This window comes from Campylobacter sp. W0066.2, assembly GCF_024723515.1.
In the GTDB taxonomy this organism is placed as follows: Bacteria; Campylobacterota; Campylobacteria; order Campylobacterales; family Campylobacteraceae; genus Campylobacter_D.
The window spans coordinates 1-57,671 of record NZ_JANQCV010000009.1 but is presented as its reverse complement, the minus strand read 5'-3'; the positions used below and the strand labels follow the sequence as shown (position 1 = coordinate 57,671).

56 protein-coding genes, 1 tRNA gene and 1 pseudogene (1 of these 58 running past the window's edge) are annotated in these 57,671 nt (G+C 29.2%); 25 read left to right on the top strand and 33 right to left on the bottom strand.

The window, feature by feature from the left end:
* The 3 genes in view from CAMP18498_RS05355 to purB are tightly spaced (at most 17 nt apart) and all read right to left on the bottom strand, a layout consistent with a single transcriptional unit that may run on beyond the window.
* On the bottom strand, positions 1–1,012 hold the 5' portion of the coding sequence (locus CAMP18498_RS05355) for an OPT family oligopeptide transporter (protein ID WP_337197905.1). It extends 974 nt beyond the left edge of the window; only the first 1,012 of its 1,986 coding nucleotides appear in the window; it begins with the start codon at positions 1,010–1,012; its stop codon lies off the left edge, out of view.
* A 15-nt stretch (positions 1,013–1,027) separates the two neighbouring features.
* Positions 1,028–3,403, bottom strand: coding sequence for a ribonucleoside-diphosphate reductase subunit alpha (locus CAMP18498_RS05350; RefSeq protein WP_337197904.1), 2,376 nt, complete (start codon positions 3,401–3,403; stop codon positions 1,028–1,030).
* 17 nt (positions 3,404–3,420) lie between these two features.
* Positions 3,421–4,749, bottom strand: a complete 1,329-nt coding sequence (gene purB, locus CAMP18498_RS05345) for an adenylosuccinate lyase (RefSeq protein ID WP_039667804.1) — start codon at positions 4,747–4,749, stop codon at positions 3,421–3,423.
* 78 nt (positions 4,750–4,827) lie between these two features.
* Between purB and CAMP18498_RS05340 the strand changes: the two genes are divergently transcribed.
* The gene (locus tag CAMP18498_RS05340; protein ID WP_337197903.1) at positions 4,828–5,742 is read left to right on the top strand and encodes an RluA family pseudouridine synthase; all 915 of its coding nucleotides are present in this window, start codon (positions 4,828–4,830) and stop codon (positions 5,740–5,742) included.
* On the opposite strand, the gene CAMP18498_RS05335 is transcribed toward CAMP18498_RS05340, so the two are convergent.
* From CAMP18498_RS05335 to CAMP18498_RS05320, 4 genes are read right to left on the bottom strand one after another with little or no spacing between them, the layout of a single operon-like run.
* The gene (locus CAMP18498_RS05335) at positions 5,728–6,747 is read right to left on the bottom strand and encodes a radical SAM protein (protein ID WP_337197902.1); all 1,020 of its coding nucleotides are present in this window, start codon (positions 6,745–6,747) and stop codon (positions 5,728–5,730) included. The genes CAMP18498_RS05340 and CAMP18498_RS05335 overlap by 15 nt on opposite strands.
* A complete protein-coding gene (locus tag CAMP18498_RS05330; RefSeq protein ID WP_337197901.1) occupies positions 6,737–6,847 on the bottom strand; it encodes a hypothetical protein in 111 nt (36 codons plus the stop codon). Before CAMP18498_RS05330 ends, CAMP18498_RS05335 begins: the two co-directional genes overlap by 11 nt.
* Positions 6,844–7,914, bottom strand: a complete 1,071-nt coding sequence (gene rlmN, locus CAMP18498_RS05325) for a 23S rRNA (adenine(2503)-C(2))-methyltransferase RlmN (RefSeq protein WP_337197900.1) — start codon at positions 7,912–7,914, stop codon at positions 6,844–6,846. Before rlmN ends, CAMP18498_RS05330 begins: the two co-directional genes overlap by 4 nt.
* Before the next feature lie 8 nt (positions 7,915–7,922).
* Positions 7,923–8,456: a purine-nucleoside phosphorylase gene (locus CAMP18498_RS05320; RefSeq protein ID WP_337197899.1), complete on the bottom strand. Its 534-nt coding sequence runs from the start codon at positions 8,454–8,456 to the stop codon at positions 7,923–7,925.
* Positions 8,457–8,546: 90 nt separating this feature from the next.
* Here CAMP18498_RS05320 and rsmA point away from each other — a divergent pair, with 90 nt between their 5' ends.
* The 5 genes from rsmA to prfA all read left to right on the top strand — a co-directional run bounded on the left by rsmA (position 8,547) and on the right by prfA (position 13,488).
* Entirely contained in the window at positions 8,547–9,368 is an 822-nt protein-coding gene (gene rsmA, locus CAMP18498_RS05315) for a 16S rRNA (adenine(1518)-N(6)/adenine(1519)-N(6))-dimethyltransferase RsmA (protein WP_337197898.1), read from the top strand.
* Complete coding sequence (locus CAMP18498_RS05310; RefSeq protein WP_337197897.1) at positions 9,334–11,292, top strand: ribonuclease J; 1,959 nt, start codon at positions 9,334–9,336, stop codon at positions 11,290–11,292. The genes rsmA and CAMP18498_RS05310 overlap by 35 nt, the downstream gene beginning before the upstream one ends.
* 9 nt (positions 11,293–11,301) lie before the next feature.
* Entirely contained in the window at positions 11,302–12,063 is a 762-nt protein-coding gene (locus tag CAMP18498_RS05305) for a pseudouridine synthase (protein WP_263737433.1), read from the top strand.
* Positions 12,064–12,152: 89 nt separating this feature from the next.
* Positions 12,153–12,416: a 30S ribosomal protein S20 gene (gene rpsT, locus CAMP18498_RS05300; RefSeq protein WP_337197896.1), complete on the top strand. Its 264-nt coding sequence runs from the start codon at positions 12,153–12,155 to the stop codon at positions 12,414–12,416.
* 4 nt (positions 12,417–12,420) lie between these two features.
* The gene (gene prfA / locus CAMP18498_RS05295; RefSeq protein ID WP_337197895.1) at positions 12,421–13,488 is read left to right on the top strand and encodes a peptide chain release factor 1; all 1,068 of its coding nucleotides are present in this window, start codon (positions 12,421–12,423) and stop codon (positions 13,486–13,488) included.
* Between the two features lie 9 nt (positions 13,489–13,497).
* On the opposite strand, the gene CAMP18498_RS05290 is transcribed toward prfA, so the two are convergent.
* The 3 genes from CAMP18498_RS05290 to CAMP18498_RS05280 all read right to left on the bottom strand — a co-directional run bounded on the left by CAMP18498_RS05290 (position 13,498) and on the right by CAMP18498_RS05280 (position 17,343).
* Positions 13,498–14,076: a lytic transglycosylase domain-containing protein gene (locus CAMP18498_RS05290; protein ID WP_337197894.1), complete on the bottom strand. Its 579-nt coding sequence runs from the start codon at positions 14,074–14,076 to the stop codon at positions 13,498–13,500.
* Positions 14,077–14,144: 68 nt separating this feature from the next.
* Positions 14,145–15,716: a single-stranded-DNA-specific exonuclease RecJ gene (gene recJ, locus CAMP18498_RS05285; RefSeq protein ID WP_337197893.1), complete on the bottom strand. Its 1,572-nt coding sequence runs from the start codon at positions 15,714–15,716 to the stop codon at positions 14,145–14,147.
* Positions 15,706–17,343 carry a CTP synthase gene (locus CAMP18498_RS05280; RefSeq protein WP_337197892.1) on the bottom strand — a complete coding sequence of 546 codons (1,638 nt, stop codon included), beginning with the start codon at positions 17,341–17,343 and terminating at the stop codon, positions 15,706–15,708. Before CAMP18498_RS05280 ends, recJ begins: the two co-directional genes overlap by 11 nt.
* Before the next feature lie 100 nt (positions 17,344–17,443).
* On the opposite strand from CAMP18498_RS05280, the gene thyX reads away from it, so the two are divergent.
* Positions 17,444–18,076 carry an FAD-dependent thymidylate synthase gene (thyX, locus tag CAMP18498_RS05275; protein WP_039617054.1) on the top strand — a complete coding sequence of 211 codons (633 nt, stop codon included), beginning with the start codon at positions 17,444–17,446 and terminating at the stop codon, positions 18,074–18,076.
* A gap of 13 nt (positions 18,077–18,089) precedes the next feature.
* On the opposite strand, the gene CAMP18498_RS05270 is transcribed toward thyX, so the two are convergent.
* The 8 genes and pseudogenes from CAMP18498_RS05270 to dnaA all read right to left on the bottom strand — a co-directional run bounded on the left by CAMP18498_RS05270 (position 18,090) and on the right by dnaA (position 26,220).
* The gene (locus tag CAMP18498_RS05270) at positions 18,090–18,299 is read right to left on the bottom strand and encodes an alkylphosphonate utilization protein (protein WP_337197891.1); all 210 of its coding nucleotides are present in this window, start codon (positions 18,297–18,299) and stop codon (positions 18,090–18,092) included.
* 9 nt (positions 18,300–18,308) lie between these two features.
* On the bottom strand, positions 18,309–18,950 hold the full coding sequence (locus CAMP18498_RS05265; protein WP_337197890.1) for an outer membrane beta-barrel protein: 642 nt from the start codon (positions 18,948–18,950) through the stop codon (positions 18,309–18,311).
* A gap of 52 nt (positions 18,951–19,002) precedes the next feature.
* A complete protein-coding gene (gene queF / locus CAMP18498_RS05260; protein WP_039617048.1) occupies positions 19,003–19,389 on the bottom strand; it encodes a preQ(1) synthase in 387 nt (128 codons plus the stop codon).
* Positions 19,386–20,366 (bottom strand): annotated as a pseudogene (locus tag CAMP18498_RS05255) (HrgA protein). Before CAMP18498_RS05255 ends, queF begins: the two are co-directional and overlap by 4 nt.
* Positions 20,363–21,355, bottom strand: coding sequence for an adenosine deaminase (locus CAMP18498_RS05250; RefSeq protein ID WP_337197889.1), 993 nt, complete (start codon positions 21,353–21,355; stop codon positions 20,363–20,365). The pseudogene CAMP18498_RS05255 and the gene CAMP18498_RS05250 overlap by 4 nt, the downstream one beginning before the upstream one ends.
* Before the next feature lie 8 nt (positions 21,356–21,363).
* The gene (gyrB, locus tag CAMP18498_RS05245) at positions 21,364–23,682 is read right to left on the bottom strand and encodes a DNA topoisomerase (ATP-hydrolyzing) subunit B (protein ID WP_337197888.1); all 2,319 of its coding nucleotides are present in this window, start codon (positions 23,680–23,682) and stop codon (positions 21,364–21,366) included.
* Positions 23,683–23,691: 9 nt separating this feature from the next.
* Positions 23,692–24,759, bottom strand: coding sequence for a DNA polymerase III subunit beta (gene dnaN / locus CAMP18498_RS05240; RefSeq protein ID WP_257904462.1), 1,068 nt, complete (start codon positions 24,757–24,759; stop codon positions 23,692–23,694).
* A gap of 132 nt (positions 24,760–24,891) precedes the next feature.
* The gene (gene dnaA / locus CAMP18498_RS05235; RefSeq protein WP_337197887.1) at positions 24,892–26,220 is read right to left on the bottom strand and encodes a chromosomal replication initiator protein DnaA; all 1,329 of its coding nucleotides are present in this window, start codon (positions 26,218–26,220) and stop codon (positions 24,892–24,894) included.
* 122 nt (positions 26,221–26,342) lie between these two features.
* Between dnaA and ruvC the strand changes: the two genes are divergently transcribed.
* On the top strand, positions 26,343–26,819 hold the full coding sequence (gene ruvC, locus CAMP18498_RS05230; RefSeq protein ID WP_039619511.1) for a crossover junction endodeoxyribonuclease RuvC: 477 nt from the start codon (positions 26,343–26,345) through the stop codon (positions 26,817–26,819).
* A gap of 2 nt (positions 26,820–26,821) precedes the next feature.
* Here ruvC and CAMP18498_RS05225 read toward each other — a convergent pair whose 3' ends face one another.
* Positions 26,822–27,454, bottom strand: a complete 633-nt coding sequence (locus tag CAMP18498_RS05225; protein WP_337197886.1) for a hypothetical protein — start codon at positions 27,452–27,454, stop codon at positions 26,822–26,824.
* 119 nt (positions 27,455–27,573) lie between these two features.
* Here CAMP18498_RS05225 and CAMP18498_RS05220 point away from each other — a divergent pair, with 119 nt between their 5' ends.
* The 3 genes from CAMP18498_RS05220 (at position 27,574) to CAMP18498_RS05210 (ending at position 32,715) form a co-directional block, all read left to right on the top strand.
* Positions 27,574–28,194 (top strand): DUF305 domain-containing protein, encoded by a 621-nt coding sequence (locus CAMP18498_RS05220; protein WP_337197885.1) that lies wholly within the window; start codon positions 27,574–27,576, stop codon positions 28,192–28,194.
* Between the two features lie 919 nt (positions 28,195–29,113).
* Entirely contained in the window at positions 29,114–30,682 is a 1,569-nt protein-coding gene (locus tag CAMP18498_RS05215) for a site-specific DNA-methyltransferase (protein WP_337197884.1), read from the top strand.
* A complete protein-coding gene (locus CAMP18498_RS05210) occupies positions 30,682–32,715 on the top strand; it encodes a DEAD/DEAH box helicase (protein ID WP_337197883.1) in 2,034 nt (677 codons plus the stop codon). The genes CAMP18498_RS05215 and CAMP18498_RS05210 overlap by 1 nt, the downstream gene beginning before the upstream one ends.
* A 73-nt stretch (positions 32,716–32,788) precedes the next feature.
* Here the strand turns inward: CAMP18498_RS05210 and CAMP18498_RS05205 are convergent, their stop codons facing one another.
* Positions 32,789–33,754: a hypothetical protein gene (locus tag CAMP18498_RS05205; RefSeq protein WP_337197882.1), complete on the bottom strand. Its 966-nt coding sequence runs from the start codon at positions 33,752–33,754 to the stop codon at positions 32,789–32,791.
* Positions 33,720–33,950, bottom strand: coding sequence for a helix-turn-helix domain-containing protein (locus CAMP18498_RS05200; protein ID WP_337197881.1), 231 nt, complete (start codon positions 33,948–33,950; stop codon positions 33,720–33,722). Before CAMP18498_RS05200 ends, CAMP18498_RS05205 begins: the two co-directional genes overlap by 35 nt.
* Positions 33,951–34,062: 112 nt before the next feature.
* Between CAMP18498_RS05200 and CAMP18498_RS05195 the strand changes: the two genes are divergently transcribed.
* Positions 34,063–34,722 (top strand): helix-turn-helix domain-containing protein, encoded by a 660-nt coding sequence (locus CAMP18498_RS05195; protein WP_002871903.1) that lies wholly within the window; start codon positions 34,063–34,065, stop codon positions 34,720–34,722.
* Positions 34,723–35,149: 427 nt separating this feature from the next.
* On the opposite strand, the gene CAMP18498_RS05190 is transcribed toward CAMP18498_RS05195, so the two are convergent.
* The 6 genes from CAMP18498_RS05190 to CAMP18498_RS05165 all read right to left on the bottom strand — a co-directional run bounded on the left by CAMP18498_RS05190 (position 35,150) and on the right by CAMP18498_RS05165 (position 38,918).
* Positions 35,150–35,395, bottom strand: a complete 246-nt coding sequence (locus CAMP18498_RS05190) for a hypothetical protein (RefSeq protein ID WP_337197924.1) — start codon at positions 35,393–35,395, stop codon at positions 35,150–35,152.
* 29 nt (positions 35,396–35,424) lie between these two features.
* Entirely contained in the window at positions 35,425–35,547 is a 123-nt protein-coding gene (locus tag CAMP18498_RS05185) for a hypothetical protein (protein WP_337197880.1), read from the bottom strand.
* Between the two features lie 53 nt (positions 35,548–35,600).
* On the bottom strand, positions 35,601–35,942 hold the full coding sequence (locus tag CAMP18498_RS05180) for a phage integrase central domain-containing protein (protein ID WP_442867720.1): 342 nt from the start codon (positions 35,940–35,942) through the stop codon (positions 35,601–35,603).
* Between the two features lie 492 nt (positions 35,943–36,434).
* Positions 36,435–36,510, bottom strand: a tRNA-Val gene (locus CAMP18498_RS05175).
* Positions 36,511–36,555: 45 nt separating this feature from the next.
* On the bottom strand, positions 36,556–37,746 hold the full coding sequence (locus CAMP18498_RS05170) for a replication-associated recombination protein A (RefSeq protein WP_337197878.1): 1,191 nt from the start codon (positions 37,744–37,746) through the stop codon (positions 36,556–36,558).
* Positions 37,743–38,918, bottom strand: a complete 1,176-nt coding sequence (locus CAMP18498_RS05165) for a DUF945 family protein (RefSeq protein WP_337197877.1) — start codon at positions 38,916–38,918, stop codon at positions 37,743–37,745. Before CAMP18498_RS05165 ends, CAMP18498_RS05170 begins: the two co-directional genes overlap by 4 nt.
* A gap of 130 nt (positions 38,919–39,048) precedes the next feature.
* Between CAMP18498_RS05165 and glmM the strand changes: the two genes are divergently transcribed.
* From glmM to hemJ, 3 genes are read left to right on the top strand one after another with little or no spacing between them, the layout of a single operon-like run.
* The gene (gene glmM / locus CAMP18498_RS05160) at positions 39,049–40,386 is read left to right on the top strand and encodes a phosphoglucosamine mutase (protein WP_214116308.1); all 1,338 of its coding nucleotides are present in this window, start codon (positions 39,049–39,051) and stop codon (positions 40,384–40,386) included.
* Positions 40,379–40,834, top strand: a complete 456-nt coding sequence (lspA, locus tag CAMP18498_RS05155) for a signal peptidase II (RefSeq protein ID WP_337197876.1) — start codon at positions 40,379–40,381, stop codon at positions 40,832–40,834. The genes glmM and lspA overlap by 8 nt, the downstream gene beginning before the upstream one ends.
* Positions 40,828–41,277 (top strand): protoporphyrinogen oxidase HemJ, encoded by a 450-nt coding sequence (gene hemJ, locus CAMP18498_RS05150; protein WP_039627278.1) that lies wholly within the window; start codon positions 40,828–40,830, stop codon positions 41,275–41,277. The genes lspA and hemJ overlap by 7 nt, the downstream gene beginning before the upstream one ends.
* 23 nt (positions 41,278–41,300) lie before the next feature.
* Here hemJ and CAMP18498_RS05145 read toward each other — a convergent pair whose 3' ends face one another.
* Positions 41,301–42,638, bottom strand: coding sequence for a coproporphyrinogen III oxidase family protein (locus CAMP18498_RS05145; protein ID WP_337197875.1), 1,338 nt, complete (start codon positions 42,636–42,638; stop codon positions 41,301–41,303).
* Between the two features lie 75 nt (positions 42,639–42,713).
* Between CAMP18498_RS05145 and CAMP18498_RS05140 the strand changes: the two genes are divergently transcribed.
* Positions 42,714–42,905: a mini-MOMP protein gene (locus CAMP18498_RS05140; protein ID WP_039627274.1), complete on the top strand. Its 192-nt coding sequence runs from the start codon at positions 42,714–42,716 to the stop codon at positions 42,903–42,905.
* An 18-nt stretch (positions 42,906–42,923) separates the two neighbouring features.
* Here the strand turns inward: CAMP18498_RS05140 and CAMP18498_RS05135 are convergent, their stop codons facing one another.
* The 5 genes from CAMP18498_RS05135 to ccoG all read right to left on the bottom strand — a co-directional run bounded on the left by CAMP18498_RS05135 (position 42,924) and on the right by ccoG (position 50,662).
* The gene (locus CAMP18498_RS05135; RefSeq protein ID WP_337197874.1) at positions 42,924–44,366 is read right to left on the bottom strand and encodes a TolC family protein; all 1,443 of its coding nucleotides are present in this window, start codon (positions 44,364–44,366) and stop codon (positions 42,924–42,926) included.
* Entirely contained in the window at positions 44,359–47,481 is a 3,123-nt protein-coding gene (locus CAMP18498_RS05130) for an efflux RND transporter permease subunit (RefSeq protein WP_337197873.1), read from the bottom strand. Before CAMP18498_RS05130 ends, CAMP18498_RS05135 begins: the two co-directional genes overlap by 8 nt.
* The gene (locus CAMP18498_RS05125; protein WP_337197872.1) at positions 47,481–48,578 is read right to left on the bottom strand and encodes an efflux RND transporter periplasmic adaptor subunit; all 1,098 of its coding nucleotides are present in this window, start codon (positions 48,576–48,578) and stop codon (positions 47,481–47,483) included. Before CAMP18498_RS05125 ends, CAMP18498_RS05130 begins: the two co-directional genes overlap by 1 nt.
* An 85-nt stretch (positions 48,579–48,663) precedes the next feature.
* On the bottom strand, positions 48,664–49,287 hold the full coding sequence (locus tag CAMP18498_RS05120) for a TetR/AcrR family transcriptional regulator (RefSeq protein WP_337197871.1): 624 nt from the start codon (positions 49,285–49,287) through the stop codon (positions 48,664–48,666).
* 1 nt (position 49,288) lies between these two features.
* On the bottom strand, positions 49,289–50,662 hold the full coding sequence (ccoG, locus tag CAMP18498_RS05115; RefSeq protein ID WP_337197870.1) for a cytochrome c oxidase accessory protein CcoG: 1,374 nt from the start codon (positions 50,660–50,662) through the stop codon (positions 49,289–49,291).
* Positions 50,663–50,846: 184 nt separating this feature from the next.
* Here ccoG and rpsU point away from each other — a divergent pair, with 184 nt between their 5' ends.
* The 9 genes from rpsU to CAMP18498_RS05070 all read left to right on the top strand — a co-directional run.
* A complete protein-coding gene (gene rpsU / locus CAMP18498_RS05110; RefSeq protein ID WP_002780697.1) occupies positions 50,847–51,059 on the top strand; it encodes a 30S ribosomal protein S21 in 213 nt (70 codons plus the stop codon).
* Positions 51,060–51,101: 42 nt separating this feature from the next.
* Positions 51,102–51,707, top strand: a complete 606-nt coding sequence (locus tag CAMP18498_RS05105) for a LysE family transporter (RefSeq protein WP_039629232.1) — start codon at positions 51,102–51,104, stop codon at positions 51,705–51,707.
* A gap of 75 nt (positions 51,708–51,782) precedes the next feature.
* Positions 51,783–52,400 carry a UPF0323 family lipoprotein gene (locus CAMP18498_RS05100; protein WP_337197869.1) on the top strand — a complete coding sequence of 206 codons (618 nt, stop codon included), beginning with the start codon at positions 51,783–51,785 and terminating at the stop codon, positions 52,398–52,400.
* A gap of 9 nt (positions 52,401–52,409) precedes the next feature.
* The gene (locus tag CAMP18498_RS05095) at positions 52,410–53,582 is read left to right on the top strand and encodes a glutathionylspermidine synthase family protein (RefSeq protein WP_337197868.1); all 1,173 of its coding nucleotides are present in this window, start codon (positions 52,410–52,412) and stop codon (positions 53,580–53,582) included.
* Positions 53,582–54,514 (top strand): D-2-hydroxyacid dehydrogenase, encoded by a 933-nt coding sequence (locus CAMP18498_RS05090; RefSeq protein WP_337197867.1) that lies wholly within the window; start codon positions 53,582–53,584, stop codon positions 54,512–54,514. The genes CAMP18498_RS05095 and CAMP18498_RS05090 overlap by 1 nt, the downstream gene beginning before the upstream one ends.
* A complete protein-coding gene (locus tag CAMP18498_RS05085) occupies positions 54,504–54,995 on the top strand; it encodes a YajQ family cyclic di-GMP-binding protein (RefSeq protein WP_337197866.1) in 492 nt (163 codons plus the stop codon). The genes CAMP18498_RS05090 and CAMP18498_RS05085 overlap by 11 nt, the downstream gene beginning before the upstream one ends.
* Entirely contained in the window at positions 54,992–55,471 is a 480-nt protein-coding gene (locus CAMP18498_RS05080) for a hypothetical protein (protein WP_337197865.1), read from the top strand. The genes CAMP18498_RS05085 and CAMP18498_RS05080 overlap by 4 nt, the downstream gene beginning before the upstream one ends.
* A gap of 8 nt (positions 55,472–55,479) precedes the next feature.
* Complete coding sequence (locus CAMP18498_RS05075) at positions 55,480–57,192, top strand: ATP-binding protein (RefSeq protein ID WP_337197864.1); 1,713 nt, start codon at positions 55,480–55,482, stop codon at positions 57,190–57,192.
* Positions 57,193–57,255: 63 nt separating this feature from the next.
* On the top strand, positions 57,256–57,671 hold a 416-nt coding region (locus CAMP18498_RS05070), incomplete at its 3' end, for a PepSY-like domain-containing protein (RefSeq protein WP_337197863.1).

Genomic DNA, 57,671 nt, shown 5'->3' with positions numbered 1-57,671 from the left:
TTGCTAAATTTGAATCAGCTACAAAAGCATAAAATGAAATAAACAAACCTATACACATAAGTACAAATAAACCTAGCATAGCTTTTAAAGACAAATCTGTATCTTTAGGATCTTGTGAGAGGTTTAATGAGGTTTTTTTAAGCATATTTTTCATGCCATCATATACAGGTTTTGCAAGTTCTATTAAAGTCCATAATGCTGCTATAGCAATAGCTCCTGTACCTATTAAACGCACTTTTTGAGCCCAAATTTGATTAGCTATATCAAGCGCACTTAAACTTGTATCAAAACTTTCTTTAGCAGAAAAATACGGCACAAAAACCATCCAAGCAAGCACCATACCCACAAGCAATGCAACACCTCCGGCTATACCTACTAAGTATCCAGCACCCAAAAGTGCCACTGAATAGCCCATAGAAAAGCCAAAAGTCATTTTTTGCCAAATGAATGCAAAACTACTTCCACTTGAAAGTAGCTTAAAACCGCTTGAAAAAAGACTTATAATAGAAGCAAAAGCCACGCCAAGTATGATTTCTTTTAAGCCTACTTTTCCTTTTTTATTGGCTTGATCTTTATTAGCTACTTTTAAAATTTCAGCAGCAGCTCTTCCTTCAGGATAAGCTAATTTACTCTCTACTACCATAGCTCTACGCAAAGGTATAGTAAAAAGCACGCCTAATCCACCTCCACAAAGACAGAGCATAAAAGTAAGCCAAAGTGGAAATTCAAACCAATATCCACACATAAAAAGACCCGGTATAACAAAAATCACAGCCGAAAGCGTACCTGCGGCTGAAACTTGAGTTTGAACCATATTATTTTCTAAAATATTAGAGTCTTTAAAGATTTTTAAAACAGCCATTGCAATCACAACAGCAGGAATAGAAGTAGAAAAAGTAAGACCAACTTTAAGCCCCAAATATACATTTGAGGCGGTAAAAATAATCGTTAAAATACTTCCTAGTATTATACCCCTAAGCGTAAGCTCCGGTAGTGAGTTTTTTGTATGCATTTTGTTTCTCCATTTTTATTGACAACCTTCACATTCTATAGTTCTATCAACTACATCATCATTTACTTTTTGACTATCAGGGCTTTCGCTTCTTAGATAATAAGTTGATTTAACACCTAATTCCCAAGCAAGTTGATAAATTTCATTTAAATATCCACCGCTTGCTTTATCTAAAGAAACAAAGATATTTAATGATTGACCTTGATCAATCCATTTACCACGAATCGCTGCTGCTTTTACTAATATTTTTTGATCAAGCTCATAAGCAGGGGTATAATACTGCCAAGTATTAGCACTTAAATTTGGCACTACAGTTGGTATCATACCACTTAAGTTTTGCTCAAACCATTTTCTTTTATATACAGGCTCAATTGTTTGAGTAGTACCCACTAAAATCGAGATAGAAGAAGTTGGCGCTATGGCCATTAAATAACCATTTCTTATACCATCTCTTTTGAGTTTTTCTCTTAATTTTTCCCAATCACACTCGCTTTGATCAAACAAACCTTCACTTGCGGTAAGTTTTTTAGCATTTTCATTTGCTACATCAATTGGCACTATACCTTTACTCCAGTTTGATCCTTCAAAGTCAGGATAACTTCCTTTTTCTAAAGCTAAATTTGAGCTAGCTAAAATCGCCTCATAACTAATCATTTCCATAATACGATCAATTTTTTCAAAATGCTCATTAGAACCCCAATAAATTTGAGCTTCAGCCACCATTTGCGCTTCACCCATTACACCAAGTCCTATAGCGCGTGATTTTAGATTGGTATTTTTAACCTTTATATGAGGATAAAAATTTAAATCAATCACATTATCAAGCATTCTTATTGCCGTTGGCACTACTCTTTGAATATCTTCTTTGGTGTTAATTTTACTTAAGTTTATACTTGCTAGATTACAAACTGCGGTTTTTCCTTCGTTTTTGTATTTTTCTACTATATAGACTTTTTTACCATTAATACTATCTAAAGTAGAAACTTTCTTAGCAAGCTTTTTATACCCTCCATCTATTGTAAGTTCTTCATCCTCATCTAAATGAAGCTCTGTTTTATCATCAAATACAATTTTGATTTGATAATAATTTGGATCTGTATTTTGAAAAATTTCTGTACATAAATTTGAACTTCTTATAATTCCTGCGTGGGAATTTGGATTTGTTTTATTTGCACTATCTTTAAAACATAAAAATGGCATACCTGTTTCAAAATAAGATAAAAGTATTTTTTTCCAAAGCTCTTTTGCATCTATAATTTCTTTAGCTATGCTTTCATCTTTTTCAAATTCTTCGTATTTTTTCTCAAATTCTTCACCGTATAAATCGCATAAACTTGCTGTATCAGCAGGATCAAAAAGCGTCCATTTGCCATTTGCTCTTACTCTTTTCATGAATAAATCATTAATCCACAAAGCAGGGAAAAGCTCATGTGCTCTTCTTCTTTCTTCACCTGAGTTTTTACGCAAGTCTAAAAAGTCATTAATATCCATATGCCAAGGTTCAATATAAACCGCAATTGCACCTTTTCTAGTACCAAGTTGATCAACAGCAACTGCTATATCATTAGTGATTTTTAAAAATGGTATGATCCCACCTGCTGCATTTTTATGCCCATCTATGCTTCCACCCATAGCGCGCACCTTAGACCAATCCCATCCTATACCACCGCCAAATTTAGATAAAAGCGCCATTTCTTGATAAGAATCAAAAATTCCTTCTATATTATCAGGCGTGCTTCCTATATAACATGAGCTTAATTGGTGTCTTGTAGTTCTTGCATTTGAAAGGGTTGGAGTTGCAAGCATTACTTCAAAAGTTGAGATCAAATCATAAAATTTCTTAGCCCAAGTTTGAGAATCTAGCTCATTTTGTGCTAAAAACATCGCAATAGCCATAAACATTTGCTGTGGTAATTCTATAGGCATACCCTTAGAATCTTTAATCAAATATCTATCATATAAAGTTTTTATACCAAGATAAGTAAATTGCAAATCGCGTTCTGGCTTGATATAAGCATTAAGATCATCTAAATCATATTTTTCTTTTAAGCCGATTAAAATCCTACCTTCTTTTTCACCTTTTTCAAGATATTCTCTTAAATGTTTATATCCATTATAACCACTTACTTTTTTATATAAATCATATAAAAATAATCTTGCAGCAACAAAGGTCCAATTAGGTCTATCAATATCTATTTTATCTACTGCTGTTTTTATAAGAGTTTGTTGGATTTCTTCTGTTGTTATACCATCACGAAATTGAATTTTTGCATCTACTTCAAGCTCACTTTGGCTAACATTTTCTAAATTTGCCACCGCGTCGGTGGTATATTTTTTAATTTTAGAAACATCTAACTCTTCAGTTCTTCCATTTCTTTTTAATACTTTCACTCACAACCCCTAATTTATTATTTAAAAGTTCTTGCAAAAATTTTATCTACATTTTTTGTATAGTAGTTATAATCAAAACAATTTCTAATATCTGCTTCACTTAAAGATTTTTTCAAATCCTCATCAGCTAATAAAGCCAGCAAAAACAAACTCTCGCCTTTTTCATTTAAAGCAGGCTTACCATTTTGCAAATCAGCCCAAACTTTCATAGCATTTCTTTGAACGATTTTATAAGCTTCTTCTCTGCTTATACCTTTAAATGGAAGTTCAAGCAACACTCTTTGAGAGAATACAAGTCCTCCGGTTAAATTTAAATTTTTCATCATATTTTCTGGATACACCAAAAGCTTTTCTATCACACCACATAATCTTGAAAGCATAAAATCAGTCGTGATAAAAGCATCAGGCAATACAAATCTTTCTACGCTAGAATGTGATATATCTCTTTCATGCCACAATGCTACATTTTCCAAAGCAGGCGTCACATAAGCTCTTATCATCCTGCAAAGACCGGTAATATTTTCACTCAAAACAGGATTTCTTTTATGAGGCATAGCTGAGCTTCCTTTTTGTCCTTGAGAAAAATACTCTTCGGCTTCATATACTTCTGTTCTTTGAAAATGGCGGATAGCAACAGCGATTTGCTCACAACTTGAAGCTAAAATAGCTAAAGCTGAGATAACTTGTGCGTAGCGATCTCTTTGTATAACTTGGTTTGAAACTGGTGCTGGCTTAAGATCTAAGTTTTTACAAACTTCTTCTTCAAATTCAAGCGGAGCATGAGCAAAATTTCCCATGGCACCACTGATTTTTCCATAGCTAATCACTTCTTTTGCATGAATGATTAAATCTTTTGCATGTACTAGCGAATCATACCAAATAGCCAAAACCAAACCAAAAGTTATAGGCTCTCCATGAATTCCATGGCTTCTTCCTACCATTAAGGTATTTTTATGCTCATATGCTCTTGTTTTAATCGCTGCTAAAACTTGATCTAAATCTTGCAAGATTAGTTCTAAACTATCTTTAATCTGCAAAGCAACTGCAGTATCAATACAATCTGAACTTGTCATTGCATAATGTACAAAACGACTTTCCTCGCCCAAACTTTCACTTACACTAGTTAAAAAAGCGATAACATCATGTTTGGTAGTTTTTTCTATCTCATCTATTCTTGCTATATCAAATTTTGCATTTTTTATAATTTTTTCACAATCATCGTCTTTAATAAGACCAAGTTTATTCCATGCTTTCACAGCAGCTAATTCCACTTTTAACCATGCGTCATATTTTGCTTGCATGTCCCATTTTTTAGCCATGATTTCTCTACTATATCTTTCAACCATTTTCAAGACCTTTTTTTATATAATTTTTTATGAAAAATAGCTTGAATTTTATTATAAATTACCTAAGAAAGTTATTAAATGGCATATATAAAAAAGAAACTAGCAAATAATGGAAAAAAGGCATTTAGACTGCTTATGGATGAGTTAAAAATTTCTATGCGTGAAGCACAAAAACTCATTGATAAAAAAAGACTATTTTGTAATGGAATTTTAGTAGAAGAAAAAAACAAATTTTTAAATGGTTTAGTAGAATTAATCGTATATGAAAATAACCCCAAAGGATTGGAAATAGTTTATGAAAATGAAGATTTTGCTGTAGTAGAAAAACCAAGCGGGGTGCTAACTCATCCTAATGGACGCAATTGTACTTATAGTCTTTGTGATGAAATTTGGCATTTATGGGGTGAAAAAGCTTGCGTGGCTCATAGACTAGATAAAGAAACAAGCGGACTTTTGCTCATAGCTAAACATAAAAATGCGCAAATTGAGTTAAAAACCATGTTTGAAAAAAGATTAGTGCAAAAAAGCTATCTTGCTCTAGTAAAAGGAAAAACTAAAAAAGAATTTATAGTAGATAAAAGTATGGATTTAGCTAAAGACTATGATGCAGTAAAAACTAGAATGCATATTTGTGAAAATGGTAAAGAAGCTTTAACGCAATTTTATACTTTAGAATATTTTGAAAATTTAGATGCCAGTTTAGTTTTAGCTAAACCTCTAACAGGCAGACAACACCAAATAAGACTACATTTGTTTCATGTGAAACATAAAATTTTAGGTGAACCTTTATATGGTTTAGAAAAAACACAAATAGAGCAAATACTTGATGGAAAAATGAGCGAAATAAAAAGAACTCAAATCACAGGTGCTAAAAGACTGCTTTTACACTCTTTTAGCTTAGAATTTACATATAAAAATCAAAAATTTTTGATACAATCTCAAAAAGATATAAAAGATGAGTTTTTGAAAAAATTTATATTAATCTTTTTCTAATTTTAAAACTTTATCAGTTTGGATTGCAACTGCAATTTGCTTAGCTGGCTTACCATAATCCCTACAATAATCACAAGATTTATAAAAATCTTGAGAATAAAATTCAAAAAATCTTTCTTTAGAATCCTCTAAATTTAAAAAATCGCCATTAAATTCTTCAAGTCCTTTTAAACGTGATAAAGAACTTGATATAGGGCAAACAAAAATAGCTCCTTTAGGTGCTAATTGTTTATTTTCTAAACCCTCAGATGTCATCAAACTTACACATGGCATTTGACAATTACGATAGTTTTTGATTATATCTTCTTTACTTCTACCACGTTTATAAATTTTTTCAGGATCACTCCAAGTAGAATTTTCACCACTAGAGTCCATAGAAAATGGAATTTTATTTTCTTTTAATTTTCTTAAAATGCTTTCTTGCTTTAGTGGAATTTTTAAATTTGGTGACCTTTTGTAATCTGAAATCGTAATTTTTCTAACCTTATTAGATTTTTTTAACTTTTTCATCAATTCATCTTTAAAATCAATAGTTGCATTAGTAACTAAAGAAAAAGTTAGTATTTTCTTTTGAGTATCTAAATAATCAATCAATTGTGGTAAATCTTTAAATAACAAAGGCTCTCCACCTATGATTCTAACCCTTGCGATAGAATCTACCTTAGATAAAAGTAGCTCTAATGATTCTATAATACCCTCTAAAGTACAAGTATATTGATTTGATGGTGAAAAATACTGCATTAAATTGTTACATGATTCACAACGCAAAGTACATCTTGTAGTTAAAACTAATTCTAAATAAGGAATATCCACCTTACCTTCTAAAACTCTCTTTTCAAAGTATTTTTTTAAATAAAATTTTTTCATCAAAGCAGCATAAGGAACTTTAAAAATTCTAGCAATTCCTCTTTTGCCATTTAAATACGAAAAATACCAAGAAATATTTGGTTTTATATATCTATTTTGAAATAATTGGTTTTCTAATAATTGTTTTTTATCTACCATTGTTTTTCCCTTCATTTATTAATACATAAACAATTCCACCAAGTCCTATGATCACTACTATGCTTATAAAAATAAGCTGTGCTATATCTAAAAAAGTCATTGTTTACTCTGCCTTTCTTTAAGCTGTCCGCATGCAGCTGAAATATCAAGTCCTTTACTTTCTCTTATCGTGCAAGTAGCACCTTTGGCACTTAAATAATCTTGAAATTTAACCGCATTTTCAACACTTGGTCTTTTATATAAACTTCCTTCGTGTGGATTAAAAAGTATTAAATTCACTTTAGCTTTTATGCCATTTAAAAGTTTGACTAGTTCTTTTGCATGTTCTATTTTATCATTTATACCATCGATTAAAAGATATTCAAACATCACTCTTTTACGCTGATCTATAGGAAAATTTCTCACCGCTTCCATAATGCTTGCTATATTATAAGCTTTATTAATAGGCATTAATTCACTTCTAAGCTCATCATTTACAGCATGGAGCGAAATAGCCAAAAGCACACCCAAATTCATTTCTCCAAGCTCTTTAATTTGCTTTGCCAAACCACTTGTACTTATAGTTTGTCTTCTAGGGCTTATCGCTAAGGCATCATTATCGGCTAAAATTTTAACTGCCTTAGAAACATTTTTAAGATTATCCAAAGGTTCTCCCATACCCATATAGACTATATTAACCCTTCTTTCATAAGGTATGTTGTTATATTTTTTAATCCATAAAATTTGTCCTACTATTTCTCCTGCAGTCAAATTTCTTTTCAAACCGCCTTTAGCAGTCAGACAAAAACTGCACCCACTTTTGCAACCCACTTGAGAGGAAACACAAATAGTATATCTTGCATGTTTGATGATTTTTCCATTTTCATCTACAAGTTCTTCTTTCATTGGTAGCAAAACAGCTTCGATTTTTTTACCATCTAAAAGTTCAAAAAGATATTTTATACTACCATCTTTGCTTTTTTCATCTTTCACATATTTTAGAGGTGAAAAATGAAAATTTTCTTGCAAGTGTGCTCTAAAGTCTTTTGGCAAAGATGACATTTGTGAAAAATCGTCTGCATATTTTTTATATACCCATTCAAAAATTTGCCTTGCTCTAAATTTTGGCTGGACTAAATTTTCTAATTCTTCTTTAGTAAAATCTAATATATTTTTTAATTCACTCAATTTTTTTCCTATATAAGTTTTTTATCTAACAAAAAATCTTTTAATAATTCTTTTGCCTTTTGATGGTTTTTTAAAAAATCCTCATGTGCAAATTCATTACAAAAATTTGTCGCACATAAATAACAAATTCCTTCTATCCCTTGCATTTTTGCACAAGAAAGCACTGCATATGCTTCCATATTTTCTATATGTACGCCTTTTTTAAAAAATTCTTGGGCGATATTTTCATCTTTACAAATATAATTTGAAGAATTAATCATAGTTTCATGTGAAACATTTAATCTAATCTCATTTGCTATAGGCGTATAAAAACTATCAAATAAATCTGCATATTCTAAATTCGCTGCGTTAGAACTTTCATAAATGTCTAAAATTTTTCCTTCTTGGTAAATTCCACATGTGCCTATAAAAATCACTCTATCTACTTTTGCTTGACTTAAAATTTTACCCAAAGAAAAAGCAGAATTAACCAAACCTATGCCTATACTTTGTGCAAATTTAAAATCCTCATTTCCTCCTGCACATACTATAAGATTTTTCAAAAATTAACCTTTATAAAAAATAATTCAAATTTTATCTAATTAGCGCTTAAAATAATGCTATAATTAATATTTTTTAGATAGAATAAATTTATGATAAAAGCAAAAAAACATTTTGGGCAAAATTTTTTATGTGATAAAAGCGTGGTAGATAAAATCATCCAAGCCATACCCAAAGATACTAAAAATATAGTTGAGATTGGGCCTGGCTTAGGTGATTTAACGCAAGAACTTTTGAAAATCCCACAAGCTCATATTAGAGCTTATGAGATTGATAAAGATTTGATTCCTATTTTAAATAAAAAATTTCAAAATGAGATTGAAGGTGGAAATTTTGAGCTTATCCATCAAAATGCAAGCGATGCTTTTGATCAAGGAAGTTTAAGCGATAAAGAGTACTTTTTGGTAGCAAATTTACCATATTATATTGCTACAAATTTGATTTTAAAAGCCCTAGAAGATCAAAATTGCCTTGGGCTTATAGTAATGGTGCAAAAAGAAGTAGCACAGAAATTTTGTGCAAATGAAAAAGAAAGTAATTTTTCGGCTTTAGGGGTGCTTTGTGCATTGATATGCCAAAGACAAATGCTTTTTGATATACAACCACAAAGTTTTAATCCTCCACCAAAAGTTACTTCAGCTGTAATGAAGTTAATAAAAACCACTCATTATCAGCAAAAATGTGAAAATATAGAAGCTTTTAAAGAATTTCTTAGAGCTTGTTTTCAAAATCCTAGAAAACAACTCTTATCTAATTTTAAAAATAAAAAAGAAAAAATTTTAAAAGCATTTGAAGCACTAGATATCTCTTCTACCTCAAGAGCTCATGAAATTAGCGTTGATTCATACCTTAAAATTTATAACCATTTAAAGGATGACTATGAGCGAAGAAAACAAAACTCAAGAGCAAAATAAAACTAAAAGATTTAATAAATTTAGAAACAAAAGAAAAAAAGATTCACAAAATCAAGAGCAAAATAGTGAAATTAAAAACGAAACAAAAGTAGAAAATACTCAAACTGAAGCTAACGAAGAAAAAAAGAAAAAGAAAAAAAATAGAAATTTACCATCTAAATTAAGTGGCAATGAAGAATGGCAAATAGAACTTGCTAAAAGCATAGAAGCTAATAAAATCATGCACGAGCTAAGACTTCACCCTTTAAAACACAACAACTCAAGCGAACATAAAATTCGTATTACACCTTTGGGTGGGCTTGGGGAAATCGGTGGAAATATCACTGTTTTTGAAACCAACAACGATGCAATTATCGTTGATATAGGTATGAGTTTTCCAGATGGAACCATGCATGGAGTAGATATTATCATACCTGATTTTGACTATGTAAGAAAGATTAAAAATAAAATTCGCGCTATCATCATCACTCATGCTCATGAAGATCATATCGGTGCTGTGCCGTATTTTTTCAAAGAATTCCAATTTCCTATCTACGCAACACCTTTAGCACTAGGTATGATTTCAAATAAATTTGAAGAGCATGGTTTAAAGGCTGAGCGTAAATGGTTTAGACCTATAACAAAAAGACAAATTTATGAAATAGGAGAATTTAATTTAGAATGGATTCACATAACTCACTCTATCATCGATGCTTGTGCTTTAGCCATTAAAACTAAAGCGGGAACCATCATACACACTGGCGATTTTAAAATAGATCAAACACCAATTGATGGCTATCCAACGGATTTAAGTCGTTTAGCTCAATATGGCGAAGAAGGTGTGCTTTGTCTTTTAAGTGATAGTACAAACTCATATAAAGAAGGTTATACAAAAAGTGAAAGCTCCGTAGGACCTACTTTTGATCAAATTTTTGCTAAAACTAAAGGCAGGGTAATCATGAGCACCTTTAGCTCTAATATCCACCGTGTATATCAAGCTATTAGCTATGGTTTAAAATACGGCAGAAAGGTGTGTGTTATAGGGCGCTCTATGGAAAGAAATCTCTATACTACTATGGAACTTGGCTATATCAAACTTGATAGAAAAATTTTCATTGACGCTGATGAAGTAAGCAAATATAAAGATAATGAAGTACTAATTGTCACTACAGGAAGTCAAGGCGAGACTATGAGTGCTTTATATAGAATGGCAACTGATGAGCATAAATTTATCAAAATCAAACCTAGCGATCAAGTTATCATTTCAGCTAAAGCAATACCAGGCAATGAAGCAAATGTTTCTGCTGTGCTTGATTTTCTTTTAAAAGCAGGAGCTAAAGTAGCTTATCAAGAATTTAGCGAAATTCATGTAAGCGGACATGCTAGTATAGAAGAACAAAAACTCATGCTAACTTTAGTAAAACCTAAATTTTTCTTACCAGTACATGGAGAGTATAATCATATCAACAAACACAAAGAAACTGCTCTAAAATGTGGCATACCTGAAAGAAATATCTATTTAATGAGTGATGGAGATCAAGTAGAACTTTGTCAAAAATACATCAAACGCGTAAAAACAGTTAAAACAGGAAAGGTCTTTGTAGATAATCAAATCAACAAACAAATCGCAGATGATGTGGTAATCGATAGACAAAAACTAGCAGATAGCGGTATAGTTGTCATCATCGCCCAGCTTGATAAAGCAAGTAAAACTCTTATTAACAAGCCAAGAGTATTTAGTTATGGCCTAGTAGCTGATAAACAAGATGGAGCATTCTCAAAAGAAATGAGTGATGTTTTAAGTCAATTTTTCCCAAATGTAAAAGATGAAATTTTAGATAATCCAAAAGTTTTAGAAGCTCAAATTAGACAAGTACTAAGAAAGCATATTTTTAGAAAAATCAAAAAATATCCAACCATAGTACCAACTATTTTTGTGATGTAAAGTGAAATTATGAGAATTAATAAATTCATCTCACACAATAGCAAATACTCTCGCCGTGAGGCTGATGAGCTAATCAAACAAGGCTTAGTAAAAATCAATAAAAAAACAGCCTTGCTAAGTGATAGCGTAAATGCTGAAGATAAAGTTTTTATCAATGGTAAAAAACTCCATAAAAAAACACAATTTTCAGTCATCATTTATCACAAACAAAAAGGTGAAATAGTTAGTAAAAAAGATGATAGAGGTAGAAAAACCATCTATCATACTTTACCAAAACAATTTAGCACTTGGCTTAGTGTAGGAAGGCTTGACTTTGCAAGTGAGGGATTGCTTTTACTAACTGATTCACCTGTGATAGCAGATGCGCTTATGCATAGTGATTTAGAAAGAGAATATTACTTAAAAGTAAAAGGTAATATAGATAAAAATGTCATCGAAGCTATGCAAAATGGCTTAGAAATTCAAAATGAAAAAAAAGGGGCTCACGCTAAAACTAAAATAACCTCAATGAGTTTTGCTCCATTTTTAGGCTTTGAAATTTTTGGCTCAAGCGGTGGCTATACGAAGCTAAAAGTAATCATTAATGAAGGTAAAAATAGAGAGTTAAGACGCTTTTTTGGACATTTTGATTTAGAAGTGATGGATCTTAAAAGAGTAGCTTTTGGAGCATTAGATCTTGGTATGTTAAAAGCTGGCAAATATCGTTATTTGGAAAATGGCGAGTATGAAAAACTGCGCGATTTTTTAAAAATAAATGATATTAGGTATTAAAATTAATACTTTAAAAATACTTAAATTAATTAAAATTTAATTTTAATTTTGTATAATTAGCAATTTAATTTATATAAAAAAGGAAAATTATGGCAAACCATAAATCTGCTGAAAAAAGAGCAAGACAAACTATCAAAAGAACTGAAAGAAATAGATTTTATAGAACAAGATTAAAAAATATTACAAAAGCGGTTCGCGAAGCAGCAGCAAATAATGATAAAGAAGCTGCACAAAATGCATTAAAAATAGCTAATAAAAGCATTCACGCTATGGTAAGTCGTGGATTTTTGAAAAAACAAACTGCTTCACGCCGTGTGAGTAGATTAGCATTATTGGTAAATAAATTAGCATAATTTAATGTTAGCTGATAAACTCAAACCTTTTTTAGCGCGCTTTGATGAGTTAAATACTCTTCTTAGCGATGTTAATATCTCTAATGATATTTCTAAAATGACAGCTCTATCTAAAGAGCAAAAAAATTTAGAACCTATAGTAGAAAAAGCAAAAGAATATCTCAAAACCTTAGATGATATAGAAGAAAATAAACTTCTTTTATCTGATCCTGAATTAGGGGAGCTTGCAAAAGAAGAGCTTAAAAATCTCGAAGTTTCAAAGCCACAGCTTGAAGAAGAATTAAAAATTCTTTTATTGCCTAAAGATCCAAACGACGATAAAAATATATTTTTAGAAATTCGTGCAGGCACAGGTGGTGATGAAGCTTCTTTGTTTGTTGGGGACTTAGTAAAAGCTTACATACGCTATGCTGAAAATCGTGATTACAAATACGAAATCGTAAGCTCAAGTGAAGGTAGCGTAGGTGGGTTTAAAGAAATTATCATTCTTATCAAAGGAAATGGAGCTTATTCAAGGCTAAAATACGAAGGTGGCACGCATAGAGTTCAAAGAGTGCCTGAAACAGAATCTCAAGGTAGGGTTCATACTTCAGCTATTACAGTGGCTATTATGCCTGAAGTTGATGATGTTGAAATTCAAATCAATCCAAATGATTTAAAAATCGATGTAATGCGTAGTAGTGGCCATGGTGGACAAAGCGTAAATACCACAGATAGTGCTGTAAGAATCACTCATATTCCAACAGGTATAGTTGTAGTAAATCAAGATGGTAAAAGCCAACATAAAAACAAAGAAAGCGCCATGAAAGTCTTAAAAGCAAGACTTTTTGAAATGCAAGAACAAGAACGCTTAGCTAAAGAAAGCGAGGCAAGAAAATCACAAGTTGGAAGTGGCGATAGAAGTGAGCGCATACGCACTTATAATTTCCCTCAAAATAGAATTAGTGATCATAGAATAAATCTTACTTTATATAGACTTGATGCGATTTTAGAAGGTGGGCTTTTTGATGAAATCATCGAGCCATTAATCGCTTATTATCAAGCAGAAGCTTTAAAACAAGAAAATTTATAATTTCTTGTTTTAATTATTACTTGCTAGCAAAATTCTGTATTGTTCTTTATCTACATTCATCAAAAGAGAAGCGAGTTTAAAAGCTCTAAATTTTTCCATTACAAAAAGATCTTTGCTATCTTTTAAGACTATAGCAACTAAATTTTTCATTACTTTATTAAGCCAAATATTTTTATATTTATCATTTGCTGAATGGTATCTTCCAATAGCATTCCAACTAAAACCATGCTTTTGTATAATTTCATGAAGCAATCTTGCTGCTGTGTCGATATTTACACTAGATTTTACAATCTCTTTTTCGGCAATTTTATAGCGTTTTAAATGAATACTATTAATTTGCATTAAACCATAATCTCTTGTTTGATTTTTATTTTTACCGATGATATTATGCTTATATGCAGCATTTTCTGTTAAAGCTATAGCCTTAAGTAAAGCCGTAGGTATGTTGTATTTTCTAGCTGCAGCTTTAAAGTCTTTGTCATACTTATAAAAATTTTCAGGTATATAAGTATCACCTATAAAAATTTTTGTATCAAAGGCAAAAGTAAAATTAAAAAATACTACTAATAATAAAATCCTTTTTAACATTTTACTCCTTTATATTACTTATGCTATAGCAAATTTATAAATAAAAAATATGTGAATAAGTTAATAAATTATCTAAGAATTTCTTTGATAGTAAGTTGAGGCGTGATTAATCCTCTAAAATTATTTTTGGAAACACTAGCTATAAAGTTGATATTTTCCCCAATTTCTGGTTCGTAGTCAAAGTTAAAAAATAAAGCTTCTAAAGTCTTATTTCCTTGTGTTAGAATAAGCTTTATATGGTTTTCTTCCTTACCTAATCTTCTTTTATTTTTTACAAAAAGCTTATCAAATTTAAAATAAGGTCTTGGGTTTTTATGCCCAAAAGGTTCAAAAAATTCTAATATCTCTAAAAGCTCAAAATCAACTTCATTTGGGTCAATACTACCCAAAACCTCATCAGCATTATAAAAATCATCTTTAGGGATATTTTGACAAATTTCATAAAGCTTACTTTTAAAAACACCAAATTTTTTAAGCTCTACCAAAACTCCGGCTGCACCTTTATGCCCACCATAGCTTAAAACAAAGTCTTTAACTTGCTCTATAATATTTAAAATATCTATCCTACCTACACTTCTAACACTAGCTTTAGCCTTTTGCTCACATTCTGAAAAAACAAAGGCAGGTTTGTTAAAATGCTTTGCTAAACGACTTGCAACTATACCCAAAACACCCTCATGCCAGTTTTGACCATTGACAATAATCACAGGATCATTTTCATCAACTTGTTCTAAACACTGCTTAAAAAGCTCGCGTTCTTCATCTTTGCGGCTATTATTATAAGCAATGATTTGCTCTAAATATCCCATAACCTCATCGATATTTTTAGAATGTAAAAATTTATAAGAAATAATTGCATCATCCATTCTACCTGCGCTATTAATCAAAGGTGCAATTAAAAAACTAATATTATCAAGCTCAAATTTATCCTTACCAAAATACTGCTTGATAGCTTTAAATGCAACTCGTTTTGAATCATTAATACACTCTATGCCCTTTCTAACTAAGGCTCTATTTAAATCTCTAAGCTCCATCATATCTGCGATAATTGCGATAGATAAAAGCTCTATAAATTTACACATATTATAATTAATCTTACATACTTCTTTTATAGCAGCAACTAAATACCAAGCCACTTGAGCACCACAAATTTCAATATCAGGAAATTCACAATCTTGTTGTTTAGGATTAATGATCGCATAAGCTTTTGGTAAAGTAGCTGGAGGCATATGATGATCGGTAATGATTAAATCAATTCCTTTTTGTAAACAAAGCTCTGCTGCATCAAAAGCTGCTATACCATTATCTACAGTGATGATTAAATCTACCCCATTAAGTTCATTGATGATTTCTTCATTTAGACCATATCCATCTTTAAAACGATTTGGAATTTTTACCACATAGTCATATCCAATATCATCAAAAAATTCAGATAAAATCACACAAGAAATCACTCCATCTACATCATAATCCCCAACAATAGCAAGCTTTTGATTTTTTTCAATCGCTTCTTTGATACGCAAAGCACCTTTATAGACATCTTTTAAACAAGATGGCATAGGTAAATCACAAAGCTTTACATGCGTATCATTGATAAAACGCTGGTGTAAAATTTCTTTTATTTTGACTTTATTTAGCATGATTTGTTAAAGATGCCTTGATAAAAGAAAAAATAGCCGGATTAACCCTAACCAAGCGTGAAGTAAATTCAGGGTGAAACTGCACTGCTAAGAAAAATGGATGATCTTTAAGCTCCACAGCCTCAACCAAACCTTCATTTTCCCCGCTTATAATAAGCCCATTTTTCTCAAACATTTCTTTATATTTTGGATTAGCTTCATAGCGGTGGCGGTGGCGTTCTTTTACGCTTTTTTGATTATCATAAACCTTACTTAAAAGTGTATTTGGCTTGATATGACACTCATAAGCTCCAAGACGCATAGTTCCACCAAGTGGAGTTTTACTTGTTCTAATTTGCTTTTCTCCACTTGCGTCAATAAATTCATCAATCAAAAAGATGATAGGATTTTTACAATTTGGATTAAATTCATGAGAATTTGCATCTTCTAGTTTTAAAACATTGCGTGCAAATTCCACTAAAGAAAGCTGCATACCCAAACAAATTCCTAAAAATGGAATTTTATTTTCTCTTGCATATTGTATGGCTTTGATTTTTCCTTCTACTCCACGATAACCAAAACCACCTGCTACTAAAATCCCACTTACATCTTTAAAGCTTTCTTCAACATTTGCATTTTCTAATTTTTCACTATCAATCCATTTTAAATTTACTCTCGCATCAAGTGCTGCACCTGCATGGATAATGGCCTCTGTTAAGCTTTTATAACTTTCTTTTAAATCTACATATTTTCCTACAAAAGCAATGCTAAGTTCATTACTTGGAGCGATGACCCTTTTTACCAAAGAATCCCATTCGTTCATATTTGGCTTTAAATTTTGAAGATCTAATAAACTTGCAATAGAATTTAAAATATCTTGTTTTAAGAAATTTAGTGGAATTTGATAAATACTAGCTGCGTCTACACTTTCTATAACACAATTTTTTTCAACTCCACATGAAATTGCGATTTTGTCTTTTAACTCTCTATCTAAAGATTTTTCACTTCTGCAAATAATCATATCAGGGCTTATACCTATACGGCGTAATTCTCCCACACTATGTTGAGTTGGTTTTGTTTTAAGCTCTCCTGCTGCTTTGATAAATGGCACTAAAGTCAAGTGAATATTAATAGCATTATATTTACCCACTTCAAGCTTTAAAGCTCTAATGGCTTCTAAAAATGGCAAGCCTTCTATATCTCCTACTGTACCACCTATTTCAACGATTAAAATATCTTTATCAACTCCGGCTTTTTTAATGCGATCTTTTATCTCATCAACTATATGAGGGATTACTTGTATGGTTTTTCCTAAATAATCTCCTCTTCTTTCTTTTTCTATAACACTTTGATAAACTCTACCTGTTGTGAAGTTATTATCCTGAGATAAGCTCTCATTTAAAAATCTCTCATAATGTCCTAAGTCTAAATCTGTCTCAGCTCCATCTTCAGTTACAAAAACTTCTCCATGCTCTAAAGGACTCATCGTACCAGGATCTACATTAATATAAGGATCTGCTTTTAAAATACTTACTTTTAAACCTGAATTTTTTAAAATCGTAGCTATAGAAGCTGCTGCTATACCTTTTCCTAATGAGCTTAAAACACCACCGGTTACAAAAATATACTTAGTTTGTTTTAATTTCATAAAATAACCTTATTTCTTTTTTTTGAAATTATAACGAATAAAAAATTTTATTTTTATAAACATTTGTGTAAAATTCAATTATTTTTGAAGGAATTTTTTGATGAAAATCACATTATTAAATCATACTCCACTTTCTGTATGCTCTCATGCAACAAGAACATGTTGGCAAAGTTTTGACAAAGGCGATTGTGGTGGCGAAAAAGATAAAGAATTAATCGATCGTGTGGGAAATAAATTCAAACATGCTTCAACCTTAGAGCATTTAAACTATACTTTTTATATACAAGGTATTTCAAGAGCATGCTTACAAGAAGTTGCAAGACACCGCCACACTAGTCCTAGTGTAAAAAGCACAAGATATACCTTAAAAGAACTAAGAAATGAAAGTGAATTTAAAGAAAATGACTTTGAAAATGCTAAAAGATACTTAGTATTAACCGGAAATGAAGTAGTAGATAATGCAAGTATCAAAGCTTTAGAAAATCTGCGTTTGATTTTGCAAAATAGTATTAGTTTAGACATAGCAAAATACTGCTTACCAGAAAGCTATAAAACAGAATTAACTTTAACAATTAATGCAAGAAGTTTGCAAAATTTTATCACTCTAAGAAGCTCAAAATCAGCCCTTTGGGAAATAAGACAACTCGCAAATGCTTTATTTGAGAACTTGCCTGAGGAACATCAATTTATTTTTAAGCATTGTGTTTATCAAGAAGAAAATTCCCAAGATTGATTGGGAATTTTTACTATATTTTTTTAAGAAATTCAGTTTTTAAAACAATCACACCAAATTTATCTATCTTAGCTTCAATTTCAGTGTCTTTGTTTGTTAATTTAATATTTTTTATAGTCGTGCCACGCTTTAAAGTAGTACTTGCACCTTTTACCTTTAAATCTTTAACAACACTTACACTATCACCTGCATTAAGCTCAGTTCCATTTGCATCTTTTGGCATATATTCTCCTTAGAATTTATAAGTATATCCTAGATATAAACCATAATTTGTTTGTTTAGGATCATAAAAGTTTGATGAATTAGCAGTGCTGAAATTTCTTGTATCGTAGTGAGTTTGTTCGGCTTTAAAACCAAACTCAATTTCATTTGCTTGATTTAATTCATATAAAGCACCGATTTTTGCCCCATAAGTATAACCATCAAAGTCTTGAGATAATGATAATATACTTGTTTTTAAAGTCATATCCGTTCTTGCATAACCGCCATATACACCTAAAACTGCTCTTGTTTTTTCAAAGATTTTTGGAGTAAAATCATAACCAAGTAAAAACTTATGTGTAGTAAACTTTCCATCAATTTTAAAACTTGTGGTATTGATTACATCACTAAATTCGCTTGAATAATTATAAGCACCATAAAGTCTATGGTTTTCACTAAAACGATAACCAACTCTTAAACCAAAAACAGGAACATCACCTTCTAAATCACCATTGAATTTTTTATTATTTTTAGTATGATCAAGATCAGATTTTACCTTAGTATGAAACCATCCTGCATCAATACCTAAAAGCAAACCTGAATTTTCATCTGCTAAAGCTAAATTTGAAACCAAAGCCACACTTGCAACTAAACTAAATAATTTTAATTTCATATTTTCCTCCTTTAAATAAGATATAATATATCCTTTTATTTTTAATAAAAACTTAATTTTGTGGAACTACTAAATCAGATCTGCATTCAATCACGGTATGCACATTACCACGAGGGTTAAAATCGCCTACTACTTTTATCCATTTTGGATCAAGTTTTTCTTTTAAAGTATTGTAAATTTCATTAATACTTGCTTCATGTGAAACATTTCTATACATGAAGGTATTGATATAAAGTTTGATTGCTTTAAGTTCTACTACTAATTTATTTGGAATATATTCTAAGTAAATTGTAGCAAAATCAGGATATCCACTACGCGGACAACAACACATAAATTCAGGCAAAGTGATTTTAATCACATAATCATTTTTAGCATCATTTGGCCAAACTTCCATATTTTCTACACTAAATTCTTTGATTTCTTTTTCACCATATCTCATTGTTTTTCCTTTATTATAATTTTTTTATTAATTATATATTTTTCCATCTCTTCATCTTCTAAAATTTCATCATAAAATGAAATTCCTATGCGATTGTAATCACCTACATTTATATCTTTATTTATATTTTCTATAAAATTTTTAAAATCTTTATTTTTATACACTAATAAATCCAAAGTTTTTAAATCTAAATTTAATTTTTCTTTTGCAGGAATTACTACTTGAGAAGAATTTAAATCATTAACATCAAGTTTTATAAAACCTATGCCAAAAGCATTATTTAATCTCCAAAGCTCATCTAAAATTTCTTCATCATACTCTAATGTTATTAAATATCCTTCATTAGCCCAACTAGAATTACTTACAGCTTAAAAATAATATTATCTTAAATTTGAAAAATCAAGTTTAAATTTAAGCTCAAAACTATAAAGTTTATAAGAAATTTGGTTTAAATTTTTAAAAAGTTCAAAAGAATCATTTTCATAATCTTTAAACGGAAAATGCACTCCAACTATATCTGGATGTATCCATTCATTTTCTCCACTTTTAGCTTTAATACTTTTTTCGTGAAAAATAGTTTTACTAAAAAGATTAAAATTCGCATTATCATATAAAAATTTAACAACTAAAGGATGTAAATCTCTTTCATGAAAATAATTTTTTGTTTTTTGTTTTTCTTCATTTTTTTGTATATTTTCTAGTTTTTTAGAATTTAGTTCATTTTCACGAGATTTTAACCAAAATTTTGTTGGATTTTTTGTTGTTATTAAAAAAATAGAATTTTCTTTTTTTAAATTTGTATAAATTTTTGCTAATAAACTTTGAATAGGAGTTTTAGTCAAATTTCCATCTTTGTAGCTTTGTAATTTTTTATCATAGCCTTTATTTAAAGCTAAATTCCAAATTTCATTGCCACTAAGTGGAAATTCACAATTTTCTAAAACCTCTTTAATTAAATCTAAAAAACTATATTTCATTCATAAGCCTTAATTTGTTTTATCAATTTTTCTTTTTCATTTTCTTGTAAAAAAGAAGCATTAATGGCATTAATACAAAGTTTTTCAACCTCATCTTTACTAAGTTTAAAAGCTTCATCTAAGGCTATAAAATTTTCTAAAATATATCCTCCAAAATACGCTGGATCATCTGAATTTACACAAACACAGAGATTTTGTTTTAAAAGTTTTAAAATATTATGTTCTTGCATATTTTGAAAAACTTTTAATTTTATATTTGATAAAGGGCATATTGTTAGTGGAATTTGACTTTTTACTAATTGTTTTACAAGCTCTAAATCTTCTTCACACCTTATGCCATGATCTATTCTACTTACACCAAATTCTAAAGCTTGTTTGATATACTCACTACTTCCTTCTTCACCCGCATGCATAACTAATAAAAAGCCTTCTTCTTTGGCTTTTTGAAATAAATTTTTAAATTTAAAAGGAGGATTATTCAGTTCAGAACTATCAAGTCCTATGGCTTTGATTTTATCTTTATATAAACAAAGTTCATCTAAAGTTTTTAAACCCTCATCCTCACTTAAATGCCTTAAAATACAAGCGATTAAAAAACTTGAAATTCCAAATTCTTCTTTTGCTTTTTGTAAAGCTTGCCAAATTCCTTCTATAACATCTTTTAAAGCTATATTTCTAGCAGTATGAGTTTGAGGATCGAAAAAAATTTCAGTATGAACTACATTTTGCTCTTTGCATTTTTTCATATAAGCAAAGGTTAAATCATAAAAATCTTGCTTGCTTTGTAAGACATTTGCACCTTGATAATATATATCTAAAAAATCTTGTAAATTTGAAAAATTATAAGCTTTTTTTATCTCATCTTCGCTTTTATATTTTAAAGCAATATTATTTCTTTTAGCTAATTCAAACATCATTTTAGGCTCTAATGAGCCTTCAATGTGTAAGTGTAATTCTACTTTTGGGATATTTTGTAAAAAAGTTTTCATTTTAAAAATCAAACATCTAAATGTTTAACATCTTTAGCATGAGCTTGTATGTACTCACGGCGTGGTTCTACATCATCACCCATGAAAAGGTTGAAAGTATCATTTGCTCTTTGAGCATCTTCTATGGTGATTTTTAACAAACGACGATTACTTGGATCCATAGTTGTTTCCCAAAGTTGTTCAGGATTCATCTCACCAAGACCTTTATAGCGTTGTATATAAGCACCTTTTTTAGCATTTTTTTCAACTTCATCTAAAATTTCTAAAATATCTTTATCAAATTTTAAATCTCTATCTTTGATTTTTTGATAAATATAATTTGCTTCTTCATATAAAGGATTAGCAAATAAATCATCATTGATGATAAGCTCTTCTAAACCATTTTCAGTTTGTACATAAACACGAATTTCATTTTCATTGATATATGAATTTAAGATATTGTGATTTTGTTTTTCTAAAAATTCTTTTATGACTTTAAATAATTCTTCATTAGAAGTTTTTATTAAATCAGGATTTTCTATCAAATACCTAATCACTGAAATCACATTAAATCTTTTTTCTAATTCTTTTAAAACACTTCTATAAGCTGCAACGATTTTTAGGAAATCTTTTAAATCATTTAATCCTACACCCTCATAAGTAGAACTTTCTATGCCTGTTTCGATCAAATAATCATTTAAAGCTTTTTCATCTTTTAGATAAATTTCTTTTTTTTGACCTTTTTTATAACGATATAAAGGTGGTTGAGCTAAATAAATATGTCCATTTGTTACAAGATCATTCATAAAACGGAAGAAAAATGTCAAAAGCAAAGTTTGTATGTGAGAACCATCCACATCAGCATCGGTCATAATAATGATTTTATGATATCTTAATTTTTCTATATCAAACTCATCACCGATCCCACAACCAAAGGCTGTGATCATATTTTGAATTTGTTCACTTTTTAAAATTTTATCAAGTCTTGCTTTTTCAACATTGAGTATTTTACCTCTTAAAGGTAAAATCGCTTGGAAAGTTCTTTCTCTACCTTGTTTTGCAGAACCTCCTGCACTATCACCCTCAACTAAATAAATTTCACTTTCACTTGGATCTTTACTTTGACAATCAGCTAATTTTCCTGGCAAAGTCCCTACACTTGAACTTTCTTTTTTTCTTGTTAGCTCTCTAGCTTTTTTAGCTGCTTCTCTACCACGAGCTGCCATTAAAGCCTTATTCATAATAGCTTTTGCTTCAATAGGATTTTCTTCAAAATATTTTGTCAAATACTCAAAAGAAGCCTTAGAAACTATAGGTCTAACATAACTTGAACCTAATTTTCCTTTAGTTTGTCCTTCAAATTGTGGCTCAGGTACTTTTACACTTACAACTGCTATCAAACCTTCTCTTACATCATCACCTGTGATTTTAGAATCTTTCTCTCTAGCACTTGCATTTGCTTCAATGTAATTACTAATAACACGAGTTAAGCCCATTCTAAAACCTGCTTCGTGCGTTCCACCATCTGGAGTTTTGATATTATTTACAAAAGAAAGTAAATTTTCACTATAACTATCATTATAAAGCAATGCTACTTCAACATTTACATCTTCTTCATCTACATTGAAAAATATTGCCTTAGTTAAAGCTTGTTTTTTATTTAAATCTGTAACAAACTGACTTATACCACCTTCAAAATGAAAGCTTTCTGCTTTTCCTACGCGATTATCTTTAAAATTTATAGTAATTTTTGGATTTAAATATGCAAGTTCACGAAATCTTTTTGCTAAAATTTCATAATCAAAATCAGTCATTTCAAAAATTTGATCATCTGGCCAAAATTCTATGATTGTTCCTGTTTTTTTACTTTTACCTATGGTTTCAAAATTACTTGTGACTTTACCTTCTGAAAATTCTTGTCTGTAAATTTCTCCATCTCTATGTACTGTAGCAACTAATTTTTTTGATAAAGCATTTACAACGCTCACACCAACCCCGTGTAAACCACCTGAAACTTTATAAGTATCTTTATCAAATTTTCCACCTGCATGAAGTACGGTTAAAACTACAGTTAAAGTAGGGATATTTTCAGTAGGGTGAATTCCCACAGGGATCCCTCTACCATTATCACTTACTATACAAGAACCTTCTGTGGTAATTTCTACATTGATCGTATCACAAAAACCTGCCATAGCTTCATCGATAGAATTATCCACTACTTCATAAATCATATGATGAAGACCGCCTATATTGGTATCACCTATATACATACCAGGGCGTTTTCTAACAGCTTCTAAGCCTTTTAAAACTTTAATATTTCCTGCGCTATAATTTTGATTTTCTTGCATTTATTTTCCTTATAAAATAACTGGCATAATTACAGTTTGTAATTCTTCACTTGAAACTAAGAATGCCATATGAGGTTCATTTATGCTAAGTTTGAATGTTTCACTTTCAATAGAATTTAAAAAGTCAGTGATGAATTTATTTTTAATGCAAAGATTAAATTCCTCATCTATATTAAGTTCTATTTCAAGTTCAGTTTTTGCTTCCATATTATCTAAACTAATACCTTCAAATACAAGTTTATCTTTATGAAAATTTAATTTCATTTTTTCAGTGATTACATTGATTTTTTTCAATGCATCCATAAATTCCTCAGTTTTAAAAATAAATTCCTTTGTAATATTTTTTGGAATTACTCTTTCATAATCAGGGAATTTATCATTAATAAGTTTTGTAAAAAATTCAAAATTATCATTTTTTGCAATTAATATATTTTCATCATAATAAATTTCAATTTTTTCAAAAAAGATTTTTTGCATTTCTAAAATAGCTTTTTTAGGAATACAAAGGTTAAATTCTTTTTCATTTGTTTTATTTAGCGTAAAAACTGCTAAGCGTTTAGTATCTGTCCCTACGAAACTAATGTGAGTAGTTTTTATATCAAGTAAAGCACCATTTAAAGAATACTTTGGATTATTTGTATCAACTGCAGGTAGGATTTTTTTCAAAGATCTACTTAAATCACTTGAATCAATATCAAATTTATCTTTTCCTTCAGTGCTTGGGAAATTTGGGAAATCTTCATAATTAAACATAGGAAGTTTATATTTAGTTCCTTTTTGTCTAATAAAAAGGAAATTTTCTATGGTTTCTAAGACTACATCTTCGTTATTTAAACTTTTTATAATATCTAAAATACTTTTAGCATTAGCAGTTGCAAAACCTGCACTTTCAACTTTGATTTTTTTGATTTTATAATTAATACCTATTTCATAATCACTTGCTCTTATAATTAATTTATCTTCAACTACTTCAAAAAGTAAGTGAGAAGCTATATTGCTTGAGTCTTTTTTATCTACATAAGAATTAGTTAAAACTATGGCAGATTCTAAAGTGTTTTTATTAATGCTAATTTTCATTTTTACTTCCTTTGTTTTTTAAATTTATTTTATCATAATAATAGGCAATGTGAAAATGTGAAATGCTTTTTAAAAGTCTTTTTTTATAGAAATTTTACTCATAGAATAAAATTTTTTGTTTTTCACTTTTATTCACAGGGTGCTTTTTATTTTTGTCAAAATTTTATTTCTTAATTCTTCTACTATGGCTTTTAAGTTTTCATTTTCATTCATTAGTTCTTGAATTTTTTTAATATTATGTGAAATGGCGGTGTGATCTTTCATATTAAAAAATCTAGCAAGCTGAGGCATAGACATAGTTGTAAGTTCTCTTGCTAAATATATCACAACCCTTCTTGCCATAACGATATTTTGTGTTTTTTTATTTGATTTTATATCATTAGGTTTAAGATTATAGCTTTTTGAAACATCAGCAAGTATATCTTCAACACTGATATTTTCTTTTGTTTCTTTAATGTGATCTTTCATAAAGCTTTTAACGATTTCTAAAGTGATTTCTTGGTTAAAAAGTCTTGCTTGGGCATTTAAATTTGTAATCATGCCTTCTATTTCTCGGATATTATCTCCCATTGAAGTAGCGATGTAGCTTATGACTTCAGGTTTAAGATAAATAGCATTAAATTCGCATTTTTTCTTGATAATTGCGATTTTTGTATCAAGCTGAGGTGGAGTGATATCTGCAATGATCCCATTTGCAAAACGACTTTTTAAGCGTTCTGTTATACCTTTTAACATATTTGGAGGATTATCACTTGTCATGATGATTTGTCCAAATTTTTCCTTGATTTCATTAAAAGTAAAGAAAAATTCCTCTTGAATTTTATCTGTTTTACCTAAAAACTGCACATCATCGATGAGCAAAACATCGCAATTTTTGTATTTTTCATGGAATTTACTCATGGTTTTGTTATTTAAATGCATGGTAAAATCATTGATAAAATTATCACTTGTAGCATAAATAACCTTATATCCATTATCCAAACACACATTTCCGACAGCTTGAAGCAAGTGAGTTTTTCCAAGTCCTGTGGGGCCATAGATAAAGATAGGATTGTATAATTTTCCAAGTTTGCTTTTATCGGTAATGGCTTTGCAAGTTGCATAGGCAAATTGATTAGAATCTCCTACAACAAAACTTTCAAAAGTAAAAGAAGGATTTAAAATAGTGCTTTGAAATTTAATCTGTGAAATATCTGTAGAAAAATGTTTTTTTTCTATCTTTTGATCATTTGTGATGATTTTAACTTGAGGATTAATCCCTGTTTTTACTTCATAAAAATAAGCTAGTTTTTGTGCGTATTTTGTTTGTATAAATTTAGCCAAAAAATGATTTGGTGCTATAAATACTAAGATATTATTTTTACTTAATTTTTCACTAAATTGTAAGTGAGAAATGTAAGTATTGTATTCGTTATTGCTAATTTCAGTTTTAAATTCAAGTAAAAAATCTTTTATATTCATTATTTTTCTTATAAATTATGATGTAAAACTTAAAATTCTAGCTTATTTTTTATAAAAAATGGTTAAAATTATTCACATAAAAATTTAAATTTCACATCTATGTGAATAAAAAGGTGAAAAGTTTGAAAGTTTTAGGGATAGATCCTGGTTCTAGGTATTGTGGATATGCTATTGTAGAAAGAATTAATAATAAAAATCAACTCATAGAAGCAGGTCTTATCAAAATCAAACCTAATGATTTGCAGTATCAAATCACAGAATTATGTGAAGGGCTTGATCTAATCTTTAAAAATCATCAATTTGATGAGGTAGCTATAGAAGATATATTTTTTGCTTATAATCCAAAAACGGTTTTAAAACTAGCTCAATTTCGTGGAGCTTTGAGTTTAAAAATTTTACAAACTCATGGAGAATTTGCAGAATATACACCTTTGCAAGTGAAAAAAACCGTAACAGGTAAAGCAAAAGCTACTAAAGAGCAAGTAGCTTTCATGGTAAAAAGATTGCTTGGAATTTCAAAAGATATTAAGCCACTTGATATTACAGATGCTATCGCAGTGGCTTTGACACATTTAGCAAATTTGAGAGTGAAAAAGTAATTTTACTTTCCATTTCCTATAAAATAAATTTCAACATCATGTAAAAGTTTTTCACATACTGCTGAATCAGTGCTTTTTTCTACTACTAGGTTGATGTGATTTTTGGTATCTCTAAAGCTACCTGCAGATTTTGAATTTTTTAATTCTAATTTTTGATTATCCTTTAAATATTTGATAGTGATTACAAACTTATGTGCAGCACTTGCTTCGCCTAGGTTAGTTTCTATTAAAACATTCATATTAGATGCTTTTGCTAGGGTTGTTTGGGTTTTATTAATCACTTCTTTCATTCTTCTATTGAGTTCTAAAATTCTTGAAATGAATTTATTATCTATACTTTCAAATGCGATTTTTAATTTATTCATGATTTCTTGATTAGTTGGTTTATCAGGAGCTACATACACCATATAAAGGCCGTTTTTAATATCTACTTTTGTGCTTTTTGTATCACGTCCACTACCAAAAATTTTAATATAAATGGCATTATCAAGATATACTCTATCTATCATAGGCCCATAAATTTCATATTCTCTTTTTCTTACGATTACTTCTCTTGCGGCTACTTGAATTTTTACTGAACAATCATGAATTATAGGTTCCATTTCTTTTTTTATCTCAAGTAGTTCTCTAAGCATTTTCCATCCTTGTGTATTTTTAAATAAATTATAACAAAAAAAAATTGAATTTTTTTGTTAATTTTAGTTTGTGATATTTTTATATATTTTTGATTTTAAATTAAAAGTCAAGGAAAAAAATGAAAATAAAAACTATAGTTTCAAGTTTAGTTTTAGCAAGTGCTTTATTTGCTGCAAATTCTCACCATGCTCATCATGGAGCTTCTGGAAGTATTTCATCACAAATCATGATGAGTATGCATGAACCTATGATGAAAAATCCTTTAGTACAAAGCAATGATATAGAAAGAGATTTTTTAGCTAATATGATTCCACATCATCAAGGTGCTATTGATTCATCTAAGCTTTTATTAGAACATACTAAAAGTGAAGAGATGAAAAAAATCGCTCAAAATATCATCAAAGCTCAAGAAAAGGAAATCCAAGAATTTCAAGAAATTTTAGATAAAAATCTTTATACAAAAACTCAAATTGATGAAGAAACTTATAAAAAATTTGTCCAAGAAGAAAAAGAGTTAATGCAAAAAATGATGATTTTAATGAGTTCGGTTAAAGAAAGTAAAAATATCAATAAAGACTTTCTAGAAGCGATGATAACACATCATCAAGGCGCGGTAGATGCTTCAAAACAAATTTTATTTTATTCTAAAGACAAAACTATTACTGATATAGCGAAAAAAATCATCTTAGATCAAGAAAAAGAAATTCAAGAATTTACGAATTTGTTAAAGTATATGTAATAAAAAATGGTCTGATTGAGTTTTAACTAATATTTATAAAGGCTTATTTTTAGATATTTACAGTTTTTTATATTTTTTAAAGAACCCCAAAAAGAACCCTATTTAAAATATAAAAAAGGGAGGGTCTCATTCCGCCACTATCCTCCTCTGATAAGATTATTATAACTTTTTATCCTGATAATTTAATAAGAAAATTTTTTATTTTTCTTTTTGGTTCTTTTTATTCTCTTTTTAATTTTTATAAAAAGAGAATAAAGCTACATTTTATAGTAGTATTATATTAATTACAATTTCTTGTAATATTTCCATAGTAGTTAAACCATTTTCTATTTGTTTTTTTGAATTTGCACTAGATAAAATTTCAATTTCCATTTTTTCCTGTGGTAATACCAAAGTCATTAGATCTGACATTCCTAAAGTTTTAATTGTATTTGGATATTTTTCAGCCCATCTTTCTAATATTTTTAAAGCATAGTGAGAAATTTGTTTATTTATCTATAAATTATAAATTTGATGAAATGATGTTTCATTTAAAATAGATTCTAGTCTTTTTATATTTGGATAATTAAAATTTATAACATTCCTTTTTTGATTTTTATTTAATTACAAGTATAAAATATTTTGTCTTATAAATATAAAAATTAAGATGAAAATTTTAGTAAAAGAAGATAGCTATTTACTCCAAAAAATGACACTATTTTTTAAGTAAATAACAAAATATTCTCTGCGAGGCTCATAGAAAAAATGATTTTTTGAGATTAATTTTTTTTAATTTATGATTTGTAATTTTTATGTATATCTAAAAATATTTTAAATAATTATCTTATGTATTTTTATTATAATTTCACAAAATAAATATCATGATTTTACTCAACAAATGAATATTAATTTATTAGATAATATTTAAGAAAGGCGTAAAATGGAAAGAAATGAATTGCAAAGCTTGCAAGAATTAAAAGAAGAAGAAAAAATAAAAATTTTAGATCGTGCAAGTAATGGTATATTAGAAAAAGAAAATGCAGATTTTCTAATAAAACTTATCGATAATGCAGAAAACAAAACAGAAGTTTTAAAGATATCAGCTCTAGGCATGACTTATAAAAGAACAGGTTTTCATTTTGATGTGCGTTTAGAGAAAAACGAAGGACAAACAATAAGATATTTAAAAAAGAATGAAAATCTTAGTTTTGATCAAGGTGGAATTACTCATAAACTTATAATAGGCGATAATTATCCTGCTCTTTTAAATCTTTTAATTAACTACAAAAACAAAATTAAAGTAATTTATATAGATCCACCTTATGGCAAAGATCATTTAGGGGCATTTGCGCAAACTAATTACAATAATGCAATCACAAGAGATAATTTGCTTTCCATGCTTTATCCAAGATTAATACTAGCAAGACAACTTTTAAAAGATGATGGTGCTATTTTTTGTAGTATTGATGATAGAAATCAAGCTTATGTTAAATGTTTGTTTGACGAAGTTTTTGGAGAAGGAAATTTTGTTAGCACATTAATATGGCGAAAAATCGAAGAAAATAGTTCTTCTGGTGGTACAATGAAAATAACAAAGAATTTTAGAAAAGACCATGAATTTATTATTTGTTATGCAAAAAACTACGATTTATTCTTAACTAATAAATTTTTGGAATTACCAAATTTTGAAAATGAATATAAGAATTTAGATAATGATCCTAGAGGGGAATTTAAAGCAGGTTCAATTAGCATGAAAGGTAATAAAAATTCATTAAAATATTATGAAATTGAAACCCCAAGTGGAAAAAAATATAGTAGAGTTTGGAGAATTACAAAAGAAGAATTTCAGGCGTTAGATGATGATAATAGAATTTATTACGGGAAAAATAAAGATTCTGTACCCCAAATTAAAATTTTTATTAATGAAGAAAGACCTGTTACACCGACAAGTTTTTTTGAAAATTTAGGAAGTTCTTTTTCTGCAGGAGAATATTTAAATAAAATATTTAAAAATGATAAAGGTGAAAGTATTTTTTCCAATCCAAAACCTGTTGATTTAATTAAGAGAATTTGTGAAACCTCCACAAACACAAATCAAAATGATATTATTCTAGACTTCTTTGCAGGTAGTGGAACAACAGGGCATGCTGTCTTAGAGTTAAACAAACAAGATGGTGGTAATAGACAATTTATTTTAGTTACTAATAATGAAGTAACAGATTTAAATCCAAATGGAATTGCCCTAGATGTTACTTCAAAGCGTTTAAAAAGAATCATGAGTGGAGAATGTTATGATGAAAGTAAAGATTTTAAATGGTTAGAAAAAAATACTCCTTATGGAGATAGCTTAGAAGTTAGTGAAATTGAAAGTATTGCTTCAAGCGATCATTCAGTTTTTGAAAAAATAGATGAAAAACTTTATGGAAAAGATTTTGAAAATATCCATGATAAAATAGAATGGATATGCAAAGAATTTGAGCTAACTTGCAGAAAAATAGAAGGTGAATGATGAAACAAGAAATTGTAGAATTACAAAATGAAGCTGTAAATTCCTTGTTTAATTTAGCTATACAAGGGAAAGAAAATATCACCTTAAAAGCACCCACTGGAAGTGGTAAAACATACATGATGGCAAGCTTGATGAATAAAATGCTAGAAATTGATGATGATTTTATCTTTATAGTTTCTACTCTTTCTAAAGGAAAATTAGCAGGACAAAATTTTGAAAGTTTTGCAAATCTATCTTTAAATACTTTTACAAAATTAAACCCTTTTTACATTAGCAGTGGTGCAGAAAATACAAAAAATACAGAATATAGTCTATATATTGATATAAATCATAATGTGTTTGTTTTACCTACCTCACAATATACTAAAGCAAGTAGAATTAATAAAGAAAAAAGCTTATTAGTATTTTTAGAAACTTGTAAGAATCTAGGTAAAAAAATAATTTTAATAAGAGATGAAAGCCATATAGCTACAAATCAGCTAAATGAGTTATCAAATTATTTTACTCAAGTTATTAATTTTTCAGCTACTCCTAAAAATGATCAATTTGATGTTTGTATATCAGAAAATGACGCTGTTAGTGCAAATTTGATTAAAAAAGTAGAATATATAGAAGATGAAGAAGATTTAGAAAGTGGATTAAGCAAAGCTTTAGATAAATTTAAAAGCATTAAAGAAGTTTATAATAAAGAAGGGATAGTTCCTGCTTTTATAATACAAATTTCTAATCAAAATAATGCAGAATATGAAATGGAAATCATCAAAAAAGTTTTAAAAGAAAAAGATTTAAAATGGGTATGTTTTGTAGAAAAAGAAAATGGCTATGAAAGTAATAGTAGATTAGAAAAAGTAAAAAATAAAAGCCTGTGGCAAAACTATGTTAAACAAAATGATTTTCCTATTGACGTTGTAATCTTTAAAATGGTTATAACAGAAGGCTTTGATATGCCTAGAGCTTGTATGCTTTATCAAGTTAGAAATTCACAATCTAAACAACTTGATGAGCAAGTTATTGGGCGTATAAGGCGTAATCCTTGTTTAACATATTTTGAAAAATTAGATAAAAATACTCAAGAAATTTTTAGCACAGCTTATGTTTATGGTATAAAACCTAAAGAAGATCAAAATAAACGCGCAATAGTAAAATTAAAGGGTGAAATTAATAAAGGTTTATTTGAAAACGAAATAATTAAAGAATTTGCTCCATTTAAAATCACTGTTCTTAGAGAGGTTGCTTTAGATGATATAGATATATCAGATTGTATCAACAATGATATAGAATACTATAATGAGTCTATTTTTAAAGCTTATAAAAAATTTCAATCTTGTAGTGATAAAGTAAAAGAAAAGCAAAGAGATTTTGTTACAGATTTTAATAAATGGTTTGTATTTAATGCTAATTTAGATAATATCAGCAATAAGGTAAGTTCTGTTGTTGAAGATTATGAAAAATATGGAGATGTAGTTGAAGTTCAATTAAGAGATGATATTTATAGTTTTTTTGATAGCAATGGAAGTTCAGTTATATTTACTGATTGGATATGGGAAAGTAAAGGGAGTAGATTTCAATTTGATAGTGAAGCTGAAGAGAGGTGGTTTACAATCCTTGCTAATTTAAAAGATATATGTTGCAAAAAAATAAAAATTAATAATGTAGAAGTTTCTTTATTTGGTAAGAATTTCATAGATAAATCAAATATTAAATTTGATTATTATCACACAAGAAAACACACAAGTTATCCTGACTTTATCTTTAAAGATAAGCAAAATAAAATTCATATTTTTGAAGTAAAAAGTGTAAATAAAAGTAGTTCTTCAAATATAGATGAGACTTCATATAAAGAAAAAATTGAAAAACTAAAAGAAGCTTATATTTATGCAAGTGAAAAAACAGGGTATATTTTTTACCTTCCCGTGAAAATCGGTGATGATTGGAAAATATGGAAATGTGAAAATGGAGTGGTTGAAGAAAATATAAATGAAGAAATGTTTGTTGAATATATGAGAGGTGAAAAGCAAGGTAGGTTATTTTGATTTTTGTTAGCATGTGATAGTTCTTGAGTATGAGCGAATAGTTTTACTTAAAGAACTATCAAATTAAGATTAATTATAATATCTTAAAAATTTTCTTCTTTCCACCTTTTTCTTGTGCTTCATAAAAAATACTCCAATAAATGTTTTTATATTTATCTAGCAGTTTCCATAAAGCATTTCTACCTACTATTTCTACATAATCTTGTTCAATTTTCTTTTTGATTTTACTTGCTAAATCTTGCTGACAAATACCATTTTTGTTTTCATTAAGAATTTCTTTAACGAGATTAAGGGTAATTTGTGTTTTATGATTTTCTGCAAATTCTAAATAATCCACAAATTCAAATTCTAAATTTAATGTGTTTATTTTAAATGCCTGAGATTTTGTAGCAAATCTTCTTTTTTGAGGCTCTAAAAGAATTACAAACTCTTCATCTGCTTTAATATCTTTTTTATGTAAAAAATATCCTTCATCCACACTATCTAAAAAAGTTGTTGCACCTTTGTAAGCTTTATTATTTTCATCTGGTTTTTGTTTTGGTTGATGATGCAGAAAAATAATAGTAGCTCCATTATCTCTTATTTTTTGCAATTCATCAAAAACCTTAATCATTGTAAAGTCTTTATTAAAATCATCTTGAATAAAATTTCTAATGCTATCAATTACAATTAATGTGTTTTTTAAATCTCTAAAAAGACTAAACTTATTTGTATTGTTAGAAAAAAAATAATAAAAATTTGAACTTTTTAAAAATTCACTTCCTTTTCGTTCTTTCAATATTCTTTCATTATTGTCGCCATCAAAATAAAATATACGATCTACTTTGTTATTATCAAGCAGATATTTACTTAAATATAACATAAAATAACTCTTACCACTTCCTGCACTAGCATAAAACATTACTAAAGACTGTTTTACAAGAAAACTATCTATCAACCATTCAAAATCAATATTTTCTAGTTTTTCTATATTTACTTGCTTAAAATTCTTTTCAAAAACAATATCAAGTAGTAGCTTGTTGCTCTTTATAGAATTCATTTTTATCTAGCCATATTTCAATCTCACTTCTTTTATATAGAATTGTTTTTCCTAATTTAATAAAAGGCAAGGAGTTAGCTTGATTTTGATTTTTTTGCATACGCATTTTATATTGTTTACTAAGACTAATTCCAAATTCGCATTCTAATTGCTTAGGGGTTAAAAAATTTTTGTTTTTTGGTTCTATAATTTGCATGTACTATCCTTTATATTTTCATAAAATAATAATTTATTTTCTAAAAATTGTCAATAATTATCATTAAATTTTTTTATTTTCTTTAAAATTATTTTATTGTAGAATATATTTTATGAAAACGATAGGTGAAAAATTAAGAGATTTGCGTAATGCTTACGGATTAAGCCAAAGAGAATTTGGAGAAAAAGTAGGTATTACGAAAGGTAGTATCAATTCTTATGAAAACAATGTAAACTCCATTACTCAAGGTGCAAAATGGAAAATTTTGCAAGCAACAGGGATAGGGTTTGAATATTTTGATTCTGATATGACGCTAAGTGAGGCCTTTAAAAAATACAATATAGATATAAGTAAAAAACTTGAATTTAAGAAAATAGAAGAAAGTATTTGTGCTATATGTGATGGAGTTAAAAACTATATAGATGGAAAATATTTAGAAACATTTAATATAAAATCATTATTTTTAAATCATTTATTTGATGGTATGGGATATTTTGATTTGTGTTTTTTAAAAGTAAAACATAATGAATTAGAGCCTTATGCAAAAAATGGTGATATTTTAGTTGTATCAAGTAATAAAAATGCTGAAAATGGAGATAAAATCATCATTAATTACAAAGAAAATATTCTTATAGTTCAATATTTTCATGAGTTTGATAAAATAATACTTAAAACTATGAGTGGAGAAGAAATAAAATTTTATAATAGCGAATTTAGTGATTGTGTAGACATTTTAGCAATTATAAAAGGTAAATTTTATTTTGAAGTATGATTTATTTACTAAAGAGATAGAAATGAATAAAAGGCTTAGAATTCTTAAGCTTTACAATGAGTTAGGAAAGCTTTTATAAAGGTAAAGAAGTATTGAATATTTAAAAAAATTATGTTAAACATTCTAAAAATTTGATTTTATGGATAATTTTCCTACAGAAAGTAAAAAGAAAATTTTATAATCTGTTTCAAGTTCTGTAATATTAAGGTTTTATACTCTTTTTAACGAAATTAAAAAGAGTATAAAAATAATTATGAGAAATAAAATATAATATATTTATATTCCTAAAAATTCTAAATTATTTAAATAATCATCATACCATTGTAAAAGTTTTCTTTTTTGAATGATGGTTGCTTTTTCTCTTTCATAAGAAAATTTTATTTGATTAAGTTCTTTATGTGCTAAAATGCTTTCAATAACTTCTTCGCTAATATTTAATTAAGAGCTCTGCCTTATGTTGAGAGCAAATAGTTCTAAATGTAGCTCTAAAACCATGAGAACTAGCTCGCTTGTGCCATTTATTTTTACCTCCTAAATTTTTAATGGCTTTACCTATGCTATCTCTATTAATATGTCCTTGTATGGTTTGTGCAGGAAAAACAAAATCGCTAATTTCTCCGCTAAATAAAAATTGCTCTTTTAATACCTTAATCATTGTTTTTGTAAGTGGAATTTCATGTGCAATTTTTGTTTTTGTTTCATTTACTGGTATAGTCCAAATTTGTTTTTTAAATCAATATTAGCCCATTTTACACTAGCAGTGTTAAAAGGTCTATTGATACTAAGAATTTGTAAATACAAAGCCCTTTTTGTTTGTTTTTCCATTCTATTATCTTGCTTTAGATCTTGAATAAATTCTTTTAAATCTTCTGATTGAATTAAGGCAGGGATCTTGTATCTATATTATGGTTGTTTTGAAATCTTTTAGGGGAAGCAAAGTTATCTTTTAAGCCATCGCTAGGATCAAAATCAATATATCTATCTTTTAAGGCTATTCTAAAAATACCCTGAACATGATTGATTAAACGGTGTATGGTTTCTAACCTACTTGTATAAGGATTATTTGGATTATAAATAGCATTAAATATAGATAATAAATCACTATATTTTATGTTTTTTACATCTAAATTTCCTAAACTTGGCATGAGATATTTTTCTACCATTTGTATAATTTTTTTAACATAGCTATCGCTAAGACATTTTTTTTGTTTTTGATCTATATAAAGAATAAATAAGTTTTTAAACTTATATTTATCATTTCCATTTTTTAGTAACCGTATATCTTTACATTTTTCAAATTCTTTTAAAAACTGAATAGCTTCTTTTCTAGCTTCAGCTACACTATAAATTCCTTCTCTAAATTCTTTAAGTTTTGTGTATTTGTCATTAATTTTAATACTAAAAGTTTTTTGGCCACTAGGATATACAAAAATTAAAGCTCTTTTGGATTACCTACAGCTTTTTTGTATCGTTTATCACTAGGTTTTAAATTTCTAATATTTTTATCTTGTAAGCTTTGTTTTGCTATGTTTGCCATTATTTTCCTTTAAAGAACCCTATTAGGTTTTAAGAACCCTAATAATGACCTTAATTAATTGAAAATAATTATAACACAAAAGAAATTAATTGAAATCAAAGATCATTTAGTTTGTTTATATATAGCATTTTGAAAGCATTTTTTGGAAATTAAAGAAATCGAAAGAAATAAAAAATGGTGGCTCCGATTGGACTTGAACCAACGACCACCACCATGTCAAGGTGGTGCTCTACCAACTGAGCTACGGAACCACAAAATAAAAATTATATAAAAATATTTTTATATTGTGCTTAAAATCACTTTTTAACTTTTTTCATATCGTTTAGCCATAAGTCTAGCTGCGCTTCAAAACCTATACCTTTACTATAATAAAATTTCAAATCTTTTTCTAAGTATCTTTGCTTAACCCAGCCACCAAAATCATGCGGGTAAAGGTAGTTTTTTCTTTGTGGGTTGTTATTATCAAGATAAGGAAGTATTTTTAATGCGGGGTTGTTTTGCACATAATTTAGCGCTTCATTTATAGCAAGATAGCTTGAGTTTGACTTGGGCGAACTTGCTAAAAATACTACACATTGAGCTAAGATGATCCTAGCTTCAGGATAACCTATGTTTTTTACTGCTATGAGTGTGCTTGTGGCTAGATTAAGTGCTTGTGGGTTTGCATTTGAGATATCTTCGCTTGCAAATATCACTAATCTTCTAGCGATGAAATCCGCACTTTCGCCCCCATCGATCAACATCGCAAGATAATACAAACTTGCATCTACATCACTTCCTCTTAAGCTTTTTATCATAGAACTAGCTAGTTTATAGTGTGTGTCTTTACTTGAAGTGCCATCGCTTAAAACATTTGCTCTTAATTTTTTCAAAGTTTCAAGCGTGATATGAGTGCTATCTAAAGCCAAAGCAAACTCACATAAATTTAAAAAGCTTCTTGCATCATTTGAACTAGAAGTGATTAAAAAGTCTTTGGCATCATCATCGATTTTACATTGGAGTTTTTCTTGCACTTTTGTGGCAAGTTTTTCTAAGTCTTTATACTCTAAACCTTTAAATTCAAAAAGCATACTTCTGCTTCTTATGCCTGAAGTTAAAGTAAAATAAGGGTTTTCAGTGCTTGCGCCTATGAAAAGGCATTTTTGATTTTCCAAAGGGATTAAAAGCATTTCTTGTTGGGTTTTTGAAAGCCTATGCACCTCATCAATAAACATCAAAGGTTTGTATAAAGAATTTTCATAATTACTTAGTATTTTTCTAAGCTCTTCAAGTTTAAAATTTCCTCCATCAAACTCATAAAAATCAAGTTTATACTCATACGCTATAGCCCTTGCAAAAGAAGTCTTCCCACAACCTGCTGGGCCAAAAAATACACTATGAGGGAGTTTTGAAACTTGTATGAATTTTTTAAAAATTTCTACTAAATTTTCTTGTCCTAAAACCTCATCTAAAGTTTTAGGACGAAAAGTTAAGCTTAAATTTGTCATTGTGGATTTATGGCAAGTCTTTCACCATTAATGATAGCTGTAATATCACTTTTATTAGAATCATCATAGATGAAATCAAGCACATAAGAGCCATTATTATCTACAAAATAAGTATCAAAATTTGCAAAATCAGGCCAAATTTGACTAGGAAGAATTTCAGTGTTTGCATGCAATTGTGATTTTATATTATTTTCAGTGAAAATAGTTTGCCCATTTGCGTCAAATTTTTTACCTTCTTTTTCAAAGCTTAGGTTATTTAAGATGATTTGTGGGTTTACTTTTAAAAACTGACTTGCTAAAAGCATCATAGAAAAAATATCAGTATTTGAGTTTTGCACTAAGCTATCATAAGCTTTTTTAGAAAGATTATTAAAATTCATATCTAAATTAATGTTGTTTAACATAAAGTTTTCATTTGCAAGGTTAAATTTAGCTAAATCTAGTTTTAAAACACTATCATAATCATTTTGAGCATTTTGAGCTGTTTTTGCAAAAATTTTTAATTTATCAAAGTTAAAAGCAATAGAACTTATAAAATTAGCACTATCAATGCTTATATTTTGCTCACTATTTCTACTAGGGCTAAAGATATCATTAAAACTTAATTTTTGTATAGGAAATTCAGAAATTTTGATATTTTTTGCTTCTAATTTTTCTTCATGAGATAGTTGTTCTAATAAAACATAACCTAGATTAAGCTCCATATTTTTTACAAATTCCTCAGAACCTCTAATCTTAAAAGATGTATTGTTTAAAACTAAATTTGTATTATTGCGGGTAAAATTGATATCGTTTATTTTTGCGTTGATGTTAATGTCTCCACCTTTTACACTAACTAAGATTTTAAAGATTTCTTCATTTGGGAAAATGCCTTTTAACTCTTCATTTTCATTTAAAATAGAAACGATGGCATTATTACTTGCAAAAAAATTATTAGAAAAATCCACATTCACTTTAAAACTATAAGGCAAGTCATTAAGTGTAGCTATAAAACTTCCTTTGGAGTTTAAAAGCCCTTTAGTATAGTTAGCATCTTCAACACTATAATATGCTGTATCTTGGCTCATTTGAGCAAATATTTTTCCATTGATAGAGTTAATGTAAGAAGCTGAGGTAAAAAATCCTATAGCTAGTAAAACTACTACTACAACTCCTGCGATGATTTTTTTCATTCATTTTCCTTAAGTGAAATTTTAAAAATTATATATTTTTATTACTAACTAATGCTTATAAAATTCTCACATTTATACATTACTTAACTTTTTTTCTTATAATTGCACTATTTAAAATCAAAGGTAAAAAATGAAACTTTTTGGAACAGATGGAGTACGCGGTAAAGCAGGGGAGTTTTTGGACTCATTTTTAGCTATGCGTTTGGCTATGGCTGCTGGAATTTATTTTAAAGACAAAGCCCTTACAAATAATATCTTAGTAGGAAAAGATACAAGAAGAAGCGGTTATATGATAGAAAATGCTATCGTTTCAGGACTTACTTCTATAGGTTATAATGTTATAGAAATAGGCCCTATGCCAACACCTGCTATTGCGTTTTTAACTGAAGATATGCGTTGTGATGCAGGTATTATGATATCAGCTTCACACAATCCTTACTATGATAATGGCATTAAATTTTTTGATGCCCATGGAAATAAACTTGATGAGCAAGCAGAAGCAAAGATAGAAGAAATTTATTTTAATGATAAACTCATAGAAGAAGCAAGAACAACAAAATCACAAATTGGACAAGCAAAAAGAATTGATGATGTAATAGGAAGATATATTGTTTCTATAAAAAATTCTTTTCCTAAAGAGCTGACTTTAAAGTCTTTGCGCGTTGTTTTAGATGTGGCTCATGGAGCTTCTTATAAGGTAGCACCTACGGTTTTTAAAGAACTTGGTGCAGATGTGATTGTGATCAATGATAAGCCAAATGGTTTAAATATCAATGAAAATTGTGGAGCTTTACATCCTTTAAATTTGGCTTTGGAAGTAAAGAAATTTAGAGCAGATGTGGGCTTTGCTTTTGATGGGGATGCGGATCGTTTGGTTGTTGTGGATGAAAAAGGCGAAGTAGCTCATGGAGATAGTCTTTTGGGTGTTTTAGCTTTATTTTTGAAAAAACAAGGCAAGTTAAAATCAAGCGTAGTTAGCACTATAATGAGTAATGGTGCTTTAAAAGAGTTTTTAACTAAACACAAAATCACGCATGAAACTTGCAATGTAGGCGATAAATACGTGCTTGAAAAACTCAAAGAATGTGGTGGAAATTTTGGCGGAGAGCAAAGCGGACATATTATCTTTAGTGACTATGCAAAAACTGGAGATGGTTTGGTAGCTGCTTTACAATTTAGTGCTTTAATGCTAAGTGAAGCAAAAAGTGCAAGTGAAATTTTAAATCAAGTTAAACCTTACCCACAACTTTTACATAATCTTAAAATTTCAGAAAAAAAAGACTTAAGCAAGCTTGCAGGTTTAGATGAATTGAAAAAAGACTTAGAGAAAAAAGGAATTGCTAGTTTGTTTAGATATTCAGGTACAGAAAATTTAATACGCTTATTGCTTGAAGCAAAGGATATTAAGCTTTTAGAAAAAGAAATGAAAGCTGTTGAAAGCTTTTTTATGAAAGCGTTGAATGCTTAAAATTTTGCCTTTAAAATTTTGGCTTGTTTTCGCTTTAGTTTTTATACTAGATCAAGCAAGCAAGTATTTGTTTTTACAAGGGCTTGAGTATAAGGGTGAATTTTTTGATTTAGTTTTAACCTATAATACCGGTGTAGCCTTTTCAATGTTTGCATTTTTAGGAGAGTATTTAAAATACATACAGCTTGTTTTTATTTTGGCTTTGTTTGGGTATTTACTTTATCAAAAAGAGTTTTTTAAAACCCATTTGATTGCTTTTGCTATTATGCTATCTGCTGGGTGTTCAAATTTACTTGATCGCTTTGTGTATGTAGGTGTGGTGGATTTTGTATTTTGGCACAAGTGGTTTGAATTTGCTGTGTTTAATTTTGCTGATGTGATGATTAACATTAGCGTAGCTTTGATTTTAATAAAAGAAATTTTTAATAAAAAAGGAGAAAAATGTTAGATTTTTTGAATGAATGGTATTTATGGATTAAAATGGTGCATTATTTAGCTTTTGTTTCATGGATGGCTGGAATGTTTTATTTGCCAAGACTTTTTGTCTATCATACAGAGCATAAAGACAATAAAGGCTTTGTGGAAGTGGTGAAAATTCAAGAAAGAAAATTGTATTTTTATATCCAAACTCCTGCTATGATAGCTACTGCAATCACTGGAAGTTTAATGATGATGGCTAATAAAGATGTGTTAATGGTAGGTGGATATATGCATGCTAAATTAACCTGTGCTTTACTTTTGATCATTTATCATTTGCAAAATTATTATTATTATAGACAACTTCAAAATGATACTTGCCAAAAAAGTGGAAAATTCTTTAGAGCTTATAATGAAATTCCAACGATATTATTTATAATCATCGCTATTATGATGGTGGTAAGACCGTTTTAGTAAAAAGCCTTTTTTAAGGCTTTTTATCCTTTAAACTCCATACTTTTAAAATCAAGTGGATCAACATTTTCTTGCATGATATTAATGTGTTCTTTATCTTGTAAGCGTTTATCATCTCTAAATACAGCACGCACCAAATCCATACCTGTGTAAAAATCTTTCATCAAGACCATAAACAAATAACGTCCAAATTCACTTGTATATAAGGTATTGTTTTCTTTTTTTATAGCTTTACTTAGTTTAAGGCCTAAAAGTTCGATGAAAAGATCTTTTTCTAAATTACAATCTAAAGTTTTGTTAAATTTATCAATTTCGATTTTACCGGTAAACATTTCGGTTAAAAAGACATATTTGATGATTTCTTTTTTACCAAAATTAGCTTTAGCAATATTTGCATTTTGTTTTTCTTTGATGAGTTTAGAATAATCATTTAAATTAAAAGCATTGATTAAAAGTTCTCCATCTAAAAAACTAAAAGCCCCACTTCCCACGCCTAAATACTCATGATGGCTACTTACATACTCATCATTAAAGCTACTTTTTTCTAAAGAAAATGACCATGCGTTATTTCTTTCATAATCTTTGAAAAAATCTACAATGATTTTATAAAACTCAAATTCATTATCTTTAAAACTTACTCCTAGAGTTTTTGCGATATTATCTTTTGTGAGGTTTGATTTCATCAAAGGATAAGTTGTGATTTGTTGAGGTTTTAAACTTTTTGCTATTTCTAAATCATTGAGTAATTGCTCTTTGGTTTGAGAAGGAAAATTAAAAATCAAATCAAGACTCATGATAGGAAGCACACCTATGGCTTTAGAGAGTTTTTCTTGAAGTTCTTTACTTGAGCCAAATTTATGATATCTTGCTACTTTTTTTAAAGTATCATCATCAAAACTTTGTATACCACAGCTTAAGCGATCTATTAGCCCTTTAAACATTTCTAATTTTTTTGGGTCAATATGGTTTGGATCGGTTTCGCAAGAAATTTCTTTGATATTAAATAATTTTTTGCAAAGTTCTAAAGTTTTAGCAAGCTCTTCTTCGTTGATTAAAGTAGTACCACCGCCCACATACATAGAAGTAAAATCAAATCCTTTGTCTTTGATTTGTTTGATTTCTTCTCTTAAACTTTCAAAATATCTTTTTGCTAAATCTTCATTGTAATAATACTTATGAAAACTACAATATGGGCAAAAAGTATGGCAAAATGGTATGTGAGCATAAAGCATATAAGATTTTTTTGGATTAACTTTTTTTTCTTGTCCTTCTTTTAAAAGTTTAACATTAAAACCATTTTCTAAAGATTTTTGCATAGCCTTGTGTGAGTAAGAAAGAGCTAAGTTTTGTAAAAAATTCATATTTTTCCTAAAAATTTCATTTTGTAGTTATTTAAAAAGACTATAATTGTATCATATTTTTACAAAGGCTTTATAATGAAAAAGATTTTTATAGCATTTTTTGTATTTTTATTAGGGCTTATAAGCGTGTCAAATTCTGCACCTTTAGATGAAATTTTTCAAGATGTTAATGTTTCAGGTAGTATGCGTTATCGCTTTGAGCATAATAGCCCAAAAGATAGAGGAAATAATAATTTTAATCAAAGAATTCAAATTCAAATGCATTAACAACTAAGCCTTAAAGACTTAGTTGTTATAAAAGTTTTCCTTTAAGTTTTCTTCCATAGCTTTGATATTTTCTTTTGATTCTTCTTTAGCGTTAAATCCTCCACCAAAAGCTTTCATAACATCTACAATGGAATTTGCAAGCTCATAAGATGAGTTAGTATAAGAAAGTTTAGCATTTAAGTAATTTCTTTGATCTTGTAAGAAATCAGCCAAGTTAATCACACCATTTTCATATCTTAAAGTAGAAATTTCATAAATTTTACTTTGAGCTAGAAATAAATTTTTATAATTTTGCTCATTTTCATAATAGCTTTGGCGGTTAAATAAAGCAAGTCTTATTTCTCCAAAGGCTGTTTTTAAGGTGTTTTCATATTGTAAAAAAGCTTCATCTTTGGTAAGTTTTGCGATATTAACATTATTCATAATCTCACCCCAATGAAAAATCGGCATTGCAAAATTTCCAGCTACATTCCAAGTATTGCTTCCATGTTTAACTAAAAGATCTAAATCATTACTTTGAAAGCCCAAAAGTCCTGTTAAAGAAAGGTTTGGTAAAAATGCAGTTCTAGCTACTCCAACAAGATAGTTTTTTTCTTCTAAAATTTTTAAACTAGCTTGCACATCAGGTCTTTGAAGCAAAATTTCACTGCCAATACCCTCAGGTATGCTAAGTTCGTATTGTCCTATTTTTTTATACTCTATGCTATTATAAAGTATATCATCAATATCATTTGAAGTTAAGATTTTTAAAGCTTTGGTGTTAGCTTCTTTTTGAATTTTAGCATTTGTGAGTAAAACTCTTGAATTTTCAAGCTCAGCTTTAAATTTGTTAAGCTCGTACTCACTAATTACTCCAAGTTTAAAATGCTCTAATTTTAACTCATAAGTTTTTCGATAACTTTGGGTTGTTTCTTCTAAAATTTTTACTTGCTCGCTTAAGCTTGCTAGGTTAAAATAAGTTTTTACCACATTAGAGATTAAGCTTAATCTCGCACTTTCATAGTCAAACTCACTAGTTTGCAATTTTGCTTTTGAGGCACCATAAGTATCTCTGTATTTACCCCATAAATCTACTTCATAGCTTAAATTTAAACCCATATTAAAATCATTACCATAAGCAAATTCATTGCTTTTGTTACTTGGAGCATTAATGCTAGTTTTTCCTCTTGCTCCACTAGCACTTCCATCAAGCTTAGGAAGCAAATCACTTCTTGCTATACCCAAAGTTTCATAAGCTTTTTGTAAATTCATATATGCAATTTGTAAGTCGTTATTGTTTTTTAAAGCTTGATCGACTAAGGTGTTTAAATAATTATCATCAAAAGCTTTCCACCATTGTTTATTAATGCTAATATTTTGATCTAAACTTTTAGTGTAATTTACATCTTTGATTTCTAAATTTGGTTTTAAACTGCAAGCTGTTATTAAAAAACAACTTGCAAAAATTATTAACTTACGCATTGATTTTACCTCTTTTTTTATCAAGCCATTTATTAAAGCTTTCTAGTAAATAGAAAAATAAAGGCACAAAGAAAATGGCTATAGTAGAAGCTGCTATCATACCCCCTATAACACCTGTGCCTATTGCATGACGACTTGCACTTCCTGCTCCATAGGCAAAATATAAAGGTAAAATACCACAAATAAATGCTAATGAAGTCATTACAATAGGTCTAAATCTTAATTTTGCTGCACTAATAGAAGCTTCAAAAATACTTTTTCCTTTTTTAAGGTGTTCTTCCATGGCAAACTCAACAATCAAAATGGCATTTTTAGCTGAAAGTCCTATTAAAAGCAAAAGCCCTGTTTGAAAATATATATCATTTTCTAAGCCTCTAAGCCATACAAGAAGCAAAGAACCAAACACCGCAAAAGGCACAGCAGTGATTACCGCTAAAGGCATGAGCCATCTTTCATACTGAGCCGCTAGGATTAAAAATACAAATAAGAGTCCTAGTATAAAAGCCACTTGACCTGCACCGCTACTTGTAACTTCTTGATAAGCTGAACCTGACCAAGCAATAGAATAATCCTCTCCCAAGGTTTCTTTAGCAACTTGAGCAATAGCATCAATTGCCTGTCCTGAGGTATAACCAGGAGCAGGATCACCTTGCACTAGTGCTGATGGGAACATATTAAAGCGTTTTACATCATCAGGGCCAACCCCTCTATGAAGTGTTAAAACACTATCTAGAGCTATCATAGAACCATCATTTGCTCTAACAAAGATGTTTTTTAAGGCATTTTGAGTATTTCTAAAATCTCCAATGGCACTAATATTTACACGATAATTTTTCCCAAGCATAGAAAAATCATTTACATAATAAGTCCCTATAGTAGCATTTAGCGTACTAAATACATCTGCTAAATTTAAACCATAAAGTTTTACTTTATCACGATCAATTTCTAATTTTAATTGTGGGAAATTAGTATCAAGCGTTGTTCTTACGTTGTTAAGTTCAGGGCGTTTGTTTGCTGCTTCAACTAATCTATTTACATCAACTTGAATTTCATCATAGCTTTTACCACCACGATTTTGCGCATACATTTCAAAACCACCGGTTAAACTTAAACCTTGTATCGGTGGTGGATTAACAAAGAAGGTTTGGTAATTTGGGTTTAAGAAATATTGTTTATTATACATACTAGTTAGTTCAAAACTATTTGTATCCCTATCATCCCAATTTTTCAAATTTACAAACATTGCGCCAGCATTTTCTTTTAAAGAACCTGTGAAAAGATCATAACCTATAAGACCTACTACATTTGTTACATTTTCATTTTTACGAATTTCTTCTGCCATAGCATCCATTGATTGAGTGGTTCTATTAAGAGAAGATGCTGCAGGTAAGTTAACAATGGTTAAAAAATTTCCTTGATCTTCAGGTGGAACGAGTGAATTAGGTACAAGTTTGAAAAGTCCATATAAACCACCTAAAAAGATTACAAAAATCAATACAAATCGCACGGTTCTTTTAAGTATATAAGCTACTCCGGCTCCAAAAACTTCAGTAGACCAATCAAAAATATCATTAAATTTTTTAACTAAGTAAAATGGCTCACCCTCATTTCTTCTTAAAAAGATTGCACATAAAGATGGGGTTAATGTTAAAGCTACAAAACCTGAGATTGCAACTGAAATCGCAAGGGTTATAGCAAATTGTTTTTGAATTTCTCCCACAAAACCGGATATAAATGAAACAGGTATAAACACCGCACAAAGTACAAGAACGATAGATACAACAGGCGCAGCAACTTCATCCATAGCTTTAATAGCTGCTTCTTTTATGCTTATATTTGGATCTTCATGCATGATTCTGTCGATATTTTCAACCACGATAATTGCATCATCAACAACAATACCAATGGCAAGTACTAAGGCAAAAAGTGTAAGTAAGTTAATACTAAAGCCTAAGGCATATAATCCTGCAAAAGTTCCTAAAATAGAAACAGGCACAGCAATCATAGGTATAATGGTTGAGCGGAAATTTTTTAAGAATAAATACATTACAATTACAACCAAAATAAGTGCTTCGAAGAAAGTTTTTACTACTTCTTTAATAGAAGCTTTAATAAATACGGTTGTATCATAAGGCACTTTATATGTTAAACCCTCAGGAAAGCTTTTTGCTAATTCTTCAAATTTTTTCTGTACTAATTCAGCTGTACTTACTGCATTTGCTCCAGTTTGTAAGAAAATCAAAATAGGAGTAGCGTCATTTCCATTTAATCTACCTTTGAAAGTATATTCTCTTGAACCTAAAGAAACTTCGGCCACATCTTTGAGTCTTAAAAAAGAACCATCACTATTTGCTCTTATGATGATGTTTTCAAATTCTTTAGTGTTTTTTAATCTTCCTTGCATAGTTACTGAATATACATAAGGCGATCTTTCTACCACAGGCTCTTGACCTATCTTACCAGTAGCATATTGAGCATTTTGCTCACTAACTGCAGCAATAACATCCGTTGCAGTAACTTGGTATTTGTTTAATAAATCAGGATTAAGCCAAATTCTCATAGAATAATTTCTTGAGCCAATAGCTACAGCATTACCCACGCCAGGAACCCTAGCAAGATCATCTAAGATATTTAATGCAGCATAGTTATATACTTCAAGTGAATCCATAGAACCATCAGGGGAATATAAAGTAGCAACTTCTAAAATACTTGAGCCGGTTTTTCTTACACTAACACCGGTTTTTTTAACATCTTCGGGCAACTTTGCCATAGCAGCTGAAATTCTATTATTAACATCAACTGTTGCTTGGTCAGGATCTGTACCTATGTTAAAATACACACTTAAACTCATATCACCTGAAGAACTTGAGGTTGAATCCATATAAATCATATTTTCAACCCCATTGATTGCATCTTCAAGAGGAATAGCCACCGTTTGAGCCACCGTTTGAGCATCAGCACCTGAGTAATTTGCACTTACTTTTACAACAGGTGGAGTTAGAGAAGGGTATTGCTCTACAGGTAAAGAATAAAGGCCTATAATCCCTGCTAAAGAAATGATAATAGCTACAACAGAAGCAAATACAGGTCTTTCTATGAAAAATTTAGAAAACATTATTTATTCTCCATTACGCTAACACTTGCACCAGGGCGGATTTTTTTGAAGTTATTTAAAATCACTTTATCGCCATTTTTTAAGCCCTTATCAATGATTGCTTTATCAGAAGTTTGATAAATAACATTAACAGCAGTTTTAACTACTTTTCCATCTACTAGAGTATAAACATAAGTAGCACTATCATCTTGTAAAAGTGCAACTTGAGGAATTTCAAAACCATCTTTTTGAATAAAGCCTTCAACATGAACATTTGCAAAAGAACCAGGCATTAAACTTGAGTTGTTATTATCAAAAATAGCCTTTGCTTTTACTCCGCCACTATGGGTGTCTATAACACTATCTATAAAATATAATTTTCCATTGAAAAGTTCTCCACCGACATTAGCTTGTACTTGGATATTTTCTAACTGCCAGTTACCACTTTGAATATTTTTATTCATATTGATTTTATCTACATCAGAAATATAAAAGTCTGCAAAGATAGGGTTAATATTTGTAATGCGTACAAGTTCAGTTGATGAGGCATTTACATAATCACCCACGTCCATTAATGCATCACCTAAAACCCCATCAAATGGAGCACTTACTACGGTGTATTTTAAATCTAATCTCGCATTAGCAAGCTTTGCTCTAGCACTTTCTAAATTAGCTTTAGTAGAATTAAATTTAGCCAAACTTGCATCAAATTCTTTTTGTGAAATAGCATTTTTTTCTATTAAAATTTGATCTCTTTTGAAATTTTTTTCAGCATCATCAAAACTAGCTCTTGCTACCAAAGCTTCTCCATAAGCCATATTTACACTTGCTTGGTATTTATCAGGCTCTATAAGAAAAAGTTTATCGCCTTTTTTAACAGCTTGACCGCTTTTGAAATATTTTGCTTTGATTTCGCCACTTACTTTAGGTTTGATTATCACATCTAATTCAGTGCTTAATCTTGCAGGATAAGTAAATTCTAAAGGTAAATTAGCACTTTGCATAGTCATAATGCTAACAGGTTGAGGAGGGAGTTGTTTAACTTGTGCATTCTTATCATCTGAGCATGCCACAAATATAAGTGAAGCACAAGCTAGGGTTAAAAGTTTTGTTTTCATTGGTTTCCTTAAAATTATTTATTTAGCTAAACAAAAAAGTAATTTATATTACAAAATGTATGATTATTATTTTATCAATCTTTAGTTAATTAAAATTAACAAGTCCTTGAGTGAAGAGCTTTACGATTTTTTTTGCGTGATTTTGCTGTTCTTTTTTACTCATCGAAACCTTATTTTCAAAAGTGCTTTGTATAAAAAAGGTTCCTCTAAGCATAGCACAAAATGTATAGCTTAAAAATTCAGCATTTTTGGCTAAATTTTCATTTTCTTCTTCAAATCTTTTTTGAAGTACATATTCTACCTCTTTTCTATTATCTCCTTTAAACCATTTACCAAAGTCAAATTTTTCATTATAAATTTCTGAATAGATAAGTCTTACTATGGCTATGGTTTTAGCGTCATTAAAAATTCCCAAATAAGCTTTTGCAAATTGATGTAGAAATTCTTCTAAATTAGCACCAGGCGAAAGTCGCATATTTTTATTTAAAATAGCTAAGAAGTGATTTTCCGCAAAATCATTTAAAACCGCTTCAAATAAACCTTCTTTATTTTTAAAATGCTCATACACACAAGAAAAAGATCCACCAGCTTGCTTGATGATATCCTTAAGATTGGTTGCTTCGTAGCCATTTTCTAAAAACGACTCCGCAGCAATTTGTTTGATTTTTTCAAGCCTTGCTTGAGATTTTGAAGAAAGTCTTTTTTCCATTTTAGTGTTTTTTATGCTCTATAATTGAGTTTTTAGGATACACAAAATTACTTTCTCTCGTGATTATGATGTTTTTATCATCAAGTGCATAAGCTTTGATAGTTAAAGGTATTACGGTATCTTTCCTGTCATTATCAGCTAGTTTTTTAGTGGCTTTTAAAACAACTATATGTTTATCTTTTTCACCAGCTTTTAGTTTAAAAGGTTTTTTTGGTCTAATGATTTCTAAACCATCTTCAATACCTTGTAATTTCACATCAAAATAATACTCATGAGTTTTATTGTCTGTATTTTGAAATAAAAACACATAAGCATTGCTAATGATTAATTCTCCATCATGGGCTTTTCTAATTTGATAAAGCTCGCTAGAACGATTGATGTTTAAAAGCATATTTTCTTTTTTACTTCCCATTAAAACTAAGGCTACAAAAACACCACATAAAACCACTAAATATCCGATAGTTCTAAATCTAAAATATTTTACTTTTTCTCTTGTCTCAATGGCTTTTGCACTAGTCCAGTTAATCAAACTAGGGCGATCAAATTTGGCTTGAATTTTTGAGCAAGCATCAGCACATTCAAGACAGTTAATACACTCAAGTTGCATTCCTTGGCGTATATCTATATGTGTAGGGCAAATTTTTACACAGGCTTCACAGCCTATACATTCACCTTGTGGTGGTTTTTGATAAAGTTTGGTATGCCCATCATAAATCACACCACCTCTTTTATCATCATATATAACTTGAACGGTATTATTATCAAACATTACAGATTGAATTCTTGCATAAGGACATACATAAACACAAAATTTTTCACCCAAATACACTATATCAAAAGTAAAGGCTAAAGAAGCACAAAATAAAATTCCCAAAAGTAACAAATGATCAGCAGGGTTTTGAATATATACAAAAAAATCTTCAGGTGGGATAAAATACCATAAAAATGCGCTCATCATTAATAGCGAAAAAAGATAGAAAATCACAATACTTAAAACTTTTTGAACAAAAAATCCCTCAGCTTGTTTTTGTTTGTTTGCGGTGTTTTTGTGAATTTTAAAGATTTTTGTTTGCAATAAATCTCTATAAATAACCCTAGCAATAGTTTGAGGACAGCTCCAAGCACACCAAATTCTTCCTGCTAGAGTGGTAACAAAAAGTATAGTTAAAAACATACCTATGATAACAAAAGGCATTAAATAAAGCTCCTGGGTATCAAAAGCAATAAAAAACAAATTAAGCTTTTTATGATCAAAACTTAATAAAAAGAAATGATTTCCATTGATTTTTACAAAAGGTAATGCTATGAAAATAATCATAGAAATGATATAAGCTATATACCTTTTTTTAGTATAGTTGGTAATACAAGCACTCATTTTTATTTTCCTTAAAAAACGTTCTTTTAATTGTAATACTAGAAAAATTAAACCAAACTTTGTCTTAATTAAGAATTTATGTTTAATTTTTATTTATGTAATTATTACAAAAATAAATTTTATTTTCAAGTGAAATTGTGATATAATTCTTCTTTAATTTTATTTAAGAAAGGTGGTGAGGGTCGTGCCAGGAATTAAGGTGCATCCTAACGAGTCTTTTGATGAAGCGTATAGAAAATTCAAAAAACAAGTAGATAGAAACCTAGTTGTTACTGAAGTTCGCGCAAGAAGATTTTTTGAGCCTATGACTGAAATTCGCAAAAAACAAAAAATTTCAGCTCGCAAAAAAATGCTTAAAAGACTTTATATGCTTAGACGCTACGAGTCAAGACTCTAATACCAAAAAGCCGAGAAATCGGCTTTTCTTCATTGATTGCTTATGTTTCTTTGGATTTTAATTATTCATTTTTTTGGACTTATTTTACCAGGACCTGATTTTTTCTTAGTAAGTTCTTATGCCTTAAGAGAGGGTATTAAGAGTGCTTTAAAAGCAAGTTTGGGTGTGAGTTTGGCCATGAGTTTGTGGATTATGCTTTCTATACTTGGTTTGAGTGTTATTTTTCATCAATTTCCATTTTTGCAAATCGCTTTATCAAGTTTTGGAGCTTGTTATCTTTTGTATTTAGCTTATGGAATTTACAAAAATGCAAAAATAGGTGGCTTGAAAACCAAAAATACTCATACATCTGCATTTTTAAGCGGGATGATTACAAATTTATCTAATCCAAAAGTTATTTTTTATTTTGCTAGCGTTTTTGCAAGTTTTGATTTTACCCAAATGCGATGGATGTTGATAGTTTTAATTTTTGTTTTGATTTTAGAAACTATAATTTATTTTTCTTTGATTTCTTTATTGTTTTCAAAACCTTTCATGGTAAGAATTTATCAAAAGAATTTAAAACTCATTGATTATTTAAGTGCTTTTATATTTTTTGTTTTTGCTATGTCTATTTTAAGTAGTAATTTAATGACTATGGTAAATTAAAGCAATTAATTTTTATTAATACTTTTTTTGTTAAAATCTTATTTAAGTTAAACTTATTAAATTATAGGAAAGATCATGAAACACATTAAAACTATACTTAAACTTAGTATGATAAGTGGTATTGCTGCAATAAGCGCAGGTGCTTTAAGTGCATGTAGTAGCAATGCGAATGATTCTAATAATGCATTAAGTCAAGCAGCAAATGCTCAAGGTGCTTTTGTTATCATCGAAGAAACTGCTCCAAATCAATATAAAATCAAAGATCAATTTCCAAGTGATGAAACTAGAGTGGTTTTAAAACAACTTGATGGCACAGAAAGAGTTTTAAGTAAAGAAGAAATGGATAAGCTAATCCAAGAAGAAGCTGCTAAAATAGACAATGGCACTTCAAATTTAACAAATCCAAATAACGCTCAAATGAGCAGTGGAGGACTTTCTTTGGGTGAGACATTGCTTGCGAGTGCAGCTGGTGCTATACTTGGTAGTTGGATAGGCTCAAAGCTTTTTAATAATCAAAATTTCGCAAATCAACAAAGAGGAGCATTTTCAAATCAAAGTGCTTACCAAAGAAGTGTAAATAGTTTTAATAAAGCAAACACAAGTGCCACTTCAGGCTCAAGTGCAAAAAAATCAGGCTTTTTTGGTGGTGGTTCCAAAGCTACTTCAAGTTCTTCTAGTTCTTTTGGATCTTAAGGGTGTAAAATGAATTTTTTAAAAGTAAATCCTTTAGAAAAATCTTACTTAGAACAAATAGGTTTTTCGTGGCATACAGATAATGATGGAAGTGATTATTTAGATTCTAACTTAGTTTGCGTAAGGGAAGATGAGGCAAATGCATACTATGAGGCAGTTAATGAGCTTTATGATATGTTTGTAGCTGCTGCGCAAGAAGTGATTGATAATGATCGTTTTGATGAGCTTGGAATTCCTTTTAATTTAGTTGATGCGATCAAGATGAGTTGGGAAAATGATGTGCATTGGCATTTATATGGCAGATTTGACTTAGCAGGTGGGCTTGATGGCAAGCCTATAAAGCTAATAGAATTTAATGCTGATACTCCAACATCTTTATTTGAAAGTGCTATTTTACAATGGGCTATTTTAAAGCAAAATAATCTAGATGAAAGCTCGCAATTTAATAATATATATGAAGCCTTAAAAGATAATTTTAAAAGACTTATAACTTTAGAAGAAGATGTGGGTGAGTTTGAAAAATATTATGAAGGTTGGAAGATATTATTTTCTTCAATCGCAGGTAGCGATGAGGATATGATTACAACCAAACTTTTAGCACACATTGCTAGTGAAGCAGGTTTTGAAAGTGAGTTTTCTTTTATAGATGAGGTGGAATTTTCACCTGAAGGTGTTTTTAAAAATGATGTAAATTTTGAGTATTTTTTCAAACTCATTCCTTGGGAAAGTATAGCTATAGAAGAGGGTGAGCTTGCTATGCTTTTAACTCAAATCATGCAAAATCAAAAAGCAATCATTTTAAACCCTGCTTATACTTTACTGTTTCAAAGTAAGGGTATAATGAAAATTTTATGGGAGCTTTATCCAAATCATCCTTTATTGCTTGAAACAAGCTATCAACCTTTAGTGGGTAAAAAATGTGTTAAAAAGCCTGTTTTTGGTAGAGAAGGAGCAAATGTTTCTATTATAGAAGCTAATGGAGATGTAAGTTTTGAAACAAGTGGAGATTATCAAAACAATCGCTTTGTATATCAAGAATTTGCTGAGTTTAATCAAAATGAAAGTAATTATTACCAAGCAGGAGTTTTCTTTGCTTATGAGGGTTGTGGATTAGGTTTTAGAAAAGGCGGATTAGTGCTTGATAATTATTCTAAATTTGTAGGACATATAGTAAAAGATTAATGAAAATAGTATGCTTAGATGCTGCAACTTTAGGTGGAGCGGATTTAACGGCTTTTGAAAGTCTTGGCGAGTTTGTAAGTTATGATTTAACTTCTAAAGATGAGGTTATTACAAGAATAGCTAATGCACAAGTTGTGATGATAAATAAAATCATCATTGATAAAGAAGTGATAGACAACACCAATTTAAAGCTTATTTTGCAACTTGGTACCGGGGTAAATAATATAGATGTAGCTTATGCAAATTCTAAAGGTATAGTGGTAAAAAATGCAGCTAGTTATTCTACAAAAAGTGTTTTAAGCCATACCTTTGCCTTGCTTTTTGCTTTTTTAAATCAAATTCCATATTATGATAAATGGAGCAAAGAAGGTAAATGGTGTGAGAGTGAAATGTTTTGCGATTTTAGCAAGACTTTGCATACTTTAACTAGTAAAAAACATGGCATTATAGGACTTGGAGCTATAGGTAAAGAAGTGGCTAAGGTTTCTCAAATGTTTGGTTCTAAAATTTGTTATTATTCTACCTCAGGGGCTAATAATAATGATGAGTATGAAAAAGTAAGTCTCGAAGAGCTTTTAAAAACTTGTGATGTAATTAGCATACATGCGCCTTTAAATGATAAGACAAAAAAATTATTAAGTAAAAAAGAACTAATGCTTTTAAAAGATAATGCTATTTTGATTAATGTAGGGCGCGGTGGAATCATCAATGAAGCAGATTTAGCTCAAGTTATGAATGAGAAAAACATCAAAGTAGGACTTGATGTGCTTGAAATAGAACCTATGATTAAAAATCATCCTTTACTTAGTATAAAAAATAAAGAAAATTTAATCATTACTCCGCATGTTGCATGGGCAAGTGAAGAATCCATACAAAATTTAGTCCAAATTGTATTTAATAATCTTAAGGAGTTTATAGAAAATGGCAAGTGAACATAGTTTTGATATTAGTGGGGAAATTGATAAGCAAGAGCTAAAAAATGCTTTAGAGCAAGCTAAAAAAGAGCTTGATAGCAGATATGATTTAAAGGGTATTAAAAGTGAAATAGAGTTAAATGAAAAAGAAAGTGTTTATAAACTTATTTGCTCTAGCGAAGCAAAGCTTGAAGTGCTAAAAGATATTGTTGTTTCAAAGCTTATTAAAAGAGGGATAAACCCTAATGGTATTAAAGAGCTAAATAGAGAAAGTGGAGCAAATTTTAGACTGAATTTAAAGGTTAATGACGCTATTGATGCTGATAGTGCTAAGAAGATTAACAAAGTTATAAAAGATAGTAAGCTAAAGGTAACTTCAAGCATTAGAGGTAATGAAATTCGCGTAGTTGGTAAGCAAATTGATGATTTACAAAGCGTGATGAAAATAGTAAAAGAACTCAATTTAGAACTTAATCTTAGTTTTAAAAATCTTAAATGAAAAATTTACCTCAAATAGTTTTTTTGTGTTTTGTGTGTGTTTTTTTAAGCTCTTGTGCTTTAAAAAGTAAAACACAAGCACAAAGTGCTTATATTATTTTAAAAACCCCAGAGTTTAAATTTGCTGATTATGGTTTTTTATATGAGGGAAAAAATTTTACAAGTTTAGAGCTTTATAGCGCTTCTAAAGCCTTACTTGAATTAAAAATTAGCGATAAAATTTGCGTTAATGGCGTTTGTTATGCAAAAACTTTTTTTAATAAAAGATTTTTTAATAATGAATATTATGATGATTTTTTGCAAGATCTAATCTATAAAAAGCCTATTTTTTATGGAAAAAATAAACAAACTACCTCTTGTGGTTTTACTCAAAAGATTATAAGTAAAAATTATGATATTTTTTATGAGGTTTGTGATAAAAATATGAGTTTTAATGATAAAAAATCCAAAATCAAATTTAGCATAAAATCAATATAAAGGAAAATATGAAAGATTTAAAACTTTTTCTTAATGATACTTTTAAAAGCAATATTTATAAAAACTTACAATGCAGTGAAGATGAAATTTTAATTTTAAAGCATTTATGCAAAAATTATTTGCAGGCAAATGCAAGTATTAATGCTTATAATCTTCTTAGTGAAGTTTTTAAAAATGATGAATATGAGTATTTAGATCATTTAAAAGACCTTAAAAATCTTATAGAAAAAGGTTTTATTGTTCAAATTTTTTCTGATTTTAAAGCAAGTAAAAACTCAAGCTTGCTTTTAAATTTACTACAATGTGAGTTAAGTTTAAGTGAAGTTTTCTTGCAAGTTTTAGAAAATAAAACCATACAAGATTATATGCAAGATCAAATTTATGAAGATCATATTGCATATTTAAAAGATGAATTTTTTAGAATCGAGCTTTATCAAAGATTGCGTTTTTTTGCTAAAAGCTCTCAAAGCAAGAATATTAAAAAAGATATAGCTATATTTGAAGCATACATTAAAGAGCGTTTAAAGAAAAGTAAAATTTCTAATGTTTTAGCAGAGATTTTTAAAGAATATGCTTTAAATGATAAAGAATGCTTGATATTTATTAGTTTGTTAAAAGAAGAGTATTTGCTAAATACTGAAAATTCTTATAGTAGAGATTTTAATTTTTTGCTTCATTTAATTAGCGAGGATGAGGCTCAAAAACAAGAAAACAAAGCTTTATTGGAAGAAGATTCTAAGCTACTTAGTTCAAATCTTTTAGAATATGATGAATTTGTTAATTCTTTGGGTGATATAGCTAAGATTTTTTATTTAAGTGATGATATTTTACAAAGAATTATTAATTTTAAAGAACCAAAGAAAAATAAAAAAATTAAACTTCAAAATTTAGTTAAAGAGCAAGATATTTTTGAGCTAATCGAGCCAAATATCAATATAGATGATGTTATTATGCCCCAAAGTACTAAAGATTTATTAGAAAGTATATTAAAACAACAAGATAAAAAGGTTTTAGAAAGATTAAATAAATGGGGTATAAAGACTAATAAAAATATAGAAGCTAAGATAATTTTCTATGGCCCTGCTGGTACGGGTAAGACTATGAGTGCATTAAGCATGGCAAAAGCTATGAAAAAATCCATTTTGAGTTTTGATTGCTCGAAAATTTTAAGTAAATATGTGGGCGAGAGTGAACAAAATGTAAGAAAGATTTTTGATACTTACAAAGAGCTTTGTCAAACAAGTAGGCAAAGCCCTATTTTACTTTTAAATGAGGCGGATCAGTTTTTAAGTACTAGAGTAGAAAGCAGTGCTGGTGCTGATAAAATGCATAATCAAATGCAAAATATTTTTTTGGAACAAATCGAGCGCTTTAGTGGAGTTATCATAGCAACAACTAATTTTTTAGAAAGTTTAGATGTGGCTTTTTCAAGAAGGTTTGAGTATAAAATAGAATTTAAAAAGCCAAATTACGAACAACGCTTAATGATATGGCAAAAAGCTTTGCCTAAAAATGCTAAATTCGAAGGTAGTTTTGATTTAAAAAAATTAGCCTCATATGAATTAAGTGGAGCTCAAATTGTAATGGTGATTAAAAATACAGCTTTAAAAGCGGCTATTTCTAAAGACGGTGTTTTTAAAATGAGCGATTTTTTACATACTATAGAAAAAGAAATAGAATCTTCATTTGATAAAAATAAGATAGTTGGCTTTAAAAATTAAAATTCACACAAATTTCACAAGCAAACAATATCATTCTTTCAACTTTTATTTAAAGGAGAAAAAATGAAAATGAAATTAATGTTAGCTGGTTTAGTTTGTGCAAGTTCTATGTTTGCAGATATGATTGTTAGTCCAAGTGCTTTACCTCAAAAGGCTCAAGAGTTTTTAAACACTCATTTTAAAGGCGTAAATGTAGGTTATGTAAAACAAGACGTAGATTCTTACGAAGTAAATTTGGTTGATGGAACAGAAATTGACTTTATCATTAATGGAGACTGGAAAGAAGTTGATGGTAAATACAAAGGCATTCCAACAGGATTTATCCCAAAAGAAGTTGTTGCAAAAGTACAAGCAGCGCAACCAAATGCAGCTATTGTAGAAGTAGATAAAAGAATTAATGGTTATAAATTCAGAACAAATAATATGATGGAAATTTATACAGATTTTAAAGGTAATATTTTAGGTCAAAAATTTGATGA

Excerpts from the sequence above, each read along its gene's own strand:
- purB (WP_039667804.1), bottom strand. The coding sequence starts at position 4,749 with ATGGTTGAAAGATATAGTAGAGAAATCATGGCTAAAAAATGGGACATG.
- CAMP18498_RS05340 (WP_337197903.1), top strand. The coding sequence starts at position 4,828 with ATGGCATATATAAAAAAGAAACTAGCAAATAATGGAAAAAAGGCATTT.
- CAMP18498_RS05335 (WP_337197902.1), bottom strand. The coding sequence starts at position 6,747 with ATGGTAGATAAAAAACAATTATTAGAAAACCAATTATTTCAAAATAGA.
- CAMP18498_RS05330 (WP_337197901.1), bottom strand. The coding sequence starts at position 6,847 with ATGACTTTTTTAGATATAGCACAGCTTATTTTTATAAGCATAGTAGTG.
- rsmA (WP_337197898.1), top strand. The coding sequence starts at position 8,547 with ATGATAAAAGCAAAAAAACATTTTGGGCAAAATTTTTTATGTGATAAA.
- CAMP18498_RS05310 (WP_337197897.1), top strand. The coding sequence starts at position 9,334 with ATGAGCGAAGAAAACAAAACTCAAGAGCAAAATAAAACTAAAAGATTT.
- CAMP18498_RS05305 (WP_263737433.1), top strand. The coding sequence starts at position 11,302 with ATGAGAATTAATAAATTCATCTCACACAATAGCAAATACTCTCGCCGT.
- rpsT (WP_337197896.1), top strand. The coding sequence starts at position 12,153 with ATGGCAAACCATAAATCTGCTGAAAAAAGAGCAAGACAAACTATCAAA.
- prfA (WP_337197895.1), top strand. The coding sequence starts at position 12,421 with ATGTTAGCTGATAAACTCAAACCTTTTTTAGCGCGCTTTGATGAGTTA.
- CAMP18498_RS05290 (WP_337197894.1), bottom strand. The coding sequence starts at position 14,076 with ATGTTAAAAAGGATTTTATTATTAGTAGTATTTTTTAATTTTACTTTT.
- recJ (WP_337197893.1), bottom strand. The coding sequence starts at position 15,716 with ATGCTAAATAAAGTCAAAATAAAAGAAATTTTACACCAGCGTTTTATC.
- CAMP18498_RS05280 (WP_337197892.1), bottom strand. The coding sequence starts at position 17,343 with ATGAAATTAAAACAAACTAAGTATATTTTTGTAACCGGTGGTGTTTTA.
- thyX (WP_039617054.1), top strand. The coding sequence starts at position 17,444 with ATGAAAATCACATTATTAAATCATACTCCACTTTCTGTATGCTCTCAT.
- CAMP18498_RS05270 (WP_337197891.1), bottom strand. The coding sequence starts at position 18,299 with ATGCCAAAAGATGCAAATGGAACTGAGCTTAATGCAGGTGATAGTGTA.
- CAMP18498_RS05265 (WP_337197890.1), bottom strand. The coding sequence starts at position 18,950 with ATGAAATTAAAATTATTTAGTTTAGTTGCAAGTGTGGCTTTGGTTTCA.
- queF (WP_039617048.1), bottom strand. The coding sequence starts at position 19,389 with ATGAGATATGGTGAAAAAGAAATCAAAGAATTTAGTGTAGAAAATATG.
- CAMP18498_RS05250 (WP_337197889.1), bottom strand. The coding sequence starts at position 21,355 with ATGAAAACTTTTTTACAAAATATCCCAAAAGTAGAATTACACTTACAC.
- gyrB (WP_337197888.1), bottom strand. The coding sequence starts at position 23,682 with ATGCAAGAAAATCAAAATTATAGCGCAGGAAATATTAAAGTTTTAAAA.
- dnaN (WP_257904462.1), bottom strand. The coding sequence starts at position 24,759 with ATGAAAATTAGCATTAATAAAAACACTTTAGAATCTGCCATAGTTTTA.
- dnaA (WP_337197887.1), bottom strand. The coding sequence starts at position 26,220 with ATGAATATAAAAGATTTTTTACTTGAATTTAAAACTGAAATTAGCAAT.
- CAMP18498_RS05225 (WP_337197886.1), bottom strand. The coding sequence starts at position 27,454 with ATGCTTAGAGAACTACTTGAGATAAAAAAAGAAATGGAACCTATAATT.
- CAMP18498_RS05220 (WP_337197885.1), top strand. The coding sequence starts at position 27,574 with ATGAAAATAAAAACTATAGTTTCAAGTTTAGTTTTAGCAAGTGCTTTA.
- CAMP18498_RS05215 (WP_337197884.1), top strand. The coding sequence starts at position 29,114 with ATGGAAAGAAATGAATTGCAAAGCTTGCAAGAATTAAAAGAAGAAGAA.
- CAMP18498_RS05210 (WP_337197883.1), top strand. The coding sequence starts at position 30,682 with ATGAAACAAGAAATTGTAGAATTACAAAATGAAGCTGTAAATTCCTTG.
- CAMP18498_RS05205 (WP_337197882.1), bottom strand. The coding sequence starts at position 33,754 with ATGAATTCTATAAAGAGCAACAAGCTACTACTTGATATTGTTTTTGAA.
- CAMP18498_RS05200 (WP_337197881.1), bottom strand. The coding sequence starts at position 33,950 with ATGCAAATTATAGAACCAAAAAACAAAAATTTTTTAACCCCTAAGCAA.
- CAMP18498_RS05195 (WP_002871903.1), top strand. The coding sequence starts at position 34,063 with ATGAAAACGATAGGTGAAAAATTAAGAGATTTGCGTAATGCTTACGGA.
- CAMP18498_RS05185 (WP_337197880.1), bottom strand. The coding sequence starts at position 35,547 with ATGGAAAAACAAACAAAAAGGGCTTTGTATTTACAAATTCTTAGTATC.
- CAMP18498_RS05170 (WP_337197878.1), bottom strand. The coding sequence starts at position 37,746 with ATGACAAATTTAAGCTTAACTTTTCGTCCTAAAACTTTAGATGAGGTT.
- CAMP18498_RS05165 (WP_337197877.1), bottom strand. The coding sequence starts at position 38,918 with ATGAAAAAAATCATCGCAGGAGTTGTAGTAGTAGTTTTACTAGCTATA.
- glmM (WP_214116308.1), top strand. The coding sequence starts at position 39,049 with ATGAAACTTTTTGGAACAGATGGAGTACGCGGTAAAGCAGGGGAGTTT.
- lspA (WP_337197876.1), top strand. The coding sequence starts at position 40,379 with ATGCTTAAAATTTTGCCTTTAAAATTTTGGCTTGTTTTCGCTTTAGTT.
- hemJ (WP_039627278.1), top strand. The coding sequence starts at position 40,828 with ATGTTAGATTTTTTGAATGAATGGTATTTATGGATTAAAATGGTGCAT.
- CAMP18498_RS05145 (WP_337197875.1), bottom strand. The coding sequence starts at position 42,638 with ATGAATTTTTTACAAAACTTAGCTCTTTCTTACTCACACAAGGCTATG.
- CAMP18498_RS05140 (WP_039627274.1), top strand. The coding sequence starts at position 42,714 with ATGAAAAAGATTTTTATAGCATTTTTTGTATTTTTATTAGGGCTTATA.
- CAMP18498_RS05135 (WP_337197874.1), bottom strand. The coding sequence starts at position 44,366 with ATGCGTAAGTTAATAATTTTTGCAAGTTGTTTTTTAATAACAGCTTGC.
- CAMP18498_RS05130 (WP_337197873.1), bottom strand. The coding sequence starts at position 47,481 with ATGTTTTCTAAATTTTTCATAGAAAGACCTGTATTTGCTTCTGTTGTA.
- CAMP18498_RS05125 (WP_337197872.1), bottom strand. The coding sequence starts at position 48,578 with ATGAAAACAAAACTTTTAACCCTAGCTTGTGCTTCACTTATATTTGTG.
- CAMP18498_RS05120 (WP_337197871.1), bottom strand. The coding sequence starts at position 49,287 with ATGGAAAAAAGACTTTCTTCAAAATCTCAAGCAAGGCTTGAAAAAATC.
- ccoG (WP_337197870.1), bottom strand. The coding sequence starts at position 50,662 with ATGAGTGCTTGTATTACCAACTATACTAAAAAAAGGTATATAGCTTAT.
- CAMP18498_RS05105 (WP_039629232.1), top strand. The coding sequence starts at position 51,102 with ATGTTTCTTTGGATTTTAATTATTCATTTTTTTGGACTTATTTTACCA.
- CAMP18498_RS05100 (WP_337197869.1), top strand. The coding sequence starts at position 51,783 with ATGAAACACATTAAAACTATACTTAAACTTAGTATGATAAGTGGTATT.
- CAMP18498_RS05095 (WP_337197868.1), top strand. The coding sequence starts at position 52,410 with ATGAATTTTTTAAAAGTAAATCCTTTAGAAAAATCTTACTTAGAACAA.
- CAMP18498_RS05090 (WP_337197867.1), top strand. The coding sequence starts at position 53,582 with ATGAAAATAGTATGCTTAGATGCTGCAACTTTAGGTGGAGCGGATTTA.
- CAMP18498_RS05085 (WP_337197866.1), top strand. The coding sequence starts at position 54,504 with ATGGCAAGTGAACATAGTTTTGATATTAGTGGGGAAATTGATAAGCAA.
- CAMP18498_RS05080 (WP_337197865.1), top strand. The coding sequence starts at position 54,992 with ATGAAAAATTTACCTCAAATAGTTTTTTTGTGTTTTGTGTGTGTTTTT.
- CAMP18498_RS05075 (WP_337197864.1), top strand. The coding sequence starts at position 55,480 with ATGAAAGATTTAAAACTTTTTCTTAATGATACTTTTAAAAGCAATATT.